Source organism: Halomonas sp. HG01, assembly GCF_000968715.2.
GTDB lineage: Bacteria > Pseudomonadota > Gammaproteobacteria > Pseudomonadales > Halomonadaceae > Halomonas > Halomonas halophila.
Window position 1 is genome coordinate 2,528,739 of record NZ_CP022134.1, and the last position, 55,592, is coordinate 2,584,330.

Sequence of the window (55,592 nt, forward strand, 5' to 3'; positions counted from 1 at the left end):
CCTGGTCACCGTCACGATCCAGGGCACGCCTTACGTGATCGTCGACATCGCCCTGCGCATGCTCAAGCCCCGCGAGCTCTACCGCGCCCAGGGCTTCCCCGACAGCTACATCATCGACCGCGGCCACGACGGCCGGCGCTTCACCCTCACCGCCCAGACGCGCATGTGCGGCAACAGCGTCAGCCCGCTGCCCATGGCCGCCATCGCCCGGGCCAATGACTCAACCAATCCTGTCGAAGAGCGAGGTGCCGCATGAACAAGACACACGAGGAACTCTGCGAGGAAGTCCAGCAGCTGCGCCAGGGCATCCGGCAGCTGGCCGCCAACCTGAGTAACGGCGAGTGGGCGGACCTGCTCACCGCCGACCAGGATCTCGGCGACCTGGAAGACGCCGCCCGCTCGCTGACCGAGCAGCATGGCGCTCTGGAAGCGGCCCGCACCGACCTCGACGGCGTGGCCGCCCAGTTCGGCGAGATCGGCCGCCTGGTGCCCACCGACTACCAGGATCGCAGCGAGCTGTTCGGCGCCCTGCTGCGCATCATTCAGAAGGTGCCGTCCGGCGCCCGGGCACGCGCCGAAGCCTCGGCACTGCGCCGCTACGCCATGCGGCTGCACGAGAAGCACGACTGGCGCGATCACCTCCTGGTCGAGGCCGATCGCATCGAGCAGAACGCCAAGGAGCTGAGCCATGGATAACGCGACACAGCCGCCCCTTCGCACCCCGGGGCCTGCCGCCGAGCAGATGAGCCAAGCCGGCGACCTCGCCGAGACCCTGGACGCGGCCCTCACCATGCTGGTCTGGTCGCTCGACTTCACGCCCGAGGAGCTCGAGCCGCCGCTGCTCAAGGAGATGGGCGACGTCCAGCACGCCCGCCAGATGGACCGCAAGATGCTCGAAGAGAAGTACGCCCTCGCCCGCATGACCGCCCGGCTGTCACTCCACAAGGCCCACCAGCTGGAAGCCGAGCGCGACGCGCTGGCCAACCGCGTGAACTTCCTCAACCGGCAGAACAGCGCCCAGGCCGAGCAGATGGACGAGCTGGAGGATCAGGTCAGCCAGATGAGTGCCCGGGTGGTCGAGGGCGACGTCGAGCGCGACAAGCTGGCGGTGCGGGCACGGGAGGCCGAGGAGGAGCTGCAGCACGTCCAGGGACAGCGCGATGCCGCCATCTTGAGAGCACAGCGGGCGGAAGATGGGCAACATACTGCTCATAATCACGCGCACCCACACCATTCTGAGCAACATTCCGCTCATTCGAAGGGAGTGGCGTCATGAACAAGACCGCCACCAAAGGCGGGCCCAGGGCCCGCCAGGCGGCAATGCTCTGCCAGGACGCCGCCTTCCGGCTCTACCTGGATCGCCGCCGCCGCCACAAGTTCGGCATGACCGAGGGCCAGCTGCCGGACGGCACGCACAACGAGCAGGACGCCCGGGACTGGCTCTGCGCCGCCTGCGGCATCGAGAGCCGCGCCGAGCTGGACCATCGCCCCGAGGCGGAGCGCACCTTCCGCCAGATCCGCAACCGCTTCAACGCCTGGCGTGCCAGGAACAGGGAGACATCATGAAAACCGAGTTCATGCTGCTGGCCGTCTACGAAAAGCCGCTGATTCCGCTCGAGACCTTCGCCAGGGACATCATGGGAGTCGAGCTGCAGACCGCCCGCAACCGGATCGCCGCCGGCACCTTCCCGGTGCCGCTGACCCGCACCGCCCGGCAGCCGATGGTGCACATCAACGACGCCGCCAAGTACATCGACGAGCAGCGCGAGACCGCGGCCTAACGGCCGCGATCCCGGTCCCGCTTCGCCAGATCGCCCGCCCTCAGATTCACGTACCGCCTCAAGCTCCCCCAGTCTCGGTGGCCCGACACCAGGGCCACCTCCTGGATCTGATACCCCCGCTCGAACAGCCGGCTGATGCCCTCATGGCGCAGGTCGTGGAAGTGCAGGTCCTCGATCTCCAGGTGCCGGCATATCCGCCGAAACCCGTTCGACACCGACTCGGCCCCGTAGGGAAAAACCCTCTCGTCGTCCCTCGACTGGGCTTCGATGATCGCCTGGCTCTCGCCCATCAGCGGCACTTCCTGGTCGGTCTTCTGCGTGGGGTGCTTGCGCAGCCGGATGATCACCGTGCCCGCCTCAAAGTCGACGTCTGCCCAGCGCAGGCTGCAGATCTCATCCAGCCGCATGCAGGACTCCACCGCGAAGCGGATCAGGTCGTGATAGCGAATCCGCCGAAGGGCGCGATTGTGTTTGGTGTGCACCAGGAGCGCCTCGAGCTCGTCGTCAGCCAGCCGCCGGTCGCGGCTCTGCGGCGAGCCGATCAGGCCGCCCCGCTTCAACCCCTGGCGCCACGATGACACGCGATCCCGATACTCGGCAGGCAGGCGCCCCTCGACGATGGCCGTGGTGATCGCGCCCGAGAGAAACATGATGTCGTGCTGGGTGGTGGATGGCTTCACGCCGTCGACGGTCAGCCGCGACTGGCAGAAGTCGGCCAGGCGCTTATAGTCCAGCTCGCTGACCAGGGTCTCCTCGCCGAGCCCAGCCTTCACGCTGCGGCCGGAGGTCTCGTTCTTCCGCCCGCGGTCGGAGGTCTGCTTCAGGTGTACCAGGTGAGCGTCGACCACATCGCCCAACGTCGGCACCGGCCCCAGGCCCAGATCGCCCGCTTCCAGCGCGTCCTCGACCTGCCGCGCCCAGGCCTGCGCACGCGCCTTCGTGCTGAATGTCCTACTCTGTGCCGGGTGCCCTTTCTTGCGTACAATGGCGCGCCACCGAGTCCCGCGCTTCTGAAAAGTCGCCATGGTGTACCAGCCTCCTGCGTAAATCGTCCACAACCCGAAAAGTGGTGCAGAGATGGTACAGCAAGGCCGGTTATAAGCGGTATCAGTCGGGACTAAACAGTATATTTATACAGTATGGCGAACACGCCAAGCGATTGATATGACTCAAAAAGACCCGCTTTCAGAGGCTCGCCGGTTCAGTGTTGCCCCCATGATGGACTGGACGACCCGCGACTACCGCGCGTTCGCCCGGACCCTGACGCGCCGCACCCTGCTCTACACCGAGATGGTGACCACCGGCGCCATCCTGCACGGCAGTCCGCGCGAGCGCTTCCTCGGCTACGACGACGTGGAACATCCGCTCGCCCTGCAGCTCGGCGGCAGCGACGCCGGCGCACTGGCCGAGTGCGCGGCGATCGCCGAGGCATGGGGCTATGACGAGGTCAATCTCAACGTCGGCTGTCCCAGCGACCGGGTACAGAACAACCTGATCGGCGCCTGCCTGATGGCCCATCCCGAGAAGGTGGCAGCGGCAGTGGCGGCGATGCGCGAGGCGGTGTCAATCCCGGTCACCGTGAAGTGTCGCATCGGCATCGACGACCAGGACGAGGACGCCGACCTGGCCCACTTCATCGAGCGCGTCGCCGACGCCGGCTGCGAAGTGTTCACCGTGCATGCCCGCAAGGCCTGGCTGGAGGGGCTGTCGCCCAAGGAGAACCGCGACGTGCCGCCGCTCAACTACGGCCGCGTGCATCGCCTCAAGCAGCAGCGCCCCGATCTGCACATCGGCATCAACGGCGGCATCAAGACGCTCGACGAGTGCCAGGCCCAACTCGAACATGTGGACAGCGTGATGGTGGGCCGCGAGGCCTACCAGAATCCCTGGCTGCTGGCCGACGTCGACCGGCGCCTCTATGGCGAAGACGCCCCCGCGGCCGATCGTCATGCCGCCGCCGAAGCCTTCCGGCCCTATATCGCCCGCCGGCTCGAGCAAGGGGCGAAGCTCAACCACATGACCCGCCACCTGCTCGGCCTCTTCCAGGGCTGCCCGGGCGGCCGCAAGTTCCGCCGCCATCTCTCGGAGCATGCCCACCGCGAAGGCGCCGGCATGGCGGTGTTCGACGATGCCCTGGGCCTGGTGCCCCGGCCGCAGGACACCAGTCTGGCCGGCTGAGCCGTCGGTCAACAAAGCGCGTCAGTACAGGGCATCGGGGGGCGGATCGAGGCTCGACTGGAAACTCTCGACCGCGCTCTCCGCCTCCTCGATCGCATCGAAGCGCGCGATATGGAACAGCGCCTCCCCCTCGTTGGCCAGCGGCAGGCGGCTCATGCCAATCACGATGCCGTCGGCCACGGCCCGCACCTCGCCCTCGGCGTTGCCGAAGGGGTCGGCCACCCGTCCCAGCAGCTCTCCCGCGGCCACCCTTGCACCGAGACGCACCTGCGGCCGCAGGATGCCGTCGATCGGCGCCCTCGCCCAGCTCGAGCCGCCGGCCACCTCGGCGGCGGGCGGTGGCCGGCGTCGCCGTTCGCCGGTCAGCATCCCGAGCCGGCGCATCACCCGCAGCACACCGCGAACGCCCGGCGCGATGGCCCACTCGTCGAAGCGCAGCGCCTCGCCGGCCTCGTAGGTCAGCACAGGGATGTCGCGACTCTCGGCGTAGTGGCGCAGGCTGCCGTCACGCAGCTCGGCGTTGAGGATGACCGGCGCGCCGAAGGCATCCGCCATGCGTTCGGTCTCGCTGCCGGGCGTCAGCCGAGCGCGGATCTGGGGCAGGTTGGTGCGATGCAGGGCGCCGGTGTGCAGATCGATGATATGGGTCGCCTGGTCGACGATCTGCTCGCGGAACAGGGCCGCGATCCGGCTCCCCAGCGAGCCCGACTCGCTGCCCGGAAAACAGCGGTTCAGGTCGCGCCGATCGGGCAGGTAGCGGCTGTGCTGGACGAAACCGAAGACGTTGACGATCGGCACGCCGATCAGGGTCCCGCGCAGCCCCTTCAGCTGCCGCGAGCGCAGCAGCCGGCGCACGATTTCCACGCCGTTGATCTCGTCGCCGTGGATGCCGCCGCAGACCAGCATCACCGGCCCCGGCTGGCGGCCATGGACCACCTCCACCGGGATGGTCAGCGGCGCATGGGTGTAGAGCCGGGCCGCCGGCACGTCGATCTGCTGACGACTGCCCGGCGCCACCCGGACGTCGGCGAGTTCGAAGGGAGCACGGGCCATGGGGCGATCTCCTGAGATAAGCGCTGACTCATATTCACTCATCCCCGCGGGCGGCTCAAGCGACGAAGACCAGGGTGGCATTCAAGGATGAATGTAAAGCGTCACTCGGCTTGGGTAGAATGGCCGCCTACTCACCCGGAGTCGATCATCCCATGGCCAGACGTACCAAGGCCGAAGCCGAAGCCACTCGCGTGGCCCTGCTCGATGCCGCCGAGGAAGTGTTTTTCGAGAAAGGGGTGGCCCGCACCTCGCTGGAACAGATCGCCCGCCACGCCGGCATGACCCGCGGCGCCGTCTACTGGCACTTCAAGAACAAGGCCGACCTGTTCCGGGCCATGGTCGACCGGGTGCGCATGCCCTTCGAGGAACTGGTCAAGGAAAGCGAGGCCGACGATGCCAGGCCTCTCGAGGCCATCCGCCTGGGCTGCCAACAAGGAGTGCAGCGCCTGGAACAGCCGCGCCATCGACGCGTGCACGCCATCCTGCTGCATCGCTGCGAGTTCTTCAGCGACATCGACCCCCAGGCCATGCAGAGCGAGATGGCCAGCGAATGCCTCGACGCCTTGCGAGGCTACTTCACCACCGCCCGCCAGCTCGGCCAGCTGCGTGACGATGTCTCCCCCGAGCTGGCCACCCGCCTGCTGCAGTCGATAATGAGCGGGCTCTATCACGACTGGCTACGCGACCCCGAGGCCTTCTCGCTGGCCGAGCGCAGCCGTGAGCTAATCGACGCCCAGCTGCGACTGCTCAGCCGCCCTCCCGCCTAGGCCGACGGCCGCGAACCATGGCGGCCTTCCTGACGCGGCATCGCCCCCTCATGGCGTTCCACCAGATGCAGCCGCACCAGTCGCGTGCGGGCATCCAGGTAGTCCTGCTCGGGCACCGAGCGATAGGCCTCGTCGTTGACCAGATACTTGACCAGCACGCGCACTTCGCCAACACGCGGCCGATTGCCGGCCTTGCCCCGCAGGCGTACCTGGCGGCCGGGATCATCGACCATCTCCGCCGTGGCGCCTCCTGCATCGGCGTCGATGACCCGAACGCGCTCGCCCAGCAGGCAGCGCTTCGACAGGCTCGGATGCCGGTGCAGGCGGCGATGCAGCCGACGACACAACGCCGCGGCCAGCGGCGAGGCCAGCGCGAAGGCACCCCAGATCACCGCCAGACCGAGCGGCACACGAAAGAAGCCCAGCGGCAGCGGCCCCAGCACCGCCAGCTCGACGATCCAGGCCAGCAGCGAGGCGAGCACGATCAAGGCACTCAGCGCCAGCGAGGCCGGCACGCCGGCGAAACCCAGCGACACCAGGGCGCTGGCCAGGGTGTCGTTGCGCAGGCTGTCGTGTTCGAACAGCTCCACGGGGGCCAGGCGCACCAGCACCAGCAGCCAGTAGACGGCCACCAGCGCCAGCAGCGCCGTGAAAAAGATCAGCGGAAAGCTGAGGGCAAGCGAGGCGATGGCGTTCATGGCGGCTCCTCCGTCCGGCCCATTAGCCGGCAAAGTGTTGTCCTGCCTTCAGCGTAGCGCTCGTCGGGGGCGCGTCACACCCACTTTGGTCGCACAGCGACGTTTTCCTGACCCAACGCAAACGGGCACCGCCTCCCTCGGGGAGACGGTGCCCGTCGACTCGGACGCGACCTTGATCAGCTCGCGTCCTGCTCCAGCGCCGGACGCTCGGCGCGATCGCCGCCCGTCTTGCGCTTCAGCCAGTCGGTGACGCTGGCGATCATGGCGTAGAAGGTCGGCACGAACAGGCTGCCGAGCACCGCCACGGACGCCATGCCCATCGCCACCGTGGTGCCGATGTGCTGGCTGCTGGTGTCACTGGCACCGGTGGCCATGGCCAGCGGCAGGGTGCCGAAGATGAACGCCAGCGAGGTCATCACGATCGGCCGGAAGCGCAGCTCCGCCGCCGTGATGGCCGCCTCGCGGATGGTCTTGCCCATCTCGCGACGCTGCAGCTCGGCGAACTCGACGATCAGGATGGCGTTCTTGGCCGCCAGCCCGACCACCACCAGCATGCCGATCTGCACGTAGACGCTGGTATCCAGCGAGCGCAGGGCGATGCCGCCGATGCCGCCCAGGAAGGCGAAGGGCGTGGCCGTGAGCACCGCCAGCGGCAGCGACCAGCTCTCGTACTGCGCCGCCAGGATCAGGAACACCATCAGCAGGCCGAAGACGATGGCCATGGTCGCGGCGTTGCCGGCTTCGCTTTCCTGATAGGCGGTACCGGTCCAGCCCATGCCCCAGCCGTCGCCGAGCTGCTCGTCGACGATCTCTTCCATGGCGGCGATCGCCTGGCCGGAGCTGTAGCCCGGTGCGGGACCACCCTGGAACTGGGCCCCCGGATAGACGCCGAAGCGGGTCACCACCGCCGGCGCCACCTGGCGCTCGAGGGTCACGAACTCGGACAGCGGGATCCGCTCGCCGTCGCCGCCGCGCACGTAGACGCTGTTGATGTCATCCGGCGCATCCCGGTACTCGTCCTCGTTCTGCAGATAGACCTGGAAGTTCCGGCCCTTGTAGCTGAAGTAGTTGACGAAACCGTTGCCGAAGGTGTTGCCCAGGGTCGAGTTGAGCGCCTCCAGCGACACGCCGTAGCTCAGCGCCTTCTGCCGGTCGATCTCGGCATGGAAGGACGGCACGTTGACGTTGAAGGTGGTGAACACCTGATTCAGCACCGGATGCTGACCGGCGGCCTGCATGACCTTGACCGACGCCTGGTAGAGCTCTTCCGGCGAGGCACCCTCATAGGACTGCAGGTAGCCGGTGAAGCCACCGGTGGTCGACAGGCCGATGATCGGCGGCATGTTGAAGGCCATCGCCGAGCCGCCGGGAATCTGTGCGCCCAGGCCCATGATCCGGCCGATCATGTCGGTGGCCGTGACCTCGCGCTCTTCCCAGGGCTCCAGGGTGACGAAGATCACCCCGCGGGCGGTGTTCACCGAGCTGGTCAGCATGTCGTAGCCCGCCACCGACGTGGAGTACTTCACGCCGGGGCTGTCCTCGATGGCGGCGCTGAGCTTGGCCATGTAGGTCTGGGTACGCTCCAGCGAGGCCGAATCCGGCAGCTGCACGGAGGCGATCACGATGCCCTGGTCGGTCTCGGGCACCAGCGTCGAAGGCGTGCTCTGGTAGAGCCACCAGGAGCCGGCGCCCACCAGGGCGGTCAGCACCAGCGCCAGCCCCCAGAAACGCACCAGTTTCTTGACCACCCACATGTAGACGGCGGTGGTGCCGGCGAAGAAGCGATCGAACAGGCGCAGCGGGGTACGCACCGCGCGCTGGAAGCCCGTTTCCCTGGTGTGCAGGTCGTGCTTGATGAAGATCGCCGACAGCGCCGGAGTGAACGTCAGCGCCATCAGTGCCGAGAAGGCCACCGACACCGCCACGGTCAGGGCGAACTGCTGGTAGATCTGGCCGCTGAAGCCCCCGAGGAAGGCCACCGGCACGAACACCGCCGCCATGATCAGCGAGGTGGCGATGACCGGCCCGCCGACCTCGCGCATGGCCTGCACCGTGGCCTGCATGACGGTGGTTTCCTCGTCCTCGCTGAGCACCCGCTCGACGTTCTCCACCACCAGGATGGCGTCGTCGACCACGATGCCGATCGACAGCACCAGGGCGAACAGCGTCAGCAGGTTGATCGAGAAGCCGAAGGCGTAGAAGCCGGCGAAGGTGGCCAGCACCGAGACCGGCACCACCGACATGGCGATCACCGTGAAGCGCCAGTTCTGCAGGAAGATGAACAGGATGACGCCGACGATCAGGAACGCCTCGATGAAGGTGTGAAGCACGGTCTCCACGGAGGCATCGATGAACAGCGTGGTGTCGTAGGGCGTGGCGTACTCGAGTCCCGGCGGGAAGCGGCCGGCCAGCTCCTCCATCTTCGCCTTGACCGCGTTGGCGGTCTCCAGGGCATTGGCACCGGGCTGCTGGTTGATCAGGATCGGCGCCATGGTGCCACCGTTCAGCGTGGCATCGACGCCGTAGGACGAGGCGCCCAGCTCGATGCGCGCCACGTCATCCAGGCGCAGGGCCGAACCGTCGGGATTGGTGCGCAGGAAGATGTCGCGGAAGTCATCGACGTCGCTCAGACGGCCGCCGGCGGTGATGGTGTAGGTGAAGGCGCGGGCATCGGACTGGGGCGCTGACGCCAGACTGCCCGCCGGCACCTCGGTGTTCTGGGCGCGGATCGCGCTGGCCACCTCGGACGGCGTCAGGTCGTACTGCGCCAGCTTGTCCGGATCCATCCAGATGCGCATGGCGAAATCGCCGCCGCCCAGCACCTCGGCCTCGCCGACGCCGGGCACCTGGCGCAGCTCGTCGAGAATGTTGAGGGCGGCATAGTTCTGCATGTAGACCTTGCCGTAATCGCCCTCCGGGGAGAGCAGCGAGACCAGCATGAGGATCGAGCTGGAGCGCAGCTCCACCGTCACACCCTGCTGCTGCACCGCCTCCGGCAGCTGGGAGAGCGCCCCCTGCACCCGGTTGTTGACGTTGATGGTATTGATGTCGCCGTCGGAGCCGATGTTGAAGGCCACGCTCAGGCTCATCATCCCGTTGTCGGAGCTGGTCGAGTTCATGTAGAGCATGTCCTCGACGCCGTTGATGGCCTCGGCCAGGGGCGCCGCCACGGTCTGCGCCACGGTCTCGGCGTCCGCCCCCGGGAAGGTGGCGTTGACCGAGACCGTGGGCGGCACCACGCTGGGGTACTGCTCGATCGGCAGTACCCGCATGCTCATCAGGCCGACCACCGTGAGGATGATCGCCAGCACCGACGCGAAGATCGGTCGCTTGATGAAGAAGTTGGAGAAATTCATTCAGCCGCGTCCTCTTCGGCCGGCGAAGCCCGTTCGGCGCCGGCCGCGCCATCACGGCCCTGTGCCGGACCCTGCCCCTGCCCGGATGGCTGGTCCTGGCTCTGGCCGGTGGCCTGGGCGATCAGCGCCCGGGCGTCGCCATCGAACGGCTGGGGCGCGATCGGCGTGCCGGGCTGGACGCCCGCCGGATCGCCGACCATCACGCGATCACCGGGCTCCACGCCGCTGGTCAGGATCTGCCACGGGCCGGCCAGCTCGCCGAGGTCCACTGTGCGGGCGCGTGCCACGTCGTCCTCGTCGAGCACGAACACCTGGGGCCCCATAAGGCCCTGACCCACGGCGATCGACGGCACCGCCAGCACGTCGAAGCGCTTCAGCCCTTCCAGGCGCACCCGCACGAACTGGCCGGGCAGCACCTCGCCCTCGGGATTGTCGAAGGTCGCCTTCGCCTGCACGGTGCTGGTCCGCTCGTCCACCCGCGAGCCGAGGAATTCCAGGCGCCCCTCGAGGGCCTCGTCGACGCCCGGCAGCGCCAGGCTGGCGGCGATCTCGCCGGGCGCCTGCTCGCCGAGCTGGCGGCGCAGGGTGAAGGCATCCTGCTGGGGAAGCTGGAAGCGCACCTCCAGCGGGTCCACCGGGGTGATGGTGGCCAGCTCGGTGCCGGCGCTGACCAGGTTGCCCACGTTGACCTCGCTCAGACCGATGGCACCGCTGACCGGGGCCGTGACGTCGGCGTAGTCCAGGTCGATGCGGGCGCTGGCCAGCGCAGCCTCGGCCTGGGCCACGGAGGCCCGGGCCACGTTGAGGTCGGCCTGGGCCTGGTCAGCCTGCTGGCGGCTCACCGAGTTCTGACGCAGCAGCTCCTGGAAGCGGTTGGCGTCGCGACGCGCCCGCTCCAGCTCGGCCTGGGCGCTGGCCAGGTCGGCCTCGCGCTGCGACACCGTGGCCTGGTAGAGGTCCGGCTCGATGGCATACAGGCTGTCGCCCTTTTCCACGATGTCGCCGGGTTCGAAGAGGCGTTGTTCGAGGACGCCGGTGACGCGAGCCACCAGGGTCACCTCGGTATCGCTGCGCAGCTGGGCCGGGTAGGACTTGTCCAGCGGAATGTCCTGAGGCGCCAGCGTGGTCACCGGCTTGGGCTGCGGCGGTGTCTCGCCGCCCTGCTGCGGAGCGGCCTCCTCCTGACCGCAGGCCGACAGCAGCAGTCCAGCCGCCAGCGCCAACAGCCCTGTACGACTGCGTCGAAGTGTTGTGTTCATGCCTGATTCTCGTTAGGGGATCGAACGTCGAAGGGGGTATCGCACGACAGGCGAGAATCTAAACATACATTCACGCCTGTACGTAAGTGACTATCAGGATTCGGGCCGAGGCGGCGCGCCGATGTTCATCGCCTCGTCGTAGCGGCTGGCCTCGCCGACCTCCGGCAGCGCCAGCGACACGCCCTGCTCCGCCGACAGCCAGTCGTTGATCGCCTCGATGGCCTGCACGTTCAGGGTGCCCGACTGCTGACGCAGGGTGAGCAGGTCGATCACGTAGCTGAAACGCGCATCGGCATGATCGGCGATGGCATCGTAGAGGCTCTGCTCGGCGTTGAGCACGTCGACGATGTTGCGGGTACCGACCTCGTAGCCGGCGCGCGTGGCATCCAGCGCGCTCTGATTGGAGACGATGGCCTGGGCCCGCGCCTCGACGGTGGCCACGTCGTTGGTGACCTGGGTGTACAGCGAACGCACCTGCTGAACGGTCTGGCGGCGCTGATCCTCGAAGTCGTACTGGCTGGACTCGAGGTCGTAGGTGGACTGGCGAATGCCGGCGCTGGTGCGGCCGCCGGTGTAGATGGGCAGGCTCACCCGAGCGCCGACCTGGCTCTGGGAGTTATGCCCGTCCATCTGGTCCTGATCGGTGTCGGAGTAGCTGTAGTTGGCGAAGGCCTCGACCACCGGCAGGCGCTGGGCCCGGGCGATGTCCACGGCATCCTCGGAGACCTCGACGCCGGCCTGGCTGGCCAGCACCAGCGGGCTGTTGTCCATCGCCAGCTCGACCCAGGCATCGCGGCCGCTCGGCTGCGGCGGAGTCACCGGCATGGCCTCCTGAAGCGCGTCGATGCTGTCGTAGCGCTGCCCGGTCAGCCGCTCCAGGGTCTCGAAGCTGACCTGCAGATCGTTCTCGGCGGCGATGCGGTCGGCGCGGGACTGGTCGAAGCTGGCGCGGGCCTCTTCCACCTCGGTGATGGCGATCAGGCCCACGTCGAACTGCTCCTGGGCCTGCTCGAGCTGGCGGCCGATGGCCCGCTCCTGGGCACGACGCGCCTCGAGGATCTCGTGGGCACGCAGGATGTCGAAGTAGGCCGACGCCACGTCGATCAGCACCTGTTGCTCGGTGGCGGCCAGCTGGTAGGTCTGCTGGTCGATCCGACTCGCGGCCTGATCCACCTCGGCGCTGTTGGCGGCGTCGAACAGCGCCTGGGTCGCCTCCAGGGTCAGGCTGGCGCTGTTGTAGCTGTCATCGCCGTTGCCCGCACCGGACCCGCGGCTCGAGGAGACGCTCTCGTAGAGACGGTTGTGGTCGACCTGGCCCGAGGCCGAGACCTGGGGCAACAGGTCGCCACGGGCGACGTCGCGGCCCGCCTCCACGCTGCCGTACTGGGCGCGGGCCGAAGCCAGGCTGGCATTGTTGTCGATGGCATCCCGGGTGATGGTCAGCAGGTCGGCGGCCTGGGCCTGACCGGCCAGCGAGACGGCCAGCAGGCAGGGCAACAGGACACGCCGCCCCGACGATACCGGACGATACGGCTTCATCGGCAAGTTCCTTCTAAGAGTGACTATGAGGATATACATTCATTGTCGCATGTTTAGCACGTCAATCCATCAACGTTCGTGTAATTAGCAAGAAAATTATCTTCCTAGCAAGCTGCCCTCCCGGCATCGTCTATGCTGCAAAGCCACATCCGCCGACCGAGCCCTCATCATGGACGACCTGACCTTCGTGCGCGTCAGGGAGCTGGACGTCGCCGTCCGCATCTGGCATCCCGATGCACCCCGCACCCTGATCGCCTGGCACGGCCTGGCCCGCCACGGTGGCGACTTCGCCGATTTCGCCCGCCTGCTCGGCCCGGGCTGGCGAGTCCTGGCACCGGACACGCCCGGGCGAGGCCTGTCGAGCTGGTCGCTGTATCCCGCCCATGACTATCTGTACTCGCACTATATGACCATAGCAGTCGCGCTGCTCGATCACTTCCGCCTCGAGCGGGTGCCCTGGGTCGGCACCTCCATGGGCGGCCTGCTGGGCATGCTGCTGGCCGCTGAAGCGGACACCGCCGAGCGCATCGAGCGCCTGGTGCTCAACGACGTGGGCCCGGAGCTGGACCCCGACGGCCTGGCCGCGCTGGGCACCTACTTCGGCGTGCCCCACCGCTTCGGCCGGTTCCGCGACCTGGCCGCGGAGCTGCGCCGGCACTATGCCGGCTTCGGCCCGCGCAGCGACGACGCCTGGCGTCGCCTGACCCTCGGCAGCGCTCGTCGATTGCCGGACGGCGGCTGGACCTACCACTACGATCCCCGCATCGGCGAGCAATTCATCCACGATACGCCGCGCGATACCTGGGCCGACTGGCGCGCGATCCGCTGCCCGCTGATGGTGGTACGCGGCGCCGACTCGCCGCTGCTCAAGGCCGAGAGCGTCGAACGCATGCGCCAGGCCCAGCCCGGGCTGATCCACCTCGAGGCCAGCGACTGCGGCCATGCCCCGATGCTCGACCGTACCGAGCAGGTCGACCCGATCGCCGACTTCCTGACCCGGGGCTTCCCCGCCGCCGGACAACGGACGCCCTGGTGGCGACGCGCCCTGGCCCGGCTTCGCCAGGGCTGAGAACGCCGGCCGCGGCACCGGAGCACCTCAGCCGCCCGCTTCCACTCGCTGCAACGCTCGTGCCACGCCGCTGCGATAGGCGCCGCCGAACAGCAGCAGGTGGTTGAGCAGCGGATAGAGCTGGAACAGCGACTCGCGACGCGACCAGTCCGCCGGTGCCGCACCGTTCCAGTAGGCGTCGAAGAAGGCCTGTGACGGAGCGCCGAACAGCGTCAGCATGGCCAGATCGACCTCCGGGTAGTGACGATAGACCGCCGGGTCGATCATCGCCGGCCCGCGCGTGGTGTAGAGCACGTTGCCCGACCACAGATCGCCATGCACCAGTCGCGCCGGCGTATCCGGCAGCCAGCCCTCGAGCCCGTAAGCCACCGCCTCCAGCCTCGCGCACAGGCGATCGTCCAGCAGCCCCCGAGCATGACAGGCGCGCATCAGCGGCAGCAGCCGACGCTCGCGCTGAAAGGCGCGACCGTCGTCGAGCGGGGCATTGGGCTGGGGCGTGGCGCCGCAGGCATTGTCCCGCGCCCAGCCGTGCGGCGAGTGTCCCACCCCGTGCAATTCGCGCAGGCCCTCGGCCAGCGCCCGCTCGCCCGTGTCCGTGCGCCGGGCCGGGGTCAGCGCCTCCATCACCAGCCAGCCATCGCCCTCGCCCCAGACCTCGGGCACCACGAGTCGCCCCGTCGCCGCTCCCAGGGCGCGAAGTCCCTCGGCCTCGCCGGCCAGCCGCGCCGGATCGTCGCGCTTGACCACCGCCTCGCCGCGATCGGTGTCCAGGCGGTAGACGGCGGCGATATCACCGCCGGAGAGCGGCTCGAGGGGCCCTCGGAAACCGAGGTCGAGGCGCTCGAGCAGCGCCGTCAAGGCATCGTCGACCATGCATTGTGCTCCATCCGTCATCATGTGACTCGAGGCTCGCCCCGTGCGCCCCTGCTGTCAAAACCGCGGACACGTCATAAAAAAAGCCGCCCGGGGCGGGCGGCAAGGGACCGATTGCAGGACGCAATCGCGGGGGAAGCGGCAGACGTCACTCGGGCATCAGGACCCCATCGATGACGTGGATGACGCCGTTGCTGGCTTCGACGTCGGGCTGGATCACGGTGGCCTGGTTCACCATCACCTGGCCGTCCATGGTGGTGATGGTGATGTCCTGCCCCTGGACGGTGGTGGCGCTGTCGGCGGCCATGGCGTTCTCGGCCGTGACCTTGCCGGGCACCACGTGGTAGGTCAGCACGGACGCCAGGGTGTCGCGGTTCTCCGGCTTGAGCAGGTCGTCGACGGTGCCCTCCGGCAGTGCCGCGAAGGCCTCGTCGGTCGGGGCGAAGACCGTAAACGGGCCTTCGCCCTTGAGCGTCTCGACCAGGCCGGCGGCCTGGACCGCGGCCACCAGGGTCTCGAACTGGCCGGCCTCGACGGCGGTGTCGACGATGTCCGCCTTCATGCCGTGATGATCGGCCTGGGCGACGCCGCTCAGGGCCAGGCCGACCAGGCCGGCGCCGATGAACTGGGGAATGCGTGATGTCATGACCTTCATGAGATGGCTCCTCCGGGGATACCGGCTGACACTCGATGCGGGAAATGTCCTGGCAGAGATTCCTTTACTCAACCTATACAGAAATTAATCCACGTACATAAAAGAGGCAAGTTTTTTCTCGCGCATGGCTGACGGGCACGCGTCGCTATGGCACAACGAGGAAGAACCCTCACATCGGAGACCGTCATGTACAAGCTCGCCTTCTTCGTGCCCGCGGAAGACGCCGAGCGCGTCAAGAAAGCCGTGTTCGCCACCGGCGCCGGACGCATCGGCGACTACGAGGCCTGCTGTTTCCAGACGCCGGGCACCGGGCAGTTTCGTCCGCTGACCGGCGCCGACCCGCATATCGGCCGCGTCGGCGACCTGGAACACGTGGAGGAACTCAAGGTGGAGCTGGTCTGCGAGGACGGACTGATCCGCGAGGCCCTGGCCGCGCTCAGACGGGCTCACCCCTACGAGGAGCCGGCCTACGACGTCTGGCGGCTGGCCGACCTCTAGCATCCAGCCGATATCCGGCGCCCCACGACGAAAACGCCACGGGCATGGCCCGTGGCGTCGTCTGGTCAGGCAGCGAGCCCGCCGTCAGGCCGAGCCAAAGTAGCGCTCGCGATCCTCGGGCGTGATGTCACTGACGTGCAGGGCGAAGTCGCCCTGGCGCCGATCGGCGAAGAAGTGATGCAGGGTACGCTCGATGGTGGGAAAGGCCAGCGCGCCCCAGGGAATCTCGTGCTCCTCGAACAGCGCCACCTCGAGGCTCTCCGGCCCGGGGCCGAAGTCGCCGTCGAGCTCGGCGCGGAAGATCATGAACACCTGGTCGATGTGCGGCAGGTTGATCATGGTATAGAGAGGCTGGAGCGCCACCTCGGCCATGGCCTCCTCGCGGGTCTCCCGGGCGGCCGCCTCGACGGTGGTCTCGCCGTTCTCCATGAAGCCCGCCGGCAACGTCCAGTAGCCCTTGCGCGGAGAAATGGCCCGGCGGCACAGCAGCACCCGCGAGCCCGATACCGGGAGGGTCCCGGCGACGATGCGGGGGTTCTGGTAGTGGATGGTGCCGCAGGCGTCGCACAGGAATCGTGGCCGATCATCGCCTTCGGGAATCGCGAAACGGACCGGCTGCCCACAATGACTGCAAAAGTTCATGGCGCTCCCTGACTGGCTGGCACCGGGAGTGCCCCGGGCTTGACGCCGCGCGCGGCGACTGGGTAAAAGAGATGAAACTCGATGGAATCATCATGTTAGAGAAACTTCGCGAGCGCCTGCAAGCGCATGCGCCGCGCCGCCTGGCCCTCGACCTGCCCCAGGCGGCAGTGCTGCTTCCCCTGGTGGCCCACCCCGAGCCGACGCTGCTGTTCACCCGCCGCGCCGCCCACCTCTCCACCCATAGCGGCCAGGTCGCCTTCCCCGGCGGCAAACGCGAGGACGGCGACGCCGACCTGCTGGCCACCGCCCTGCGCGAAGCCGAGGAAGAGATCGCCCTGCCGCCGGACCGGGTCGAGGTGCTCGGCCGACTGTCCGAGGTCATCTCGCTGCACGGCATCCGCGTCACGCCCTTCGTCGGCGTGATTCCCCCGGGCCTGCCACTGGCTCCCGATCCGGATGAGCTCGACGCCATCTTCGAGGTGCCGGTGGCGAGCTTCCTCGCCGACCGCCGCACCCACACCGACGTGATCCGCGTCGACGGCCGCGACTACTACGTGCCGAGCTATCGCCACGACGACCACGTGATCTGGGGCCTGTCGTCGATGATGCTGGTGGAGCTGCTGGCCGAGGGCTTCGCCATGCCGATCGACCTCTTCCAGCGCCCCGCAGGCACCCTGCATTTCCACCCCGAACGCCGACTGACGCCATCATGAGCCACCCGCACCTGCCCCCCGCCCGCCTGACCGAGCTGGTCGATGCCCTGGTCGAACAGGGCTGGTACCTGGGCGAAGCCTTCCTGCCCGAGGCCCTGCACGCCCCGTTGTTCGCCGAAGTCGAGGCGATGGCCGCCCGCGAGGCGCTGGAAGCCGCCGGCGTCGGCCGCGGCAGCGAGCATCACCTGCGCCGCGACATCCGCGGCGACGCCATCCGCTGGCTGGACCGCGAGAGCCTGGCTCAGCGCCGCTACCTGGAAGCCATGGGCGAGCTGCAGCAGGCCTTGAACCAGGCGCTGTTCCTGGGCCTGTTCGAGTACGAGGCACACTTCGCCCAGTACCCGCCCGGCGCCTTCTACAAGCGCCACCTGGACAGCTTCCGCGGCCGCGCCAACCGCGTGATCTCCACCGTGGGCTATCTCAACCCGGACTGGCCCGCCGACGGCGAAGGCGAGATGGTGATCTTCGACGAGCACGACCCCGCGCGCGAGCTGACCCGGGTCCGGCCCGAGGCCGGCACCTTCGTCTGCTTCCTCTCCGATCGGGTGCCCCACGAGGTACTGCCGACTCGCTATCCGCGCGCCAGCATCGCCGGCTGGTTCCGCCGCAACGCCTCGCTGGGCGGCCTGGTGGACCCGTCACACTGACGGCGACACCCACCGCATGCAATGCCCCATGGCCGCTTCGGTCGGCCTGCCGATCTCAGGGCCGACCTCGCCCCCACAGGCCTTTCATGATGTCGCGTATTGTTCCAGGGGATTGTTCCCGGCCAGCCGGGCGAATCCCAGGCGACGAAGGCAATGCGCATGCCCACCGGCCCGGTGCGGGGCCGACACGATGGAGCGGGTGATCTCCTGACGAAATCCTTCCCTCGGATGATGTCGGTGGATCGCTCGCAAGGCCTCCTCGGATAACAGATGCCGGTAGGCACCGACCACATCCATGTGGGCCCCGTACTTGAGCAGGAGAGCCTCCGGCGTGTGGCGCCGGGCATCGAGCCATGGGTTCAGGTGGTAGCTGATCGACTCATAGAGGCGAATTGCATCGTCGTCGTGCCACTGCTCGGCCAGTGCCAGTCGACGCGCCTCCCGGGCACCGGTGACCTGGAATGCGGTCTCTGCGATGCAGCTCGCATGAGCGTCCGTCAGGCCGACGTCATGCATCAGGCAGGCCACATAGAGCATCTCGGCATCCGCCTCGATACCCAGCGCCTCACCGACCAGCGCGCCCATCCACCAGCTGCGATAGCAATGGGCCAGCAACGCGGGGCTGTAGTGCGCCGCCACCCGGGCCTCGACCCGCCGGCAGAGTGCGCTATCAGGCGCCTGCACCCGGGAAGGTTCCACCGCACGCTTGCGGACAGACGAATGGCCGAGCCGCCAGGCCAGCCGACTCAGGCCCTCGTCCATCTGACTGCGCACCAGCTGATAGATCAGGTGAGCCTTCTCTCGGGCGTTGAGCACGCCTTCCGTCGTTTCGCTCCATGCGAAGGAACCCGGGGTAGGGCCGAGCATGTGCACGCTCCTTTTGCTTGCAATATGCAAGCAAACTAGAGGCATGACTTGCATATTGCAAGCATTGCACCTGATCCGGTACCTTGCCGATATGACTTCCTCTTCCCCTCCCCAGACAGCATGCCCGCTGGCCCGCACCCTGGAGCTCATCGGCGACCGCTGGAGCCTGGTGATCCTGCGCGAGATCATCAAGGGCCAGCACCGCTACAGCGACTTCAGCCACTGCGCCGAACGGATCCCGACCAACATCCTGGCGAATCGCCTGCGCCGGCTCGCCGGATACGGCGTCGTCGCTCGCGTACCCTCACGGTCGAGCCCGAAACGTCATGAGTATCATCTGACGAGCAAAGGCGCGGCCCTGTTGCCGGCCATGCAGGCCCTCGCCCGCTGGGGTGGCGATCAGCTGCCGGAATGCTATGCCCCGCCCGAGCAATTCCTTGCACTGACGGTCGAAGAGCTGCCGACTCGCGACCCGGACTAGCGGTCCACGCGATAGGTGAGGTCGCGGACCTCGTCGCCGGTCATGCCGCGAAAGCCCCAGCAGTGCGGCGGCTGCTCCTTGAGGATGATCTCCACGTCCACCGGGGCGATGCCAAGCTCGGCCTCGATGTCCGCGAACAGCCGCTTGATCAGCGCCTTCTGGGTCTCTGTCGTGCGTCCCGCCATCATGTTGATCTCGATGACGGTATAAGCGTCGCTGCGCCCGCCGGGGGCGAAGAAGTCCTCGGCGTCCATGGGCATGAAGCGCTGTGCCCGCTTGTCCTCGGGCAGCCCGAAGACGTCCATCATGCAGCCATGGATCACCGCCGACAGGCGGGCCTTGATGGGGTCCAGACGATGGCGAATGCCGTAGATCACGATCATGTCATGTCCTTATGCGTATGGACCTTCTTCATGAAGGCCCGGAATGCGTTCACCCCGCCGTCGCCAGCCGACATTCCATGCCGATCAGCGGCGGCGCGTGCAATAGAGTGACGAAGCCGTGGCGGCGATAGAGCCGCACGGCCGGGCTGTCGGCGAACACCTTGAGCCGCAGCGCCTCGAGCCGACGCTCGCGGACCCGCGCCTTGACGGCCTCGAGCGCCCAGGCACCGAGCCCGGCGCCGCGCCGACCGGCCACGATCTGCAGGTCCTGGAGATAGCCGACGCCGTCGCCGTCGTGGAGGCGCAGATAGCCCACGCGAGCACCCTCGCACCACAGCAGATGGTTCTCGCCGGCGGCCCAGTCGGCCTCGAACGCCTCCGGCTGCCAGGAAAGGCCATGACGTTCATAGGCCTCGCGCATGTTGGCCCGCACCAAGGCGGCAGCCCAGTCACGGTCCGACGCCCGGGCCGGGCACAGCGACAGTTCCACGCCTCAGGCCCTGATCGTTGCCGTCGCGTCATCGCCGACGCGCAGCGTCAGGCCGATGCCGTCGAGGGGGACGGCGTTCTGGCCGAAGAAGGCGCCCTTCCAGCCCGGCTGGGTGTCCATCTCCACCAGCGTCTTCAGCGGCTCCTTGGGCACCGGCGCCTCGCCGGTGCGCTGATCCTGGGTGATGATCTTGCAGCGCTTGCACGGCTTGCGCAGCCCCAGTCGGACGCCCGAGCCGAGCGCCAGCTCGTCCCAGTCGATCTCGGCGAAGGCCCCCTCCCCCTCGACCACGACATTGGGCCGGAAGCGGCTCATCGGCACGGGGTCCAGGCCCTTCTCGGCGAGGCGCTCGTTCAACCGCTCGAGGGAGGCCTGGTGGGCCACCAGCAGCGGATAGCCGTCGGGAAAGGCGGTGTGGGCCGATTCGCCACGCAGATAGTCGGCCTCGACCTCGCGACGACGCTCCTCGGGGAAGCGCACCAGGCGCAGTCCGCCCTCTTCATCCCCCTGCCGGCCATCGCGCCGTCGGCCATCGCCCAGCACGGCGGTCAGCCACTGGGCCGCCTCGGCGCCCTCGTCCAGCGCCTCGCAGGTGTCCTTCCAGATGCTGACCTCGAGGCGCTCGAGCCCGTGACGCGCCAGCGGCACCGCCAAGGGCGCGGCCTCAGGGTGCTCCAGCACCAGGCGGCTCGGCTCGAGGCGCACCGTCACCTTGGCCATGGCCGGGCATTCGCGCTGGGTGACGAAGCGGCCGCGGGCGTCCACGACCATCCAGTGGCGATCGAGGGCCAGGCCGCGCTCGGTGAGCGTGGCTTGGTCGAGGGCGATGCCGCGAAGCGACTTGACCGGATAGATATTGAGCTGGGTGATGCGCATCCCTGCCTCCCTGGCGTTGGTGGAGCCATCACTCTATCAAGCCCGCTCGCCCTTTTCCTCGGCCAGCGCGGCCGTCACCGCGGCCTCGGCGTGCAGCGCTGTGGTGTCGTAGAGCGGCACCGGGGTATCGCCCTGGCCGACCAGCAGCGCGATCTCGGTGCAGCCGAGGATCACCGCCTCGGCACCGCGGGCGTGCAGGTCCGCGATGATCTCGAGATACGCCGCCTTCGAGGGCGGCTCGATGCGCCCCTGGCACAGCTCTTCGAAGATCACCCGGTGCACCCGGTCGCGCTGTTCGGCCTGCGGCACCAGCACCTCGATGCCGAAGCGCTCGCCGAGCCGGTCCTTGTAGAAGGCCTGCTCCATGGTAAAGCGAGTGCCCAGCAGCCCCACCCGACGTACGCCGTCCGCGCGCAGCCGCTCGGCGGTAGCATCGGCGATATGCAGAAGCGGGATATCGGTGGCGGCCTCGATCGCCGGCGCCACCTTGTGCATGGTGTTGGTGGCCAGCAGCAGGAAGTCGGCTCCCGCCGCCTGCACTCGCCGCGCCGCCTCGGCCAGCCGCTCGCCCGCCTCGTCCCAGCGATCGGCCTGCTGCAGCGTCTCGATCTCGGCGAAGTCGACGCTGTAGAGCGCCACCGTCGCCGAGTGGAAGCCGCCCAGCTCGCGCTTCACGCCCTCGTTGAGGGCCCGGTAGTAGCTCTGGGTGGACTCCCAGCTCATGCCGCCTAGCACGCCGATGGTCTTCATGGTCACCTCCGTGTGGAATCATCGTGCCCACAGCGATATCACGACCGCCGGCCCGCACGCCAGCGCCGGCCCTAGCCGGCGCTCAGGGCGACCTTGAGCACCCCGTCGCGCTGATGGGAGAAGAGCTCGTAGGCGTCGACGATGTCGTCGAGGGCATAGCGGTGGGTGACCAGCGGGCCCAGGTCCAGGCGGCCGCTCTCGATGATGCCCATCAGCCGGCGCATGCGCTCCTTGCCGCCCGGGCACAGCGAGGTGACGATGCGGTGGTCGCCGAGGCCGGCGCTGAAGGCGTCCAGCGGCAGGGTCAGGTCCTCGGAGTAGACGCCGAGGCTCGACAGGGTGCCGCCGGGCTTGAGCACCCTGAGCGCATTCTCGAAGGTGGCCTGCAGGCCCAGCGCCTCGATGGCCGCGTCCACGCCGCGCCCGCCGGTGAGACGACGGATCTCGTCGACCACGTCGACCTTGCGGTAGTCCAGCACCACGTCGGCGCCGAGTTGGCGCGACATAGCCAGCCGCTCGTCGACGCCGTCGACGGCGATGATCAGCCCGGCACCGCGCAGCCGCGCCCCGGCGGTGGCGCAGAGCCCGATCGGGCCCTGGGCGAACACCGCCACGCTGTCGCCGATGCGGATATTGGCCGACTCCGCCCCGGCGAAGCCGGTGGACATGATGTCCGGGCACATCAACACCTGCTCGTCGGTCAGGCCGTCCGGCACCGGGCTGAGGTTGGCCTGGGCGTCGGGCACGCGCAGGTACTCGGCCTGGGCGCCGTCGATGGTGTTGCCGAAGCGCCAGCCGCCCATGGGCTTGTAGCCGTGGCCATGGTGGCCGCCGTCCTGGGCGCTGCAGCCGTCCTGGCAGGCATAGGAGGTGAAGCTCGGGCAGATGGCGCCGGCGATCACCCGCTGGCCCTCGGCATAGCCCTTGACGTTGGCGCCGAGCTTCTCGATCACCCCCACCGGCTCGTGGCCCACGGTCAGCCCGCGCTCCACCGGATACTCGCCCTTGAGGATGTGCACGTCGGTGCCGCAGATGGTGGTGGTGGTCACGCGGATCAGGGCGTCGTCGGGGCCGATGTCGGGAATCGGCTTGTTGTCGAGCTCGATGCGGCCGGGCTCGACGAAGACGGCGGCTTTCATCATGGCAGGCATGGCAGTTCTCCCGAGGCAAGGAACCTCCTCTCATCACAGCACAGCCTCGCCGAACCGGGATTGCGCTGGATCAAGCCGCCGGCACGCGCCCTCCTTCCATCGACCACGGCGGAGGTGAGAGGCGAATGTCCACGCCCTTCCCCGCCGACCGACGGGCGATTACCCTGCCATGACACCTTCTTCCCGTTCGCCACCTGGACACCGCCATGAGCCCGGCCGACACCCTCCGCCTGATCCTGCTTTCCTCGCTGTGGGGGATGTCGTTCATCTTCATGCGAGTGGCGGTGCCCGAGTTCGGCCCGGTGCCGCTGATCCTGGTGCGCATGGGCGTGGGCGCGCTGCTGATGCTGCCGCTGCTGCTCGGCGTGCGCTACCTGCGCCTGGTGCGGGACAACGCCGGTCGGCTGATGCTGCTGGGGCTGGTCAACCACGTGCTGCCGTTCTCGCTGCTGGCGCTGGCCACCACCCGGCTGGAGGCCGGCTTCACCTCGCTGATCAACGCCACCACGCCGCTGTTCACCGCCCTGCTCGGCGCGCTGTTCTTCGCCACGCCGGTGTCGCGGCGCCAGTATCTGGGCCTGGCGCTGGCCTTCCTCGGGGTCTATGTGCTGTCTGCGGATCGGCTGGACTTCGCCCTGGGCGGCGACGGCTGGTTCATCCTCGCGGTGCTCGGCGCCACCTTCTGCTACGGCATCGCCACCAACTACTCCAAGACCTACCTGTCCCACCTGCCGGTGCGCGTGCTGGCCGCCGGCAGCTGCGCCATGTCCGGGCTGATCCTGCTGCTGCCGGGCCTGTGGCTGTGGCCCGAGGCCCCGATCAGCGGCCTCGGCTGGGCCAACGGCCTGGCGCTGGCGGCCTTCAGCACCACCCTGGCCTTCCTGCTCTACTTCGGGCTGATCGCCAGCGCCGGGGCCACCGCGACCTCCACCGTGACCTTCCTGGTGCCGGTCAGCGCCCTGCTGTGGGGCTATGTGCTGCTCGACGAGACGCTGAGCCTGCAGATCCTGGCCGGCATGGCCATCACCCTCGCGGGCACCGCCATCGCCACCGGCGTGCTGCGCCTCGGCTGGCCGGCGCGCCCGGCCAGGCGCCGCGACCGACGCCTGGACTGACACCACAGACACAAGACGGCCGTGGCGTCACCGCCACGGCCGTCGATGCTGCGCAGGGTGCGAGCGGCGCTCAGAAGTTCGGCTTGCGCTTCTCGACGAAGGCGCTCATGCCCTCGCGCTGCTCGTCGCCGGCGAAGCACAGCGCGAACAGGCTGGTCTCCAGCGCCAGGGCGCTGTCCAGGTCCTGGTCCAGGCCGTCGTGGACCGCCTGCTTGGCGCCGCGCACCGCCTGGGGGCCGTTGCCGCCGAGCTGCTTGGTCAGCTCGGCGGCGTAGTCCTCGAGCTCGGCCTGGGGCATCACCCGGTTGACCAGGCCGATGCGCAGGGCCTCGCTGGCGTCGATCTTGCGCCCGGTGGTGACCAGGTCCAGGGCCATGGCCGGGCCGACGCGGCGCGGCAGGCGCTGGGTGCCGCCGAAGCCCGGAATCACCCCGAGCAGCACTTCCGGCTGGCCGAACACGGCATTGTCGCTGGCCACCGCCCAGTCACAGGCCAGCGCCAGCTCGCAGCCGCCGCCCAGACAGAAGCCGTTGACCAGCGCCACCACCGGCACCGGCAGCGCCTCGAGCCGCTTGAGGGTGGCCTGGGCCTGGCCGGCGAAGTCGCGGGCCTCGACGGCGCTCTTGTCGCGCATCTCGGTGATATCGGCGCCGGCCACGAAGGCCTTCTCGCCGGCACCGGTGATCAGCACCGCGCGCAGGTCGCCGCGGGCCTCGAGATCGTCGAGCGCCGCCGCCAAGGCGGCGATCACCTCACTGTTCAGGGCGTTGAGCGCCTTGGGACGGTTGACGGTCAGACGGACCACGCCGCCCTCGTCCTGCACCTCGATCGCCTGCTCGCTCATGATGGCTCCTCGTCTCGTGATATCGGGAAAGACGCAACGCCCTCACCCTAGCGAACGCTTGGTAGAGCGACAATCGAGGCTTTGGTCGGGGGTCAGGCACCGTCGTAGACGTGGAAGCCGCGCCCGCTCTTGCGGCCCAGATAGCCGGCATCGACCATGCGACGCAGCAGCGGACAGGGCCGGTACTTGGGATCGCCGAAGCCCTCCTGCAGCACCTCCATGATCGCCAGGCACACGTCCAGGCCGATCAGGTCGGCCAGCGCCAGCGGGCCCATGGGATGGGCGGCGCCGAGCTGCATGGCCTGGTCCACCGCCTCCGGCGTGGCCGCGCCCTCCTGCACCAGGAAGGCCGCCTCGTTGATCATCGGCACCAGCAGACGATTGACGGCGAAACCCGGCGAATCGCCCACCCGCACCGCGGTCTTGCCCAGCGCCTCGGCCAGCGCCTCGACGCGCGCCACGGTGGCGTCGCCGGTCTGCTCGGCGCGGATCACCTCGACCAGCTTCAGCACCGGCACCGGATTGAAGAAGTGCATGCCCACCACCCGCTCGGGGCGCTCGCAGGCGCCGGCCAGCCGGGTCAGAGACAGCGAGGAGGTGTTGGAGGCCAGGATGATGTCATCGCCGAGCGCGCTGAGGTCGCGGAACAGCCGCTCCTTGAGCTCGGGATTCTCCGGCGCGGCCTCGATGATCACCTCGCAGTCGGCCAGGGTCGCAAGCTCGGTGGTGCCGCGGAGCCGCGCCAGGGCGTCGGCGCGCGCGTCCTCGCTCAGCCGCTCCTTGGCCACCAGCTTGCCGAGCCCCTTGTCGATGCCGGCCCGGGCGCGCTCGAGCGCCTCCTCGGCCACGTCGAACAGGCGGACCGTTAAGCCGGCGGTCGCCAGCACCTGGGCGATGCCCTGGCCCATGGTGCCGGCGCCCACGACGCCGATCGGTGATTGACTCATCGCTGCCTCTCCTTCGCTTGGGTGGACCCGCCCGCCGATCACGCCCGGCGGGCACTCGGATCAGCATGCACCGGTCGTGTGTCGCGGTCGAGTCACGCCCGCCTGCACTGACATCACGCTGGCAGGCTCGCGCCCTGCGCCGGGCTCAGAGATGCCCGGGCTTCAGCGCCGCCAGGCCGCCCATGCCGGCCTCGATCGCCGCCAGCCGGGCGCGGCCCTCCGGCAGCCACTGGCGCAGGCCGAACTCCGCCGCGACGAGCTTGGCGCGATAGAAGTCGGCGTCACCGCTGCCGTCGGCCAGCGCGGCCTCGGCGCGCAGGGCCGAACGGCCCAGCTGCCAGGCACAAAGCACATGGCCGGCCAGGGAAAGAAACGGCGTGGCACAGGCCTGAACGGCGTCCGCGCCGCGCTCGGGATCGGCGCCCCGGGCCAGCACCAGGCCCATGGCGGTGCGCAGATCGGCCACGCCGCCGGCCAGGCTCTCGCCCAGCGGGCGCAGCTCGGGGCTGACGGCGAGCGCCTCGGCGGTGGCATCGACCTCGTCGGCCAGCCGGCTCAGCGCCGCGCCGCCGTCGCGGGCCAGCTTGCGGCCGGCCAGGTCCAGCGCCTGGATGCCGTTGGTGCCCTCGTAGATGGGCGCGATGCGCGCGTCGCGCAACAGCTGGGCGGCGCCGGTCTCCTCGATGTAGCCCATGCCGCCGTGGACCTGCAGGCCCAGCGAGGCGATCTCCACCGCCTGATCGGTGGAGAACGCCTTGACCACCGGGATCAGCACCTCGACCCGGGCCTGGGCGGCCTGGCGCTCGGCCTCATCCAGGGCGTGGCGGGCCCGGTCCATCTGCGCCGCGCAGGTCAGCGCCAGGGCGCGCAGCGCATCGGTGCGGGCGCGCATCGACAGCAGCATGCGCCTGACGTCCAGATGCTCGGCGATGACGCAGGGCGCGCCGTCGCGGCGGCCCTGCACCCGCTCCAGGGCGTAGCTGCGCGCCTGCTGGCAGGCGCGTTCGGCGACGCCGATGCCCTGGATGCCGACCTTGTGGCGGGCCTCGTTCATCATGGTGAACATGTGGTTGAGCCCGCGGCCGAGCTCGCCGACCAGATAGCCAATAGCCCCCTCAGCCTCGCCTCTTTCCTCGCCCCGCCCCTCGCCGAAGCTCAGCGAGCAGGTCGGCGAGCCGTGGATGCCGAGCTTGTGCTCGAGCCCGATGCAGGTCACGTCGTTGCGGGCGCCGAGCGAGCCGTCGTCCTCCACCAGATACTTGGGCACCAGGAACAGCGAGATGCCCCGGTTGCCCTCGGGGGCGTCCGGGGTGCGCGCCAGCACCAGATGCAGGATGTTCTCGGCGGCCTCGTGCTCGCCCCAGGTGATGTAGATCTTCTGGCCCTTGAGGCGGTACTCGCCGGGCGCATCGTCATCGGGCACGGCCAGGGTCCGCACCTGGGAGAGATCGGAGCCGGCCTGGGGCTCGGTGAGGTTCATGGTGCCGGTCCAGCGGCCCTCCACCAGCGGCGGCAGGTAGCGCGCCTGCTGCGCCTCGCTGCCGTGACGGGCCAGCGCCTCGATGGCGCCGGCGGTGAGCATCGGGCACAGCCCCAGCGCCATGTTGGCGCCGTGCAGCATCTCCTGCACGGCGCTGGCCACGGTCTCCGGCAGGCCCTGGCCGCCGTGGGCGGCGGAGACGCCGATGCCGTTCCAGCCGCCCTCGGCGTAGGCCCGGTAGGCCTCGGCGAAGCCCTCGGGCAGCGTGACGCCGCCGTCCTCGCGGCGCCGGCAGCCCTGGCGGTCGCCGACGGCGTTGAGCGGCGCCCACACCTCGCCGGCCAGCCGGCCGGCCTCCTCCAGCACGGCGTCGGCCAACTCGGGGCCGATCTCCTCGAAGCCGGGCAGAGAGAGCGAGCCGTGCTCGAGCAGTTCCTCGAGCACGAAGCGGACATCGCGAAGCGGCGGCGTATAGGGCGTCATCGGGGCACCTCGAAAACAGGACGTTCCGGCGAGACTAGATTCACGACGGCTGATGAACCATTAGCCGTAGGTCGCCCTTCGATCCTGCTCGTCGGCACTAGCGGCGTCGGACGCGGGATCCACCTCGGCCGGCGCCGCGTCATCGTAGTAGACGATATGCGGCTCGTCCGGCGGCGGCGGGCCGACCAGCGGCTCGGCCACCTCGACGTCCGGCACCGCCTCGGACAGATCCTCGACGTGCTCGTGCTCCAGCGCGCCCTGCACCCACTCCTCGGTGACCGCCAGCTCGGCGGCGCTGAGCGGCGTGGCGGGCGAGAACGGCGCCACCGGCACCGGCGCCGGGCGCACGCTGCGCCGCCAGGCGAAGAAGGCCACCAGCCCGACGCCCAGCGCGCCCAGCGACCAGAACAGCCCGCCGTCGCCCACCAGCGTCATCACCGGGCCGATCGCTGAGGGGCTCAGCGTCGCGCCGATGGCGTTGATCAGCAGCAGGCCCTGGCTCATGCGCACCAGCGCGCCCGCCGGGGCGCGGTCGGCGGCGTGCCCCACCGCCACCGGATACAGCGAGAAGACCCCGCCGCCGAGCAGGAACAGCAGCGCGGCGAGCCCCCAGGGCGGCAGCGGCAACAGCAGGATGCCGGCGCAGATCAGCGCGCAGAAGCCACCGAGCCCGATCAGCACCAGCTGGCGGTCGTGGCGATCCGACCAGCGCCCCACCGGGTACTGCAGACACATGGCGCCGAGCACCACCAGCGCCATCAGCTGGCCGACGCGATCGCCGCCGACGCCGCTGCGCTGCAGGTACAGCGGCAGCAGGGTATAGACCGCCGCCACCGCGATGCCGGAGCCGAAGCTGCCCATCACGCCGGTGGGCGTCAGGATGATCAGGCGCAGCGGCGACAGCGGCTCGGCCTTCTCCAGCAGCGGCGTGACCCGCGGGATGATCGCCATGGGCAGCACCGACAGCGAGGCCAGCAGGCCGATCAGCATGAAGGGCTCGGCGGGCGCCATGCCGCGGGTCAGGCCGAACAGCAGCTGGCCGATCGCCCCGGCGGCGAACACCACGATCATGTACATCGCCAGCAGGCGCCCGCGCACCCGGTCGTCGCCGGCGGTCAAGAGCCAGCTCTCGATCACCAGGAAAACGCCCACCGTGGCCCAGCCGGCGATCAGACGCAGGGCGAACCAGGCCACGGGGTCGGCGGACATGCCCTGCAGCAGCACCGACACCGCCAGTAGCGAGGCGAAGCTGCCGTAGGCGCGGATATGGCCGATCGCCAGCAGCAGGCGGTCGTTGACCATCGCCCCCAAGCCCAGGCCGATGAAGTAGGCCGAGGACACCCAGCCAATCACCAGCGACGAGGCCCCGGCGGCGTCCAGCCGCAGGGTGGTGAGCGTGGTCAGAAAGCCGTTGCCGATGCCCAGGATGAAGAGTCCGAGCAGCGGCCCCAGGGCCATGAGCAACAGCTGGCGTGACATGTGCGAAGGCCTCCGACGAGCCGCGAGAAAAGGCCACCGCCGGGGACGGCGGTGGCGGGAATTCGCGCACGAATATACGCCCGGTCACGGGCGCCGCCAATCCTCCCTGGCAGGCTTTTTCGCGACACTTCGATGACGATAACAGCGTGTTATCGAACGAAGCGACCTCACGCCTTCTGCAGCAATACGACGTCGCCGGCCGGGAAGCTCACCGTCAGCTGCCAGCGCTCGGCGAGCCAGCGAAAGCTCGCCTCATCGAAGAAGCAGACGTGGGTCGGATCGAGGATGTAGTGCCAGCCGGCGAACGCCTCCACGCTTGGCGGCACCCGCTTGGTCATCAGCCCCAGCCAGCCGCCGGGCGCCAGCAGACCGAGCAGGCGCTCGAGCTCGGCGCCGGGCGCGAACAGATGCTCGACCACCTCGGTGGAGGTGATGAAATCGTAGGTGCGCTCGAGCGCCGCCGCGTCCGGCGCGTAGAAGGCGTCATAGATCGCCATCGGGTGGCCGGCCTCCTCGAACATCACCGACAGCGTCGGCCCCGGGCCGGCGCCGAAGTCGAGCCCGCGGGCGCCGGGCGAGAGCTTCGCCGCCAGCGGCTCGAACAGCCGCGACAGGAAGCGACGATAGCCGGGATCGTCGGGGGAGTTCTCGTGCTGGTCGTAGACCGCCTTCTCCTCCGCCGGCCCGAGGCGCTGATGGGCCGGCACGAACACCAGCGCACAGCGCCGGCAGCGGCGATAGTCGCGTCGCGCATCGCGATGGTAGGGCGCGTGGTCGGTGGATGCGCATAGCGGACAGGTCGGCATCATCGTATTCTCTGTGGCAGGACTCACTTTCAGGAGGCATGCATGCTGTCAGGTCTGGACCACCTGGTCATCACCGTGACCGATATTTCCCGCGCCGTGGACTTCTACACCCGGGTACTGGGGCTGGACGTCCGCTATCGCGATCAGGAGCGCGTGGACCTGATGCTCGGCGACATGGCCCTGCGCCTGCACTGGACCGCCACCGATATCCAGCCACGGGCCGCCACGCCCACCCCGGGCAGCCTCGACCTGTGCCTGCGCAGCCAGCTGCCCCTCGACGAGGTCCAGCGCCACCTCGAGGCGCTCTCCATCGAGGTCGAGCTGGGGCCGGTCAGCCGCCAGGGTGCCACCGGCGAGATCGAGTCGCTCTACCTGCGCGACCCCGACGGCAACCTGCTCGAGATCAGCCGCCCCAGGCGCTGAGGGATCAGGCAACATCGCCGAAGGCTCTCGGCCTGGCTGAAGGCGCCATGCTGGCATCGCCATCCCAGGCCAGTATCATGAGCGGCACGATATCCACGCTTTCAAGGACGACCGATGAACGAGCATGATCCCGCGCGCCACGACGCCGTGGTCGCCGACGACGCCCGCACCCCCGATACCACCATGGCCATGGTCGTCTACGCCCTCTACCTGGCCAGTTTCGTGGTGGGCTTCACCGGCATCATCGGCGTGGTGATCGCCTACGTATACCGCGGCAAGGGCCCGGCCTGGCTCGACGAGCACTACCGCTACCAGATCCGCACCTTCTGGATCGGCCTCGTCTATGCCGCCCTGGCCTCGCTGCTGACCCTGGTCGTGATCGGCTTCCCGCTGCTGATCGCGCTGGCGGTGTGGATGATCATCCGCTGCGTCAAGGGCTTCAAGGGCCTGCAGGAGAAGCGCGCCCCCGACAACGTCGATACCTGGCTGATCTGATCCATGGCCGACACGCAACACACCCAGGGGCGCTTTCAGGCGCGGCTGATCGCCGGCCTGTGGCGCGCCCTCGCCAACTGGCGGCCGGCCTCACTGTGGCGCCTGGCGCGCATGACCGGCCCGCTGGTGCAGCTCGGCAGCCGGCGCGAGCGCCGGGTGACCCGCATCAACCTGGCCCAGGCCTATCCCGACCGCCCCGAGGCCGAGCGCCGCCGCCTGGCGCGGCGCAGCCTGGTCCACTCCAGCGCCACCATGCTCGAGCTGGGCCTGGCCTGGATGGGCGAGCCGGACCGGGTCGAGGCCAGCATTCTCGAGGTCCACGGCCGCGAGCTGCTCGACGAGGCCCGCGCCGAGGGGCGAGGCGTCATCGTGCTGGCACCCCACTTCGGCAACTGGGAGGTGCTCAACTTCTGGCTGTCCGGGCACTTCCCCTTCACCGCCATGTACGAGCCGCCCAAGCTCGCTCCGCTGGACCCGATCATCCGCGGCGGCCGCGAGCGGCGCGGGGCCGAGCTGGTGCCGACCAATCCGCGCGGCGTGGCGGCGCTGCTCAAGGCGCTCAAGCGCGGCGAGACGGTGGGCATCCTGCCGGACCAGACGCCGAGCTGGGGCAGCGGCGTGTTCGCGCCCTTCTTCGGCCGCCAGGCCTATACCGCCACCCTGCTGCCCAAGCTGGTGGCCCGCACCGAGGCCCGGGTCGTCACCGGCGTGGCCAAGCGCGTTCGCGGCCGCGGCTTCGCGCTGCACTTCCTGGCCGCCGACGAGCGCGTCTACTCGAGCGACGAGACCACCTCGGCCGCCGGCGTGAACGCCTGCGTGGAGGCCGCCATCGCCCTGGACCCGGTCCAGTACCAGTGGGAATACAAGCGCTATCGCAAGACCCCCGAGGAGCTCGAGGGCCGCGCCGACTGGAAGCGCTTCCGCGTCTACAAGTAACCCCTTCGGCGCCGCGGGACGGAACCATCCCGGCGGCGCACTGACCAACCCCGGTACGCTTTCACGATAACGATACCCATAACACGACAAGACCCCCTGGACCGGCTCGCGCAGGGAATGCCGGCGGGATTCCAAGGAGAGTCACCACATGACATCGCTGTTCCGTTTCCTGGCCCTCTCGCTGGGGACGACGCTGGCCATGGAGGCCAGCGCCGAACCCGCCGCCGAGCAGGGGCTGTTCGACCGCGTCACCGACCGCGCCGAGCGCCTGGCCGACGCGCCCTATGAGGCACCGGACGCCGACCTGCCGCCGGCGCTGACCGAGCTCGACTACGACGCCTATCGCCAGATCCGCTTCCGCCCCGACCGCGCCGTCTGGCACGACGACGGCCTGTTCGAGGTCCAGCTGTTCCATCCCGGCTTCCTCTACGACCAGCCGGTCGTGCTCAACCTGGTCGACGAGGACGGCGAGGTCAGCCCGCTGCCCTTCGACCCATCGCGCTTCCGCTACGACGACGAGGCCGCCGGGCTGGCCGATCTCGACGCCGAGGCCCTCGGCGATCTCGGCTACGCCGGCTTCCGCCTGCACTACCCGCTGAACAGCGGCGACTATCGCGACGAGTTCATGGTGTTTCTCGGCGCCTCCTATTTCCGCATGATCGGCCGCGATCAGGGCTATGGCCTCTCGAGCCGCGGGCTGGCCATCGACACCGGCGCGCCCCGCGGCGAGGAGTTCCCCGCCTTTCGCGAGTTCTGGCTGGTCGAGCCCGGCCCCGAGGACACGCATCTGACGGTCTACGCCCTGCTCGACAGCCCGTCGCTCTCCGGCGCCTACCGCTTCGAGATCGCTCCCGGCGAGCCGACCACGGTCGAGACCGAGGCGCGGCTGTTCGCCCGCGAGGTCGTGGCCAAGCTCGGCATCGCGCCGCTGACCAGCATGTACATGCACGGCGGGCTCGGCGACTACCCGGCGGACGACTATCGCCCGCGGGTACACGACTCCAGCGGCCTGGCCATGCAGACCGGCGACGGCGAGCGCATCTGGCGCCCGCTGAGCAATCCCGAGACGCTGCATATGTCGAGCCTGCAGGACACCTCGCCCCGGGGCTTCGGGCTGATCCAGCGGCCGCGCCGGTTCGAGGCCTACCTGGACGCCGAGGCCCGCTACGAGACGCGCCCCAGCGAATGGGTCACGCCGCTGGGCGACTGGGGCCAGGGCCGCGTCGAGCTGGTCGAGATCCCCTCCGACAGCGAGGCCAACGACAACATCACCGCCTACTGGATCCCCGAGCAACCGCTCGAGGCCGGGCAGTCGCGGACCTTCCGCTACCGGCTGAGCACCCTCGGCGCCACGCCGCCGGATCAGCGACTCGCCCATGTGCTGCGCTCGCGCCAGGGCTGGGGCGCCACGCCGGGGCAGGACGATCCGCCGCCCGCCAGCCAGCGCGTCTTCATCGTCGACTTCCAGGGGCCCACCCTCGACGGCCTCGAGGCCGACCAGACGGTGGAGCCGCGCCTGACCACCTCCAGCGGCGAGCTGATCGAACCCCGCGTCCAGCGCCTGCCCGACGACACCTGGCGCGCCAGCTTCCGGCTCGCGCCGGAAGACGGCACACCGGCCGACATGCGCCTGGCCCTGACCCTGCACGGCGAGCCGCTGACAGAAACCTGGAACTATGTCTGGTATCCCGATGAGCGCCGCTGATTCCCGCAACGCCGCGGCGCCCATTCCCTGGCGCCGCACCCGCCGCTGGGCCGTCGCCCTGCTGATCGCCGCCACCACCGCCCTGGGCGTGTGGACCATGTTCCGCATCCTCCACGTCGGCGGCCTGACCCCGCTGGAGCTGGCGGTCCTGGCGCTGTTCGCGGTGACCTTCGGCTGGATCGCCGTGGCCTTCTGGAGCGGCCTGATCGGCTTCGTCCTGAGCCTCGCCGGCCGCGACCCGCTGAGCCTGGCCCTGGCCGGCTCGCCCCGGCCGCCCGACGACGCCCGCTCGCGCACCGCCCTGGTGATGCCGATCCACAACGAGGACGTCGAGCGGGTCGCCGCGGGTCTGGAGGCGACCTGCCGGGACCTGCCGCCGATCACCGAGCGCCGGCACATCGAGGCCTTCGTGCTCAGCGACAGCACCGACGAGGCCGTGGTGGCCGAGGAGAAGGCCGTCATGGCGGCGCTGCAGCGGCGGCTGTCCGGCCATTGCCGGCTGCACTACCGCCATCGCGACAGCAACGCCGGCCGCAAGGCCGGCAACCTCGGCGACTTCTGCCAACGCTGGGGGCAGCGCTACGACTTCATGCTGGTGCTCGACGCCGACAGCGTGATGAGCGGCGATACCGTGCATGAGCTGATCGCCCAGATGGAGGCCAATCCGCGCCTCGGGCTGCTGCAGACGGTGCCGATTCCCGTGCGCCAGGACAGCCTCTTCGGGCGCGCCAACCAGTTCGCGGCGGCGGTCTACTCGCCGATGCTGGCCGCCGGGCTGAGCTTCTGGCAGTCCGACGCCGCCAACTACTTCGGCCACAACGCCATCCTGCGCGTGGCGCCCTTCATCCGGCATGCCGGCCTGCCCGAGCTGCCCGGACGCCCACCGCTGGGCGGCGACATCCTCAGCCACGACTTCGTCGAGGCCGCGCTGCTGCGGCGCGCCGGCTGGGAGGTGCGCATGCGCACCGACCTCGGCGGCAGCTTCGAGGAGATGCCGAGCCATATCCTCGACTACGCCAAGCGCGACCGCCGCTGGGTCCAGGGCAACCTGCAGCACCTGCGCCTGCTGGGCGCCGGCGGCCTGCACATGGTCAGCCGGGTGCACTTCCTGTGCGGCGCTCTGGCCTACCTGTCGTCGCTGATCTGGCTGGCGATCCTCGCGGTCAGCACCGCCGATGCCCTGCTGCGCGCCCTGATCGCGCCCAACTTCTTCACCTCCGACGCCCAGCTGTTCCCGGACTGGCCGATCGCCCCACCCAACCTGATCATGCCGCTGCTCGGCGGCACCCTGGCGATGCTGCTGACGCCCAAGCTGCTGGGCGTAGTGCTGGCCCTGTGCCGAGCGCCGTCCCGCTACGGCGGGCGTGGCAGGCTGGTCGCCAGCGCCCTGCTGGAGGCGCTGTTCGCGATGCTGATCGCGCCGCTGATGATGGTCTTCCACAGCCGCTTCGTGATCGAGGTCTTCAGCGGCCTCACCGTGGCCTGGAACCCGCAGTCGCGCGAGGGGCGCGCCCTGCCCTGGCGCGAGGCGCTGCGTCACACCTGGCCGGGCAGCCTGGTCGGCCTCTGCTGGGCGGGCGTGACCTGGTGGGCCACGCCGACCTTCTTCTGGTGGCTGACGCCGGTATGGCTAGGGCTGATGCTAGCCGCGCCGCTGGTGCGCTGGAGCAGCAGCCTGACGATCGGGCATGGCCTGCGCCGGCGCGGCCTGCTGCTGGTGCCCGGCGAGACCGCCCCGCCGGCGGTGCTCGAGGCCGAGCCGGCGCCGCTGGATCTCGAGGCGGCCGGCGATCCCGCCGCACCGCCGGCCGAGCGGCCCTGCGAGATGCCGATCCAGTCCTTCGGCGGCGACTGGGCGCGGACGTCGAGCGCCGAGGCGAGCGCCGTCCAGGGCAAGTGATCGTCGCGGCGTCCGGGATGACGACAGGAGTGATGACAAGGGGGATGAGAGGGGTGTTCGTCGCCCGCCAAGCTGCTAGACTCGGCCCATTCGCTTGACGGGGTGCCGGTGGAACCGGCTGAGATGGCGCAGGTTCGTGCTCGACACGTTCGAGACAGAGCCCAGCGCTGGTCCCGTGGAACCTGATCCGGGTGGGTGTGGCACGCGCCGCACGTGAACCGGCGTAGGGAATCAGGCGGCGGGCCGGCGCGCCCTCCTTGTGCCCCGGCTCTCCCTCACCGCCTCCGCTACGCCCGTGCGCACCCTACGGCATCCGCTCTCATCGGAATCGGAGGCAAGATGGGCCGTCGCTTCAGTGATCTCACCGCCGCCTGCCAGGCCGACTGGCGCGCCTACACCGAGCACGACTTCGTCCGCGCCCTGGGCGCCGGCACGCTCGAGGCGGACGCCTTCCGCCACTACCTGCAGCAGGACTACCTGTTCCTGATCCACTTCGCCCGCGCCTACGCCCTGGCCGCCTACAAGAGCCGCGACCTGGACGAGCTGCGCCAGGCCTTCGACGGCCTGAAGACCATCCTCGACGTCGAGCTGGACCTGCACCGCGGCTTCTGCCGCGACTGGGGCATCACCGAAGACGACCTGGCGGCGCTGCCCGAGGCCCGCGCCACCCTGGCCTACACCCGCTTCGTGCTCGACGCCGGCAGCCGCGGCGACCTGCTCGACCTGCGCGTGGCGCTGGCCCCCTGCCTGGTGGGCTACGGCGAGATCGCCAACTGGCTCGAGGCGCAGCCGTTCACCGTGCGCGGCGACGCCAACCCCTATGACGCCTGGATCGCCATGTATCGGGGCGACGAGTTCCAGCAGGCGATGCACGCCGAGATCGCCTGGCTGGACGCGCGGCTCAGTGAGGTGACGCCGGCGCGCTTCGACCAGCTGGCGCGACTGTTCCGCGACGCCACCCGGCTGGAGATCGACTTCTGGCAGATGGGCCTGGATCGCGCGGACTGATTTAGCGGCAAGCTGGCCGTTGAGACAGGAATCGCCGGGGAAGGCCTCAGAGGAGGCGCTGTGAATACTTCCCTGTACGCTACCGACGCCATCCCTGGCGTAGGACCTCCTCTTCGGCCTTCCCCGGCTCTGCGGCGAGCCCGGACCAAACAGACAACATGATGCAATAAGGCCCGCCACCACAGCGGGCACACCACGCTTGACGGGGTGCCGTTGAAGACGGCTGAGATCATGCGGCGCGAGGCGCCCAAGCATGGATCCCGTTGAACCTGAACTGGCTAGGACCAGCGTAGGGATCAAGCGACACGCGGCGGCGCCTCGGCGCCGGCCGCCCCTGTCCTCCCCGACGGTCCTCCCTGACGAACCACTCAAGCCAAGGGAGCACGACCATGAGCAAGACCACCCATTTCCTCAACGAGAGCGCCCGCGTCGACGAGGCCGCCGTGGCCCCGCTGCCCGGCTCGCGCAAGGTCTTCGTCGAAGGCTCGCGGCCCGATATCCGCGTGCCCTTCCGCGAGATCGGCCTGTCGCCGACCCGCACCTCCGGCGCAGATGAAGAAAACCCACCGCTGCTGGTCTACGACACTTCCGGCCCCTACACCGACCCCGAGGCCACCATCGACCTGCGCCGCGGCCTGCCCGAGCTGCGCCGCGCCTGGATCGAGGCCCGCGACGACACCGAGTTCCTCGACGGGCCGACCTCCGAGTACGGCCGCCGCCGCGCCAACGATCCCATGCTCGCCCCGCTGCGCTTCGAGCTGACCCGCACGCCCCGCCGGGCCAAGGAAGGGAAGAACGTCACCCAGCTGCACTATGCGCGCCAGGGCATCATCACCCCCGAGATGGAATTCATCGCCATTCGGGAAAACCAGAAGCGTCAGACGATGGGCAGCGAGGAGGTCGAGCGCCTCCTCGGCCACCAGCATCCGGGCGAGGCCTTCGGCGCCCGCCTGCCCGAGGAGATCACGCCTGAGTTCGTGCGCGACGAGGTGGCCGCGGGTCGCGCCATCATCCCCAACAACATCAACCACCCGGAATCCGAGCCGATGATCATCGGCCGCAACTTCCTGGTGAAGATCAACGGCAACCTCGGCAACTCGGCGGTCACCTCGTCCATCGAGGACGAGGTCGACAAGATGACCTGGGGCATCCGCTGGGGCGCCGACACCATCATGGACCTGTCCACCGGGGAGAACATCCACGAGACCCGCGAGTGGATCATCCGCAACGCCCCGGTGCCGATCGGCACCGTGCCGATCTACCAGGCGCTGGAGAAGGTCAACGGCGTGGCCGAGGACCTGACCTGGGAGGTGTTCCGCGACACCCTGATCGAGCAGGCCGAGCAAGGCGTCGACTACTTCACCATCCACGCCGGCGTGCTGCTGCGCTACGTGCCGCTCACCGCCAGACGCACCACCGGCATCGTCTCCCGCGGCGGCTCGATCATGGCCAAGTGGTGCCTCTACCACCACCGCGAGAGCTTCCTCTACGAGCACTTCGAGGAGATCTGCGAGATCTGCAAGCGCTACGACGTCGCCTTCTCGCTGGGCGACGGCCTGCGCCCGGGCTCGGTGGCCGACGCCAACGACGAGGCCCAGTTCGCCGAGCTCGAGACACTCGGCGAGCTGACCCGCATCGCCTGGGAGCACGACGTCCAGGTGATGATCGAGGGCCCCGGCCACGTGCCCATGCACCTGATCAAGGAGAACATGGACAAGCAGCTCCGCGAGTGCGACGAGGCGCCCTTCTACACCCTCGGGCCGCTGACCACCGATATCGCGCCGGGCTACGACCACATCACCTCCGGCATCGGGGCGGCGATGATCGGCTGGTACGGCTGCGCCATGCTCTGCTACGTGACGCCCAAGGAGCACCTGGGCCTGCCCAACAAGGACGACGTCAAGACCGGCATCATCACCTACAAGATCGCCGCGCATGCTGCTGATCTCGCGAAGGATCACCCGGCCGCCCAGCGCCGTGACAATGCCCTGTCGAAGGCGCGCTTCGAGTTCCGCTGGGAGGACCAGTTCAACCTGGGCCTCGACCCGGACACCGCCCGGGAATACCACGACGAGACCCTGCCCAAGGACTCGGCCAAGGTGGCGCACTTCTGCTCCATGTGCGGGCCCAAGTTCTGCTCGATGAAGATCAGCCAGGAGGTCCGCGACTACGCCAAGGACAAGGGCCTCGACGGCGACCAGGACGCTGTGATGAAGGGCATGGAGGAGCAGGCCGAGAAGTTCCGCCAAGAGGGCGCCGAGCTGTACAAGGAGGTCTGACCTCACGCCTTGATGCAGAACGCCGCGCCGGCAATCAGCCGGCGCGGCGTTTTTGTAGGCCGCCAGGCTAATTCAGTTTGCCGCGGGCGAGGCGGCAACGGCCGCGTCGTCTTCCGTCGAGTCACGATCGCCCGGCGCGAAGCGCAGCAGCCGCAGGGCGTTGAGCGTGACCAGCACGGTGGCGCCGGTGTCGGCCAGGATCGCCAGCCACAGCCCGGTGATGCCGAGCACGGTGGTGACCAGGAACAGCCCCTTGAGCCCCAGGGCGATGGCGATGTTCTGGCGGATGTTGGCCATGGTCGCCCGCGCCAGCCGGATCAGCGCCGCCGCGTCGCCCACCCGGTTGCGCAGCAGCGCGCCGTCGGCGGTCTCCAGCGCCACGTCGGTCCCCGAGCCCATGGCCACGCCCACCTGGGCGCTGGCCAGCGCCGGGGCGTCGTTGATGCCGTCACCGATCATCATCGTCCGCTCATGGCCGGCCAGCTCACGGATCGCCTCGACCTTGCCCTCCGGCATAAGCCCGGCGCGACGCTCGATGCCGAGGCGCCCGGCGATGGCCGCGGCGGTGCGATCGTTGTCGCCGGTCAGCATCACCGAGCGCACGCCCAGCGCCGACAGCGCCTGCACGCCGGCCTCGGCATCGGGCCGCGGCTCGTCGCGCAGGGCGATGGCCCCCAGCGCCACGCCGTCCTCGACCGCCACGATCACCGTCTTGCCCTCGGCCTCGAGTTCCTCGATTCGCGCGGCCAGCGCCTCGGCCAGCGTGCCGCGATCGGCCACGTGGCGCGGCGCGCCGACGAAGGCCCGGCGACCCTCGATCAGCGCCTCGACGCCCTGCCCGGGCACCGCCCGGGCCTCGCTGACCCTTGAGGCCGCGACCTGCTGCGCCTCCGCATGGGCGACCACCGCCTGCGCCAGCGGATGGCTGGCGTCGCGCTCCAGGCCCGCGGCCAGGGCGATCACGTCCTGCGCGGCCACGGCGTCGCTTGCCGGCACCACATCGGTCACCCGCGGCCGGCCCTCGGTCAGGGTGCCGGTCTTGTCGAAGGCGACCGCCTCGGTGCGGGCGGCGGCTTCGATCACCGCACCGCCCTTGAGCAACAGCCCGTGCCGGGCGCCGCTGGAGAGCGACGAGGCGATCGATGCCGGCACCGAGATCACCAGCGCGCAGGGGCAACCGATCAGCAGCAGCGCCAGGCCGCGATAGGTCCACTCGCCCCATTCGCCGCCCAACGCCAGCGGCGGCACCACCGCGACCAGCACCGCCAGGCCGACCACCGCCGGCATGTAGACGCGGCTGAAGCGGTCGATGAAGCGCTCGGTGGGCGCCCGCGCCTCCTGGGCTTCCTCCACCAGCCGGATGATGCGTGCGATGGTGTTGTCCTCGGGCGACCGGGCCACGCGCAGCCGCAGCACGCCGTCATGGTTGATCGAGCCGGCGAACACCTCGTCGCCCTCGCCCCGGTCCCGCGGCACCGACTCGCCGGTCACCGGCGACTCATCGATCGACGAGCGGCCCTCGAGGATGGTGGCGTCGGCGGGGATGCGGTCGCCGGGGCGCACCACCACCACCTGGCCGACCGCCAGATGTGCCACATCCACCGTGCGCGTCTCGCCGGGGGCGACTTCCAGGCGTGCCTCGCGTGGCACCAGATCGGCCAGCGCGCGGATGCCCGAGCGGGCCCGGTCCGCGGCCACGCCCTCGAGGATCTCGCCGATAGCGAACAGCAGCACCACCATGGCCGCCTCCTCGGCGGCGCCGATGATCAGCGCACCGCCGGCGGCCAGGGTCATCAGCATCTCGATGGTGAACGGCATGCCGACCCGCGCCGCACTCACCGCACGGCGAGCGACCGGCGCCAGTCCGATCAGGCAGGCCGCCAGGAAGGCCCAGTGGGCCACCTCCGTTCCGACGGTGAAGCGCAGCAGCGTGGCCACGCCGAGCGCCACCCCGGTGGCCAGCACCAGCCGCCCCTTGGCGGTGGCATGCCAGCGCCGGGGCGAGGCGTCATCACCCCGACGGAAATGATCGGCATGATCGCGCCCGGCACAGCAGCCGGCGCCCGAAGGCGCCTCGGCATCGTCCTGCGCCGACTGGCGCCGAACGCCATAGCCCAACCGCTCGACCAGCGACGCCACGTCCTCGGGCGCCGTGCGGCCGGTATCCAGATCGAGGGCCAGCGAGCCCTGCATGACCGAGACCTTCACGTCAGCCACGCCATCCAGACGCTCCAGCGCGCCGCGGATCTTGCCGGCGCAGCTCGGACAGTCCATGCCTTCCACGCGCCACTGGTGTCGCTGGAGTGCACCCTTTTCGGCTTCCTGCGCGGCGTCTTGCGCCATCCTGACCTCCTCGGGGCTCGTCATCGAAACATGGCATCAGCCTAGAGCCTCTAGCCGCTATAGACTCAAGCGGTGATGACGCCGGGCACGACACCGCCAGCATGGACAGCTGGCACGCGGCCTGCATGCTTAAGGAAACCCCCAACGAGAGGCGATCGCCATGCCGGCACCCTCCCTTTCGACGCCACTTGGCGCCGAGGCCTTCCATGAGCGCGCCCATCGCCACCTGACGATGCTCTACGGCCCCCGCGCCGACGAGGTGCTGCGCCGGCTGTTCACCCTGCTGGCGCATCAGGCCCCCATGACGCCCCCGGATGGTGAGGCACCGCCCGCCCGTCCGCTGTGGAGTGAACGCGACCAGTGGCTGATCGCCTACGGCGACAGCCTGGTCGACGGCGAGCAGCCACCGCTCGACGTCCTCGACGACTTCGTCGCCGGCCGCCTCGGAGAGACCTTCAGCGGCGTGCACCTGCTGCCCTTCTTCCCCTGGAGCAGCGACGATGGCTTCTCGGTCATCCACTACCGCGAGGTCGATCCCAAACTCGGCGACTGGCCCCAGGTCCGCCGCCTTTCCCGTCGCTTCGATCTGGGGGTCGACCTGGTGCTCAACCACGTCTCACGGGAATCGCTGTGGTTCGCCGACTATCTCGGCGGCAACCAGCCCGGCCGCGACTACTTCATCGAGATGGATCCCGAGACCGACCTCTCGGCGGTGGTGCGGCCACGCAGCTCGCCGCTGCTGGTCAAGGTGCCGACCCGCCGCGGGCCCCGTCACCTGTGGGCGACCTTCTCCGAGGATCAGATCGACCTGAACTTCGCCAACCCCGACGTGCTGCTGGAGTTCGTCGGTATCCTGCTGTTCTACCTCTGCCAGGGCGCGCGAGTGATCCGCCTGGATGCCATCGCCTACCTGTGGAAGAAGGTCGGCACCTCCTGCATCCACCTGCCCGAGACCCACGAGGTCGTGCGGCTGCTGCGCGCCATCGCCGATCACGTGGCGCCGGGCACGCTGATCCTCACCGAGACCAACGTGCCGCACCGCGAGAACATCAGCTACTTCGGTCTTGAGAGGCTCGAAAAGGACGGCACGCCGCCGGACGAGGCGCACCTGGTCTATCAGTTCCCGCTGCCGCCGCTGCTGCTGCACACCTTTACCAGCGGCGAGGCCGGCACCCTGGCGGCCTGGCTGCGCAGCCTGCCCGCACTGCCCCCGGGCTGCAGCTTTCTCAACTTCACCGCCAGCCACGACGGCATCGGCGTGCGCCCGCTGGAGGGCTGGCTGCCCCACCACGAGGTCGACGCGCTGCTCGAGCTGATGCACCGCTTCGGCGGCTTCGTCAGCATGCGCACCAAGGACGATGGCGAGGACTCGCCCTACGAGATCAACATCACCTGGTTCGACGCCATGAAGGGCACGAGACGCGGCGCGGACCCCTGGCAGATGCCGCGTTTCCTGTGCAGCCAGCAGCTGATGCTCGGCCTCAAGGGCATCCCGGCGCTGTATCTGCACGCGCTGACCGGCACCCTCAACGACATCGAAGGCATGGAACGCAGCGGCCGGCTGCGCTCGATCAATCGCCACCGCTGGGACCGTGGTGCCCTGGAGCGGCTGCTCGACAGCCCGCACACCTCGACCCACCAGGCTTTCACGGCGCTGACGCGGCTGCTCGAGGTCCGCCGCGACGAGCCCTGCTTCCACCCGGATGTGCCGCAGCGGGTGATCGAGACGCCGGCGTCGCTGCTGGTCGTCGAGCGCGGCCCGCTGGACGACGGGCGCCGCCTGCTGGCGATCCACAACGTCACCGACCGCCCCCAGCCGCTGGCGCTGGAGGATCTGAACAAGGGCGTGTGGCGGAACCGGCTCGACGGCGAGATCTGGCAGGCGGAACATAGCCTGCCGCCCTACGGCGCCCTGTGGCTGGTACATCAGCCATAAGCTGGCAGACAGCGCAAAGAACACCGCCCCCATGGCAAGCCAATGGGGGTGGTTCTTCTTCCAGCTTCCAGGCGCGAAGCGCCGCTCTTCAAGCTTCCGGCTACCGACCTCAGTCCGGGGCGTTATCGGCTTCCACCACCTCGGCCATGCGCGGCAACAGGTCGGGGATGGCCGCCCGCACCCGGTTCCAGCTGGGAATGAAGGGACGCTCGCCGGGATTGTCGAGGAAGACGCCGCCGGCCTCGAGCAGGTTGGTGGCGAACAGCTCCACCGCCCGCTCCTCGCTGTGGCGGTCCAGGCTCAGGCCGTTCATCCGCGCGTCGTGGTCGTAGGCCTCGATCAGGTCCAGCGCCATGCGATAGTAGGTGGCCTTCAAGGTGCGGAAGCCCTCGGCGCTGAAGGTCACCCCCTGGGTCGCCAGCTTGCGGTAGAGCGCCTTGGCGATATCCAGGCTCATGCGATTGAGCCCGCCGGAGGCGTCCTCCTCCGAGACCGGCTGATGCTTGTGATCGTAGCTGTCGGCGAGATCCACCTGACACAGCCGCCGGGTGGTGTAGTGGCGATGGACCTCGGAAAGCACGCCGATCTCCAGGCCCCAGTCGGCGGGAATGCGGATGCCATCGAGCACCTCGGTGCGCATGGCGAACTCGCCGGACAGCGGATAGCGGAAACAGTCCAGGTACTCGAGGTACGGCAGCGGCCCGAACATCTGCTTGAGCGCGCGCAGCAGCGGCGTGACCATCAGCCGCGAGACCCGACCGTTGAGCCGCCCGTCGGCGATGCGGGGGTAGTAGCCCTTGCAGAACTCGTAGTTGAAGTAGGGATGCGCGACCGGATAGAACAGCCGCGCCAGCATGCCGCGGTCGTAGGTGAGGATGTCGCAGTCGTGCAGCGCCACCGCCTCGCTGCGCCCGGAAGCCTGCACGTAGCCGGCGCAGTACCAGACGTTGCGCCCCTTGCCCGGCTGCTGGGGCGCGAGGCCCTGTGCTTCCAGCTCGGCGTCCAGGGCGCGCAGCCCCGGGCCGTCGTTCCACAGGATGCGATGGCGCTGGGGCAGCCGCGAGAAGAACGCGCGGGCCCGGTCGAACTGGTCGCGATCGGCCCGGTCGAGGCCGATCACGATCTCGGCCAGATAGGGCACCATGGCCAGCTCGTCGACGATATTCGCCAGCGCCGGCCCCTCCAGCTCGGAGTACAGCGAGGGCAGGATCAGGCTCATCGGCCGCTGTGCCGCGAAGCGCACCAGATCGTCCTCGAGGGCCTCGACCGGCCGGCGGGTCAGATTGTGAAAATCGGTGATGATGCCGTTCTGGTGGAAATCGCTCATGGGCTGACGCTCCCCGTGTCATCGTTATCGGTGCTGGACTGGCTCATTTCCGGCCCGGGCCGGCGCCCCCCTCGCCCCCACCAGTGCTCCACCCCCTCGACCCAGCCGCTCGGGCCGCTTTCCCGGCTGCGGTAGAGCGCGGGCTGATGCGGCGATACCTGCAACCCGTGGCGGCCGCGGATCACCACCGCCTGGTCCACCGCCTCGAGCATGGCGATGTCGTTGGGCCCGTCGCCCAGCGCCAGGGTCAAAGGGCGCACGCCGCGCAGAGCCTCGTAGCGCTCGGTGAGCCAGTTCACCGCCTGCCCCTTGTCCGATTCCCCCGTGGCGTGCCAGAAGCGCCCACCCCGAACCAGGCGCAGGCCGTCGCCGGCGAGTCCTGCGCGGAAGGCCTCGAGGCGATCACCGTCGTCGTGCCAGATCAGCGGCTCGCTGCCCTCGCGCATCCGTGCCAGGCGCGCCTGCGCCTCATCGAGGCCGGTGAAGGCGACCAGATCGTCCAGCGGGATCTCGCTCATCGGCGTGAAGCGAACGTCCAGGCGCTCCCGCCACACGGCGAGACGCTGGCGAATGAAGCCGATATCGACGCCCAGCGTCCTGATCACCAGCCCGTCGGGGCCCGGCGATCGCTCCAGGCGGGCATGGCACCAGGCGGCAGGCAGCCCCACCACCGCGCCGTTCTCGGCCACGAAGGGCGTGTTCGTGAGGGTCAGGGTCTGACGCAGGGTCAGCAGCTCGCTACGAGTCTTGCTGGTTACCGGGATCACCGGCACGCCGTCCTCGCGCAGCCGGTCCAGCCACCCGGCGGCCGGCGACCAGTCATAGGTCTCGTGATCGAGCAGCGAGCCGTCCAGATCGGTGAAGAGCAGCCGCGCCCCGGGGAGCCCGTGGCGGGAGGAAGAAGCGGTCATGGCAGCACCTTTGGTGACCTCGTTCGCCAAGGCCTTGCAGGTAACGTGCCAGACTGGCTGCGGGCAGCGCGGTGGCGGGGCCGGCCCGTGGCGCGACGCTCGGAGCTAACGACGGGCTTGCACCACGAGATGGCGGCCGCCTCAGGATAGGGCAGTGGCTCGCGCCATCAGGTTTCATCGTGCCGTGTGTGGCCTCGGGAACACAGGCCATGACGCATCACGCCCCCGCCATGGGCGAGGGCGTGCGCGGGAAGCGTCGGGACAGGGAGCACCGCTCCAGGTCGTCAGAAGTGGTAGGTGGCGCCCAGGCTCACGGCATCGAAGTCGTAGTGCGATTCGTCCAGATAGCGCATGTAGTCGGCACCCAGCGAGAGGTTCGGCATCAGCGCATAGCTGGCACCGCCGCCGTAGGACACGCCGCTCTCGGACTCCGCGCCGTCGAACTCCACCTCGGTGGCGCCCAGCAGGCCGTAGAGCTTGAAGCGTGGGGTGATCGGCAGCATGCCCTTGGCATAGCCACCCGCGAGGTAATCCAGCTCCAGGCCACCGTCCGAGCCGCCGGTCCCCAGATGCCCTTCCAGGGCGAAGTAGTCGTTGAAGGCGACACCGGCGCGCAGGCGCAGGCCGGTGCTGTCGCGATCGCCGGCAGGGCCGTCAGGGTCGAGTTCCCAGAACAGGGCATCACCGCCCACGTAGGGGCTCGGCTGATAGGTCATCGGGCTCTGGGCCTGAGCGTTGGCGGCGGCCACGAGGCAGGCCGCGGCGACGGGCATCAGCAAGGTCTTCATGAGGCTTTCTCCAGTTAGGAAACATTGTTTCCCTGCGCAGCGACCATTCTGGTACAAAGCGCTCCGCGATGCCATCACCTGCGGCGAGCGACGCCGAAATCGTGCCCGGCGCCCCTCCCCTGGCCTGAAGCCGGGATAGGGAATATCCTCTTAGCGTGCAAGACGCCCTCCCTGCCTGGAGGTAGCGTGCCATAACATGGAGACAGCAATGGCCGGTTTACTGCCCGATGTCGACCCCGATGGACTGCTCGAGTACTCGGTGGTCTACACGGATCGTTCCCTCAACCACATGTCGCAGTGCTTCCAGCAGGTGATGCGCGATATCTCCACGTCACTGAAGCGGGTCTATCGTGCGCATTCGACGGTCATCGTCCCCGGCAGCGGCACCTACGGCATGGAAGCGGTCGCCCGCCAGTTCGCGACCGATCGACGCTGCCTGGTCATCCGCAACGGCTGGTTCAGCTATCGCTGGCACCAGATCCTGGAGCGCGGCAACATTCCCTCGGACCTCTATGTCCGCAAGGCCCGCCGCCTCGATGACGACGACCCGACGTCGCCGTTCACCCCGCCGCCCATCGAGGAGGTGCTCGAGGCGATCCAGGACCAGCAGCCCGACCTGGTGTTCGCACCCCACGTGGAGACCTCGTCCGGCATCAAGCTGCCCGACGAGTACATCCGTCGGCTCTCCGAGGCCATCCACGACCAGAACGGCCTGCTGGTGCTCGACTGCATCGCCTCCGGCACCGACTGGATCGACATGCAGGACACCGGCGTCGACATCCTGATCAGCGCGCCCCAGAAGGGCTGGAGCGGCTCGCCCTGCTGCGCCATGGTGATGATGTCGCGCCTGGCCCGGGACATCATCGAGGAGACCGAGAGCTCGAGCTTCGCCTGCGATCTCAAGAAGTGGCTGTCGATCATGGAGACCTACGAGAACGGCGGCCACGCCTATCATGCCACCCTGCCCACCGACGCCCTGCGCACCCTGCGCGACGCCGTGGCCGAGGCGGAGGACTATGGCCTGGAGAAACTCCAGGACGAGCAGCTCGAACTCGGTCGACGGGCCCGGGAATTGCTCGCCCAGCATGGTTTCCAGAGCGTCGCCGCGCCCGGTTTCGAGGCCCCCGGCGTGATCGTGAGCTACACCAGCGACCCGGACCTGGCCGTCAAGTTCGCCGCCGGCGGCCTGCAGGTGGCCACCGGCGTGCCGCTGATGTGCAATGAGGGCGACGACTTCCGCACCTTCCGCATCGGCCTGTTCGGCTTCGACAAGCTGCACGCCCTCGACCGCACGCTGGCAACCCTCGACCAGGCCATGACTCGCATCGAGGCCACCGACGAGTAGTCCGTCCGGGGCCTGTCCCCGGTATCGAGGCGACAACGCCGGAACCGGCAACGAACAGGGCGGCCCACGGGCCGCCCTGTTCGTTCCTTCTTCTGGCTGGAGTCACGACATGTCCGAGGCTGGCAGGATCAGCCACCGATCAGCGACAGGATGATGCGCTCGCCATAGCCCCACAGCAGCACGGTGATGCCGAGCAGCGCCTCCAGCACCAGCACCCCGATGGCGAGGGTCACGCTGGAGACGATGAAGCCTTCCTCGCTGTCGATGCCGAGGAAGGACGGGATGCCGATATAGAGCAGATAGGCGGTATAGCAGAGCCCGATGACGCCGGCGAGCATGCACAGCCAGATCAACGGATAGACCGCCACGATGCCGCTGACGAACATCGGCGTCGCCACGTAGCCGGCGAACACGATGCACTGGCTCTGGCTCGGCGGCCGAGTGAAGCGCTTGGCCATGTAGCGGATCACCTTGCCGACCGCATAGACCGCCGCCAGGATCACCAGGTAGAAAACGATCCCGGCGCCCAGCGCGTCCAGATAGCCAAGTTGGATGGTCGTGCCCCCACCGAGACTCCACCCGACCTGGGTGGTGCCGATGTAGGAACAGACAACGGGGATGGCTGCCAGCAGCAGCACGTGGTGCTCGTAGAGGTGGGTGAGCGTCTCGCGCTCTTCCTTGATCTGCTGCCACTCGCGCTTCGGGTGGGCGAGGATGCCCCAGGCATGTGTCAACATGGCACTCCCTCCTGCCGGGGACGGGCCGGGGTGGCCCGCCACACGATGTGTCTTCACCGGCAAGTATAGGCAGAGACCCGGGGGGGCTCGCCAACGGAAGCGGCTCAGCCCAGGGCCGCCATCAACGGTGTGGCCGGCAGCAGGCTGGATTCCACCGACATCATCACGCTCAGCGCGGTGATGGTGAGGATGGAGAAGCCGAACACGCGCTTCGCCCACCGCTCGGCGTTGGTGGTCCAGTAGCCCTGCATGGCCAGGTACAGCCAGTAGACGCCCATCACCAGTGCCACGGCGAAATAGCCGGGCCCGGCATAGCCCGCCACGCTCAACGCCAGGGAGGCGAAGAGGAAGGCCACGATGTAGCCGAGGATGTAGTGCTTGGCGGTGCTGATGCCACGCACCACGGGCAGCACGGGAATCTTCGCCGCCTCGTAGTCCTTGAAGCGGAAGATGGCGATGGCGTAGGAGTGCGGCATCTGCCAGATGCAGAAGATCACCAGCAGCGTCAGCGCGCCGGCGTCGAACTCGCCTGACACCGCACAGTAGCCCACTACCGGCGGCATGGCGCCGGAGAAGCTGCCCACCAGGGTGCCGTATTCGGAGCGGCGCTTCAGCCACAGGCTGTAGGCACCGACGTAGATGGCGAAGCCGAAGGCCGCCAGACCCACGGTCACGGCATTGGTGAACGCCGCCAGCAGACCGAAGCCCGCGACCCCGAGCAGGGTCGCGAAGCGCAGCGTTTCGGCGACCGACAGCCGCCCCTGTACCAGGGGCCGGCTGCGGGTGCGCTCCATCACCGCATCGATATCACGATCGATGACGTTGTTGTAGGCGCACCCGGATGCGATCACCAGGGACAACCCTGCCAGCGTGGCCAGCAGCAGCCAGGGATCGATCTGGCCCTGGGCGGCCAGGAAGAAGCCGCCCAGTACCGAGATGGCGTTACCGCCGATGATCCCTGGCTTGGTCAGCGCCAGATAGTCCCGACGCCGCGAGGAGGTCGCCATTACCCGATCATCATGTTCAGGTGAAGGTTGTACATGATCCATAAGGAACCTCCAATGACCAGGACCAGGATCGCCACGGTGAAGACGAAGGAGGTGAAGTTCCACCCCTCATCGGTCTTCGTGCTCATGTGCATGAACAGGATCAGCTGCACGAGCACCTGGGCCACGGCGGTGGCCACGATGATCAGCAGTGTAGCCGAGGTCGAGAGCGAGCCGGTCATCACCACCCCGAACGGGATGATGGTCAGCACGATGGACAGGATCAGCCCGATCACATAGGACTTGACGCTGCCGTGGCTATGCTCGGCATGGGAAGCTTGACCGCTCATATCACAGGACTCCCATCAGGTAGACGAAGGAGAAGACGCAGATCCAGACGATGTCCAGGAAGTGCCAGAACAGGCTCAGGCACATGATCCGCGGACGCGTCATCTCGGTCAGCCCCTTCTGCTGCAGCTGGACCAGCATCACCAGGATCCAGATCAGGCCGAAGGTCACGTGCAGGCCGTGGGTGCCGACCAGGGTGAAGAAGGCCGACAGGAAGCCGCTGCGATCCGGGCCGTAGCCGAGGTGGATCAGGTGCTGGAACTCATAGATCTCCAGGCCGATGAAGCCCGCGCCCAGCAGGAAGGTCACGGCGAGCCATGCCTTCACCTTGTTCACCTGATCGGCGTTCATCGCCAGCACCGCCATGCCATAGGTGAAACTACTCACCAGCAGCAGGAAGGTGCTGATCAGGATCAGCGGCAGGTCGACGATCTCTGCGGGGGTCGGCCCACCGGCCGTGCCCCGGAGGAGCACGGCGTAGGTGGCGAACAACGACCCGAAGATGATCAGGTCGCTCATCAGGTAGACCCAGAAACCGAAGACCTTGGTGCCTGCGGCGTCGTGGTGATCATGCTCGTGAGCATGATCGCCGTGGTTGCTCAGGGTATCAGTAGACATTTAGGCCTGCCCCCCTACCTGGGATGCATAGGATGAAGACTGCCGAACGTCACGCTCGACGCGCTGACGATGCTCGCGCTCGATGCGCTCGACTTCCGCAGCGGGCACGTAGTAGTCCACGTCCTCGCGGAAGACCCGCGCCAGGAAGACCACGAACATGCCGATGCCGCTGGCGATGGCCAGCCACCAGATGTGCCAGACCAGGGCGAAACCGAAGGCGGTCGACAGCAGACCCAGTACCGGACCTTCCCAGGTGTTCTTGGGCATGTGAATGTCCTGGTACGGCGCCTCGGACAGCGGCTGCTTGCCACCGTTGCGCTCTTTCTTCGTCCAGTAGTCGTCGACGCCCTCGATCTCCGGCAGGTGCGCGAAGTTGTAGAACGGCGCCGGCGAGGAGGTCGCCCATTCGAGGGTGCGCGCATCCCAGGGATCGCCGGTGACGTCCTGGTTCTGCTTGCGATCGCGAATGCTGACGTAGAACTGGATCAGGGTGCAGGCGATACCGGCGGCGATGATCAACGCACCGACCCAGGCCACGATCATCAGCGGCTGCCAGTCACCGTTCTCGTAGGACTGCATGCGGCGCACGGCACCGAAGAAGCTCAGCACGTACAGCGGCACGAAGGCCATGTAGAAGCCGACCAGCCAGCACCAGAAGGAACGCTTGCCCCACTTCTCGTTGAGGGTGAAGCCGAAGGCCTTCGGGAACCAGTAGGTCAGGCCCGCCAGCATGCCGAACACCACGCCGCCGATGATGACGTTGTGGAAGTGGGCGATGACGAACAGGCTGTTGTGCAGCACGAAGTTGGCCGCCGGAATGGACAGCATCACACCGGTCATGCCACCCAGGGAGAAGGTGATGATGAAGCCCAGGGTCCACAGCACCGGCGAGGTGAACTCGATCCGGCCGCGGTACATGGTGAACAGCCAGTTGAAGATCTTCACGCCGGTGGGGATGGCGATGATCATCGTCATGATGCCGAAGAAGGCATTGACGTTGGCGCCCGCGCCCATGGTGAAGAAGTGGTGCAGCCAGACGATGAACGACAGCACGGTGATGGCGACGGTCGCCCACACCATGGTGCCGTAGCCGAACAGACGCTTGCGTGCGAAGGTCGCGATGACCTCGGAGAACACGCCGAAGGCCGGCAGGATCAGGATGTACACCTCAGGATGGCCCCAGGCCCAGATGAGGTTGACGTACATCATCATGTTGCCACCGAGATCGGTGGTGAAGAAGTTCATCCCCAGGTAGCGATCCAGCGTCAGCAGCGCGATGGTGGCGGTCAGGATCGGGAACGAGGCGATGATCAGGACGTTCGCGCACAGCGAGGTCCAGGTGAAGATGGGCATGCGGAACAGGGTCATGCCCTTGGTGCGCATCTTCAGGATGGTGACGAAGAAGTTGATGCCGGTCAGGGTCGTGCCGATACCGGATATCTGCAACGCCCAGATCCAGTAATCCACGCCGACGCCAGGACTGTAGTCGAGCCCCGATAGTGGCGCATACGCCAGCCAGCCGGTCTTGGCGAACTCACCGGCGAACAGCGACACGTTGACCAGGATCACGCCCGCCGCGAACAGCCAGAAGCTCAGGTTGTTCAGGAACGGGAAGGCCACGTCGCGCGCGCCGATCTGCAACGGCACCACCAGGTTCATCAGGCCGATGACCATGGGCATGGCGACGAAGAAGATCATGATCACGCCGTGGGCAGTGAAGATCTGGTCATAGTGCGAGGGCGGCAGGAAGCCCTCGGCCCCGGCCGACGCCATCGCCAGCTGGGAGCGCATCATGATCGCATCGGCGAAGCCGCGCAGCAGCATCACCAGCGCCACGATGAAGTACATGATGCCGAGCTTCTTGTGGTCGACGGAGGTGACCCACTCGTTCCACAGATAGCCCCACTTCTTGAAGTAGGTGATGGCGGCCACCAGCGCGAGCCCACCCAGGACGATACCGGTAATGGTCGTCATGATGATGGGATCGTGCGTCGGGATCGCCTCTAGGCTGAGTTTTCCGAACATGATTTACTCCGCTGCCTCCGCGCTCATGGGCGTGCCGTGAGACTCGGCCGAATCGCCGTGATCGTCGCCATGACCACCGCCGTGACCGCCGTGACCGAAGCCATCGGCGTAGCTGTCGGCGTACTGGGCCATGCGCTGCTCGTGATCGCCGCCGGCATGGAAGCTCTTGATGATGCTCTCGTAGAGAGAGGGGGATACCTCGGAGAAATACTGGATCTCGTTGTCCTCGGAAGGCGCAGCGAGTTCGTTGTATTCCGCCGGGTAGGTCAGGGACTCGGACGACTCGCGGACCTTGGCCACCCAGGCCTCGAAGTCTTCCTGGGAGCCCACATGGGCGTCGAAGGTCATGCCGGAGAAGCCCGCACCGCTGTAGTTGGTGGAGCGACCGGGATAGACGCCCGGCTCATCGGCGACCAGGTGCACGTCGTTGTCCATGCCGGCCATGGCATAGATCTGACTGCCCAGACGCGGGATGAAGAAGGCGTTCATGACCGAGCCGGAAGACACGCGGAAGCGGACCGGCGTATCCGCGGGGAAGGCCAGCTCGTTGACGGTGGCGATGCCCTGCTCGGGATAGATGAACAGCCATTTCCAGTCCAGCGATACCGCCTGGATCTCGATCGGCTCTTGCTGCTCTGCGGTCGGCTCGATGGGCTTGTGCGGGTCAAGGCTGTGCGAGGTGTACCAGGTCAGCACGGCCAGGAACACGATGATCACACAGGGAATGAACCACACGACCGCCTCGATCAGATTGGAATGGTGCCAATCCGGGCGGTAGGAGGCTTCGCGGTTACTGCGGCGATAGCGCCAGGCGAAGAGCAGCGTCATCACGATCACGGGAATGACCACGATCTGCATCAGACCGAAGGACGTGAGGATCAGGGTTCGCTGTTCTTCCCCGATCTGGCCCTTGGGGTCCAGCAGCGCCGAGCTGCACCCTGCCAGCACCAGGGGCAACACCGCCAGCAGCAAGACTCCGAGCTTGCGCAGGGGGGGAGTTCGATTCATGTTTCGACCTCGTCAGGCTTGGCGACAGGATAAATCCTGCTGACTTGTAGCAAGCACGCTACACAAAACCGAGACCTGTCCTGCGCCGGTTGACCCATGACCGCAGCAAAGGCTAACCATCGTGGAAAGGGCTCGGCTCACTCATGGCCAAACCCCCGCGAACGCCGCTATGGGGCGCGCGAGAAAGGGTCCGGCCGCGGGGAACGTATTGTGTAGTAAACGAGGAAAGGAGGAAAGGGACGATTTGCCGCAGCGTGTCGCACCGGCGATGACGCCGGCGCGGAAGGGAACGTTCGGGTCGCCGTCAGAGCAACCGCTGTAGAATCAATGGCCTCAGTAGCCGCCCATGCCCCGGGGCATGAAGCCGATGTGGTTCTCCACCGAGCGGGCGCCGGGCGCGTTCTCCGCCGCCACCTGCACGGCGAGACGCTGCTCCTGGCTGTCGACCAGCCCCCACAGCTGAATCTCACCCTCGCTGACGATGATGTTGAGGCGCTCGACCATCACCCCGGTATGACGCTCCACCTCCTGGAGAATCGCATCGCGGATCTCGCGGTCTTCGACGCTCGCCGCGGCACGGGGTTCCGCCACCGAGAAACCGCGCAGCAGATTGGCCCGGCTGACGATGCCCACCAGCCTGCCATCGCGCACCACCGGCACCCGCTTGATGCGATGCTTCTCGAGCAGGCGCGCGATCTCGTGAACCGGCTTGTCCTCATCGATGGTGACCGGTTCGCGGGTCATGATCTCGTGGGCCAGGCGGCCATGGGTCTTGACGTACTCGCCGGGGTCGTTGACCTCGAACATGCGCAGCCACCAGGCCTTGTCGCGCCGCTCGTCTTCCGCGCGGCGAATCAGGTCGCCCTCGCTGACGATGCCCAGTACCCGCTCGTCCTCGTCGACCACCGGCACGGCGCTGATGCCGTGCTCCAGCAGCAGGCTGGCAATCTCGCGCACCTCGCTGTTCGGCGACACGGTGATCACGTGTGGGGTCATGACATCTGCGGCGCGCATGGCAACTCCTCCGAGGCGATGAGAGTGAATGCGAGGACGCTCCCCGCCCCCTCAACATAGCAACTTCCCGCCACTCGTCCTTGACCACGAGCAAGTCTCGAGACGCTCTCAGTCGCCGTCGCCCGCTTCCTCGGCGATCACCTGATCCACCTCCTCGAGTCCGGCGAAGCGCGCCGGGCGCACCATGCCCTGCTTGCTGGCATCCACCACCAGCACCCTGCGCTGGGCGGTGGCGATCGCCGCCTGCTTGGGCGCCACCTCGTGGAAGTGGAAGCAGCTCAGCCCCTGGCGCTCGTCCACGCCGGCCGCGGTCAGGAACGCCTTGTTGATCCCGAAGCCCCGGATCGTCTCGCTCATGTCGTCGCTGGAGAACGAACGCGACGAGGCATGATAGACCCCACCCAGCAGCCACAACCGCACCCCCGGGCGCTTGCTGACCGCCTCGGCGATGTTCAGCGCATAGGTCACCACCGTCAGCGACATGTCGTCGGGCAGGCTGGCCGCCAGCGGCGCAAGGGTCGTGCCGCAGTCGATGAACAGAGTGTCTCCCTCTTCCAGCGTGGCCAGCGCCCGCTCGCACAACCGCCGCTTGGCCTCGGCGTTGCGGTCGCGCTGCACGGCCAGGTCGTAGACCGGGGCATGACGCGGGTCGCCGGCCAGCATCAGGTGCCCGCCGATCAACGCCAGGCTTCCGTCGGACCCCGCCAGGTCGCGTCGAATCGTCATCTCCGACACCCCGCACAGGGCCGCCGCCTCGGCCAGACGCAGGCTGCCGCCCTGCCCCAGCGCATGCTGCAGGCGCATCAGCCGCCCTTCACTTCGTTCGTTCAACGTATCCCTCTCCTGGTGCTGCCCACATCTCTCGAGGCGGCCGGCGCCGCACTCGTGCTCCGCGTTGACGCCACCCCCCTTCGCAGGGTTGCGGCGCCAAATGTGATTAAAATAACATTGTCATGTTACTCAAATAACAGGCTCGCCGCTCGCCATCCCGTTCGCCCCTCACGACCGGGCGCATGATCTCCCCGTCGACGTGAGCGACGGCTGGCCGCGTGCCAGGCACCTCACCCGACAACAACCGTCATCGACAACGTTCAGAGAAGCCATCCCCATGCCGATTTCCCTCGCCCCCTGCCACCGCGTCTCACTGGCCGGCCTGCTGCTGGGCGCCACCGCCCTGCCCGCCGCCGCCTCCGACGACGCCTCGGCCTTCACCCCCCAGTGGTCGTTCGCCAACGCCTCGATCAACTACCTCGACTGGTCCGACGGCACCGAGGCACGCACCGCGAGCAACGCCGCCAAGGGCGACTTCTTCTACCTCGAGCTCGAGGGCGGCGTCGGCTTCGACTGGGGTGAATTCTACGGCTTCTACGATTTCGAGAACCCGCAGAACGACATGTCCGAGGAAGACGGCCGCGACAACCGCCGCAGCGCCGCCAAGGTCACCTCGCACATCTACCTCGGCGATACCCCCTTCTCGCTGTACTTCCACGTCTACGATTTCCGCGACTACGGCTTCGACAGCGAGGAGCAGGACCGCATCGCCGGCCTCGGCTATCGCCACACCTTCGCCAACGGCCTGT

General features: G+C 68.4%; 55 protein-coding genes and 1 riboswitch (2 of these 56 cut by a window edge). Of the genes, 23 read left to right on the forward strand and 32 right to left on the reverse strand.

The annotated features are described in order from the left end of the window. The 5 genes in view from UN84_RS12050 to UN84_RS12070 are tightly spaced (each overlapping or abutting the next) and all read left to right on the forward strand, a layout consistent with a single transcriptional unit that may run on beyond the window. A protein-coding gene (locus UN84_RS12050) for a DNA cytosine methyltransferase (RefSeq protein ID WP_046079968.1) crosses the window boundary here: on the forward strand, nt 1–256 show its 3' end. Its footprint begins 1,355 nt before the window's first position; only the last 256 of its 1,611 coding nucleotides appear in the window; the start codon falls outside the window, past its left edge; the stop codon is at nt 254–256. Next, nucleotides 253–696: a hypothetical protein gene (locus UN84_RS12055; RefSeq protein WP_046079967.1), complete on the forward strand. Its 444-nt coding sequence runs from the start codon at nt 253–255 to the stop codon at nt 694–696. Before UN84_RS12050 ends, UN84_RS12055 begins: the two co-directional genes overlap by 4 nt. Next, a complete protein-coding gene (locus tag UN84_RS12060; RefSeq protein ID WP_046079966.1) occupies nt 689–1,276 on the forward strand; it encodes a hypothetical protein in 588 nt (195 codons plus the stop codon). Before UN84_RS12055 ends, UN84_RS12060 begins: the two co-directional genes overlap by 8 nt. Continuing rightward, on the forward strand, nt 1,273–1,566 hold the full coding sequence (locus tag UN84_RS12065) for a hypothetical protein (RefSeq protein ID WP_046079965.1): 294 nt from the start codon (nt 1,273–1,275) through the stop codon (nt 1,564–1,566). The genes UN84_RS12060 and UN84_RS12065 overlap by 4 nt, the downstream gene beginning before the upstream one ends. Beyond that, nucleotides 1,563–1,781 carry a pyocin activator PrtN family protein gene (locus UN84_RS12070; RefSeq protein ID WP_046079964.1) on the forward strand — a complete coding sequence of 73 codons (219 nt, stop codon included), beginning with the start codon at nt 1,563–1,565 and terminating at the stop codon, nt 1,779–1,781. Before UN84_RS12065 ends, UN84_RS12070 begins: the two co-directional genes overlap by 4 nt. On the opposite strand, the gene UN84_RS12075 is transcribed toward UN84_RS12070, so the two are convergent. After that, nucleotides 1,778–2,806, reverse strand: a complete 1,029-nt coding sequence (locus UN84_RS12075) for a site-specific integrase (protein WP_046079963.1) — start codon at nt 2,804–2,806, stop codon at nt 1,778–1,780. The genes UN84_RS12070 and UN84_RS12075 overlap by 4 nt on opposite strands. Before the next feature lie 139 nt (nt 2,807–2,945). On the opposite strand from UN84_RS12075, the gene dusA reads away from it, so the two are divergent. Continuing rightward, on the forward strand, nt 2,946–3,959 hold the full coding sequence (gene dusA, locus UN84_RS12080; RefSeq protein ID WP_046079962.1) for a tRNA dihydrouridine(20/20a) synthase DusA: 1,014 nt from the start codon (nt 2,946–2,948) through the stop codon (nt 3,957–3,959). Between the two features lie 21 nt (nt 3,960–3,980). Here dusA and UN84_RS12085 read toward each other — a convergent pair whose 3' ends face one another. Beyond that, the gene (locus tag UN84_RS12085) at nt 3,981–5,012 is read right to left on the reverse strand and encodes a succinylglutamate desuccinylase/aspartoacylase family protein (RefSeq protein ID WP_035597321.1); all 1,032 of its coding nucleotides are present in this window, start codon (nt 5,010–5,012) and stop codon (nt 3,981–3,983) included. A 152-nt stretch (nt 5,013–5,164) separates the two neighbouring features. Between UN84_RS12085 and UN84_RS12090 the strand changes: the two genes are divergently transcribed. After that, nucleotides 5,165–5,779, forward strand: a complete 615-nt coding sequence (locus UN84_RS12090) for a TetR family transcriptional regulator (RefSeq protein WP_046080483.1) — start codon at nt 5,165–5,167, stop codon at nt 5,777–5,779. On the opposite strand, the gene UN84_RS12095 is transcribed toward UN84_RS12090, so the two are convergent. From UN84_RS12095 to UN84_RS12110, 4 genes are all read right to left on the reverse strand, one after another. Further along, the gene (locus UN84_RS12095) at nt 5,776–6,477 is read right to left on the reverse strand and encodes a hypothetical protein (protein ID WP_046079961.1); all 702 of its coding nucleotides are present in this window, start codon (nt 6,475–6,477) and stop codon (nt 5,776–5,778) included. The two genes, UN84_RS12090 and UN84_RS12095, sit on opposite strands and share 4 nt — an antisense overlap. Nucleotides 6,478–6,653: 176 nt before the next feature. Beyond that, entirely contained in the window at nt 6,654–9,833 is a 3,180-nt protein-coding gene (locus UN84_RS12100; RefSeq protein WP_035597328.1) for an efflux RND transporter permease subunit, read from the reverse strand. Continuing rightward, nucleotides 9,830–11,092, reverse strand: a complete 1,263-nt coding sequence (locus tag UN84_RS12105; protein WP_046079960.1) for an efflux RND transporter periplasmic adaptor subunit — start codon at nt 11,090–11,092, stop codon at nt 9,830–9,832. The genes UN84_RS12100 and UN84_RS12105 overlap by 4 nt, the downstream gene beginning before the upstream one ends. 93 nt (nt 11,093–11,185) lie before the next feature. Next, a complete protein-coding gene (locus tag UN84_RS12110) occupies nt 11,186–12,631 on the reverse strand; it encodes a TolC family outer membrane protein (RefSeq protein ID WP_046079959.1) in 1,446 nt (481 codons plus the stop codon). A 169-nt stretch (nt 12,632–12,800) separates the two neighbouring features. Between UN84_RS12110 and UN84_RS12115 the strand changes: the two genes are divergently transcribed. Next, the gene (locus UN84_RS12115) at nt 12,801–13,700 is read left to right on the forward strand and encodes an alpha/beta fold hydrolase (protein ID WP_046079958.1); all 900 of its coding nucleotides are present in this window, start codon (nt 12,801–12,803) and stop codon (nt 13,698–13,700) included. Nucleotides 13,701–13,727: 27 nt separating this feature from the next. Here UN84_RS12115 and UN84_RS12120 read toward each other — a convergent pair whose 3' ends face one another. Next, nucleotides 13,728–14,573 carry a fructosamine kinase family protein gene (locus UN84_RS12120; protein WP_046079957.1) on the reverse strand — a complete coding sequence of 282 codons (846 nt, stop codon included), beginning with the start codon at nt 14,571–14,573 and terminating at the stop codon, nt 13,728–13,730. 148 nt (nt 14,574–14,721) lie between these two features. After that, nucleotides 14,722–15,228 carry a fasciclin domain-containing protein gene (locus UN84_RS12125; protein ID WP_152662878.1) on the reverse strand — a complete coding sequence of 169 codons (507 nt, stop codon included), beginning with the start codon at nt 15,226–15,228 and terminating at the stop codon, nt 14,722–14,724. Between the two features lie 186 nt (nt 15,229–15,414). Between UN84_RS12125 and UN84_RS12130 the strand changes: the two genes are divergently transcribed. After that, nucleotides 15,415–15,726: a Nif3-like dinuclear metal center hexameric protein gene (locus tag UN84_RS12130; protein ID WP_046079956.1), complete on the forward strand. Its 312-nt coding sequence runs from the start codon at nt 15,415–15,417 to the stop codon at nt 15,724–15,726. Nucleotides 15,727–15,810: 84 nt separating this feature from the next. On the opposite strand, the gene UN84_RS12135 is transcribed toward UN84_RS12130, so the two are convergent. Next, nucleotides 15,811–16,368, reverse strand: a complete 558-nt coding sequence (locus tag UN84_RS12135) for an NUDIX hydrolase (RefSeq protein ID WP_046079955.1) — start codon at nt 16,366–16,368, stop codon at nt 15,811–15,813. 92 nt (nt 16,369–16,460) lie between these two features. Here UN84_RS12135 and UN84_RS12140 point away from each other — a divergent pair, with 92 nt between their 5' ends. Beyond that, nucleotides 16,461–17,081: a CoA pyrophosphatase gene (locus tag UN84_RS12140; RefSeq protein WP_173835003.1), complete on the forward strand. Its 621-nt coding sequence runs from the start codon at nt 16,461–16,463 to the stop codon at nt 17,079–17,081. Then, nucleotides 17,078–17,728 carry a 2OG-Fe(II) oxygenase gene (locus tag UN84_RS12145; RefSeq protein ID WP_046079953.1) on the forward strand — a complete coding sequence of 217 codons (651 nt, stop codon included), beginning with the start codon at nt 17,078–17,080 and terminating at the stop codon, nt 17,726–17,728. The genes UN84_RS12140 and UN84_RS12145 overlap by 4 nt, the downstream gene beginning before the upstream one ends. Nucleotides 17,729–17,812: 84 nt before the next feature. Here the strand turns inward: UN84_RS12145 and UN84_RS12150 are convergent, their stop codons facing one another. Next, nucleotides 17,813–18,595 (reverse strand): HD domain-containing protein, encoded by a 783-nt coding sequence (locus tag UN84_RS12150; protein WP_046079952.1) that lies wholly within the window; start codon nt 18,593–18,595, stop codon nt 17,813–17,815. Between the two features lie 55 nt (nt 18,596–18,650). Between UN84_RS12150 and UN84_RS12155 the strand changes: the two genes are divergently transcribed. Next, the gene (locus tag UN84_RS12155; RefSeq protein WP_202020698.1) at nt 18,651–19,076 is read left to right on the forward strand and encodes a winged helix-turn-helix transcriptional regulator; all 426 of its coding nucleotides are present in this window, start codon (nt 18,651–18,653) and stop codon (nt 19,074–19,076) included. On the opposite strand, the gene UN84_RS12160 is transcribed toward UN84_RS12155, so the two are convergent. The 5 genes from UN84_RS12160 to UN84_RS12180 form a co-directional block, all read right to left on the reverse strand. Continuing rightward, nucleotides 19,073–19,459 carry a tautomerase family protein gene (locus UN84_RS12160; RefSeq protein ID WP_046079950.1) on the reverse strand — a complete coding sequence of 129 codons (387 nt, stop codon included), beginning with the start codon at nt 19,457–19,459 and terminating at the stop codon, nt 19,073–19,075. The two genes, UN84_RS12155 and UN84_RS12160, sit on opposite strands and share 4 nt — an antisense overlap. Nucleotides 19,460–19,508: 49 nt before the next feature. Continuing rightward, nucleotides 19,509–19,949, reverse strand: coding sequence for a GNAT family N-acetyltransferase (locus UN84_RS12165; RefSeq protein WP_046079949.1), 441 nt, complete (start codon nt 19,947–19,949; stop codon nt 19,509–19,511). Between the two features lie 3 nt (nt 19,950–19,952). After that, nucleotides 19,953–20,825, reverse strand: coding sequence for an MOSC domain-containing protein (locus UN84_RS12170; RefSeq protein WP_173835004.1), 873 nt, complete (start codon nt 20,823–20,825; stop codon nt 19,953–19,955). Between the two features lie 36 nt (nt 20,826–20,861). Beyond that, nucleotides 20,862–21,575 (reverse strand): aspartate/glutamate racemase family protein, encoded by a 714-nt coding sequence (locus tag UN84_RS12175; protein WP_046079948.1) that lies wholly within the window; start codon nt 21,573–21,575, stop codon nt 20,862–20,864. 71 nt (nt 21,576–21,646) lie between these two features. Continuing rightward, nucleotides 21,647–22,726: an NAD(P)-dependent alcohol dehydrogenase gene (locus tag UN84_RS12180; RefSeq protein WP_046079947.1), complete on the reverse strand. Its 1,080-nt coding sequence runs from the start codon at nt 22,724–22,726 to the stop codon at nt 21,647–21,649. Nucleotides 22,727–22,932: 206 nt separating this feature from the next. Between UN84_RS12180 and UN84_RS12185 the strand changes: the two genes are divergently transcribed. Further along, on the forward strand, nt 22,933–23,841 hold the full coding sequence (locus tag UN84_RS12185; protein WP_046079946.1) for a DMT family transporter: 909 nt from the start codon (nt 22,933–22,935) through the stop codon (nt 23,839–23,841). 70 nt (nt 23,842–23,911) lie between these two features. On the opposite strand, the gene UN84_RS12190 is transcribed toward UN84_RS12185, so the two are convergent. The 5 genes from UN84_RS12190 to UN84_RS12210 form a co-directional block, all read right to left on the reverse strand. After that, entirely contained in the window at nt 23,912–24,685 is a 774-nt protein-coding gene (locus UN84_RS12190) for an enoyl-CoA hydratase-related protein (protein WP_046079945.1), read from the reverse strand. A gap of 92 nt (nt 24,686–24,777) precedes the next feature. Next, a complete protein-coding gene (locus UN84_RS12195; protein ID WP_046079944.1) occupies nt 24,778–25,632 on the reverse strand; it encodes a 3-hydroxybutyryl-CoA dehydrogenase in 855 nt (284 codons plus the stop codon). Between the two features lie 145 nt (nt 25,633–25,777). After that, a complete protein-coding gene (locus tag UN84_RS12200) occupies nt 25,778–27,595 on the reverse strand; it encodes an acyl-CoA dehydrogenase (RefSeq protein ID WP_046079943.1) in 1,818 nt (605 codons plus the stop codon). 60 nt (nt 27,596–27,655) lie between these two features. Next, entirely contained in the window at nt 27,656–29,074 is a 1,419-nt protein-coding gene (locus tag UN84_RS12205; RefSeq protein ID WP_046079942.1) for an MFS transporter, read from the reverse strand. A 167-nt stretch (nt 29,075–29,241) separates the two neighbouring features. Next, nucleotides 29,242–29,883 carry a class I SAM-dependent methyltransferase gene (locus tag UN84_RS12210; RefSeq protein WP_046079941.1) on the reverse strand — a complete coding sequence of 214 codons (642 nt, stop codon included), beginning with the start codon at nt 29,881–29,883 and terminating at the stop codon, nt 29,242–29,244. Between the two features lie 39 nt (nt 29,884–29,922). Between UN84_RS12210 and UN84_RS12215 the strand changes: the two genes are divergently transcribed. From UN84_RS12215 to thiC, 7 genes are all read left to right on the forward strand, one after another. Continuing rightward, complete coding sequence (locus UN84_RS12215; RefSeq protein ID WP_046079940.1) at nt 29,923–30,303, forward strand: VOC family protein; 381 nt, start codon at nt 29,923–29,925, stop codon at nt 30,301–30,303. Between the two features lie 114 nt (nt 30,304–30,417). Beyond that, nucleotides 30,418–30,798, forward strand: a complete 381-nt coding sequence (locus tag UN84_RS12220) for a DUF4870 family protein (RefSeq protein ID WP_035597382.1) — start codon at nt 30,418–30,420, stop codon at nt 30,796–30,798. 3 nt (nt 30,799–30,801) lie between these two features. Further along, nucleotides 30,802–31,734 (forward strand): lysophospholipid acyltransferase family protein, encoded by a 933-nt coding sequence (locus tag UN84_RS12225; protein WP_046079939.1) that lies wholly within the window; start codon nt 30,802–30,804, stop codon nt 31,732–31,734. 148 nt (nt 31,735–31,882) lie between these two features. Next, a complete protein-coding gene (locus tag UN84_RS12230) occupies nt 31,883–33,439 on the forward strand; it encodes a glucan biosynthesis protein (protein ID WP_046079938.1) in 1,557 nt (518 codons plus the stop codon). Beyond that, on the forward strand, nt 33,426–35,339 hold the full coding sequence (gene mdoH / locus UN84_RS12235; protein WP_082090939.1) for a glucans biosynthesis glucosyltransferase MdoH: 1,914 nt from the start codon (nt 33,426–33,428) through the stop codon (nt 35,337–35,339). Before UN84_RS12230 ends, mdoH begins: the two co-directional genes overlap by 14 nt. 339 nt (nt 35,340–35,678) lie before the next feature. Beyond that, nucleotides 35,679–36,347 carry a thiaminase II gene (gene tenA / locus UN84_RS12240; protein ID WP_046079936.1) on the forward strand — a complete coding sequence of 223 codons (669 nt, stop codon included), beginning with the start codon at nt 35,679–35,681 and terminating at the stop codon, nt 36,345–36,347. A gap of 193 nt (nt 36,348–36,540) precedes the next feature. Continuing rightward, nucleotides 36,541–36,660: riboswitch (TPP riboswitch) on the forward strand. A 76-nt stretch (nt 36,661–36,736) separates the two neighbouring features. After that, entirely contained in the window at nt 36,737–38,626 is a 1,890-nt protein-coding gene (thiC, locus tag UN84_RS12245; protein WP_046079935.1) for a phosphomethylpyrimidine synthase ThiC, read from the forward strand. A gap of 72 nt (nt 38,627–38,698) precedes the next feature. Here the strand turns inward: thiC and UN84_RS12250 are convergent, their stop codons facing one another. Next, entirely contained in the window at nt 38,699–40,969 is a 2,271-nt protein-coding gene (locus tag UN84_RS12250) for a heavy metal translocating P-type ATPase (protein WP_046079934.1), read from the reverse strand. A 160-nt stretch (nt 40,970–41,129) separates the two neighbouring features. On the opposite strand from UN84_RS12250, the gene UN84_RS12255 reads away from it, so the two are divergent. After that, nucleotides 41,130–42,905: a sugar phosphorylase gene (locus UN84_RS12255; RefSeq protein WP_046079933.1), complete on the forward strand. Its 1,776-nt coding sequence runs from the start codon at nt 41,130–41,132 to the stop codon at nt 42,903–42,905. Between the two features lie 109 nt (nt 42,906–43,014). On the opposite strand, the gene UN84_RS12260 is transcribed toward UN84_RS12255, so the two are convergent. The 3 genes from UN84_RS12260 to UN84_RS12270 all read right to left on the reverse strand — a co-directional run bounded on the left by UN84_RS12260 (nt 43,015) and on the right by UN84_RS12270 (nt 45,931). After that, nucleotides 43,015–44,232 (reverse strand): glycosyl transferase, encoded by a 1,218-nt coding sequence (locus UN84_RS12260; protein ID WP_046079932.1) that lies wholly within the window; start codon nt 44,230–44,232, stop codon nt 43,015–43,017. Beyond that, nucleotides 44,229–45,143 carry an HAD-IIB family hydrolase gene (locus UN84_RS12265; protein WP_046079931.1) on the reverse strand — a complete coding sequence of 305 codons (915 nt, stop codon included), beginning with the start codon at nt 45,141–45,143 and terminating at the stop codon, nt 44,229–44,231. Before UN84_RS12265 ends, UN84_RS12260 begins: the two co-directional genes overlap by 4 nt. Nucleotides 45,144–45,427: 284 nt before the next feature. Beyond that, nucleotides 45,428–45,931 (reverse strand): porin family protein, encoded by a 504-nt coding sequence (locus UN84_RS12270; protein WP_035599470.1) that lies wholly within the window; start codon nt 45,929–45,931, stop codon nt 45,428–45,430. Between the two features lie 208 nt (nt 45,932–46,139). Here UN84_RS12270 and UN84_RS12275 point away from each other — a divergent pair, with 208 nt between their 5' ends. Next, the gene (locus UN84_RS12275) at nt 46,140–47,276 is read left to right on the forward strand and encodes an aminotransferase class V-fold PLP-dependent enzyme (RefSeq protein WP_035599468.1); all 1,137 of its coding nucleotides are present in this window, start codon (nt 46,140–46,142) and stop codon (nt 47,274–47,276) included. A gap of 128 nt (nt 47,277–47,404) precedes the next feature. On the opposite strand, the gene UN84_RS12280 is transcribed toward UN84_RS12275, so the two are convergent. The 8 genes from UN84_RS12280 to UN84_RS12315 form a co-directional block, all read right to left on the reverse strand. Further along, complete coding sequence (locus tag UN84_RS12280; protein ID WP_081945899.1) at nt 47,405–48,013, reverse strand: Yip1 family protein; 609 nt, start codon at nt 48,011–48,013, stop codon at nt 47,405–47,407. A gap of 104 nt (nt 48,014–48,117) precedes the next feature. Continuing rightward, nucleotides 48,118–49,020 (reverse strand): heme o synthase, encoded by a 903-nt coding sequence (cyoE, locus tag UN84_RS12285; RefSeq protein WP_035599465.1) that lies wholly within the window; start codon nt 49,018–49,020, stop codon nt 48,118–48,120. Beyond that, entirely contained in the window at nt 49,020–49,349 is a 330-nt protein-coding gene (gene cyoD / locus UN84_RS12290; RefSeq protein ID WP_035599463.1) for a cytochrome o ubiquinol oxidase subunit IV, read from the reverse strand. The genes cyoE and cyoD overlap by 1 nt, the downstream gene beginning before the upstream one ends. Before the next feature lies 1 nt (nt 49,350). Beyond that, nucleotides 49,351–49,965 carry a cytochrome o ubiquinol oxidase subunit III gene (locus tag UN84_RS12295; protein WP_035599461.1) on the reverse strand — a complete coding sequence of 205 codons (615 nt, stop codon included), beginning with the start codon at nt 49,963–49,965 and terminating at the stop codon, nt 49,351–49,353. Next, on the reverse strand, nt 49,966–51,990 hold the full coding sequence (gene cyoB, locus UN84_RS12300; protein ID WP_035599459.1) for a cytochrome o ubiquinol oxidase subunit I: 2,025 nt from the start codon (nt 51,988–51,990) through the stop codon (nt 49,966–49,968). Nucleotides 51,991–51,993: 3 nt separating this feature from the next. Beyond that, entirely contained in the window at nt 51,994–52,998 is a 1,005-nt protein-coding gene (gene cyoA / locus UN84_RS12305; protein WP_046079930.1) for a ubiquinol oxidase subunit II, read from the reverse strand. Nucleotides 52,999–53,331: 333 nt separating this feature from the next. Further along, on the reverse strand, nt 53,332–54,012 hold the full coding sequence (locus UN84_RS12310) for a CBS domain-containing protein (RefSeq protein ID WP_035599455.1): 681 nt from the start codon (nt 54,010–54,012) through the stop codon (nt 53,332–53,334). A 108-nt stretch (nt 54,013–54,120) separates the two neighbouring features. Continuing rightward, nucleotides 54,121–54,843 (reverse strand): DeoR family transcriptional regulator, encoded by a 723-nt coding sequence (locus UN84_RS12315; protein ID WP_046079929.1) that lies wholly within the window; start codon nt 54,841–54,843, stop codon nt 54,121–54,123. Nucleotides 54,844–55,120: 277 nt separating this feature from the next. Between UN84_RS12315 and UN84_RS12320 the strand changes: the two genes are divergently transcribed. After that, nucleotides 55,121–55,592, forward strand: partial view of an outer membrane protein OmpK gene (locus UN84_RS12320; RefSeq protein WP_046079928.1) — the 5' portion only. It continues 356 nt past the right edge of the window; 472 of the gene's 828 nt are visible here — the first part of the coding sequence; its start codon is at nt 55,121–55,123; the stop codon falls past the right edge of the window.

Bases quoted from the DNA above. Each gene is read 5' to 3' on its own strand.
- UN84_RS12055 (WP_046079967.1), top strand. From the start codon at position 253: ATGAACAAGACACACGAGGAACTCTGCGAGGAAGTCCAGCAGCTGCGC.
- UN84_RS12060 (WP_046079966.1), top strand. From the start codon at position 689: ATGGATAACGCGACACAGCCGCCCCTTCGCACCCCGGGGCCTGCCGCC.
- UN84_RS12065 (WP_046079965.1), top strand. From the start codon at position 1,273: ATGAACAAGACCGCCACCAAAGGCGGGCCCAGGGCCCGCCAGGCGGCA.
- UN84_RS12070 (WP_046079964.1), top strand. From the start codon at position 1,563: ATGAAAACCGAGTTCATGCTGCTGGCCGTCTACGAAAAGCCGCTGATT.
- UN84_RS12075 (WP_046079963.1), bottom strand. From the start codon at position 2,806: ATGGCGACTTTTCAGAAGCGCGGGACTCGGTGGCGCGCCATTGTACGC.
- dusA (WP_046079962.1), top strand. From the start codon at position 2,946: ATGACTCAAAAAGACCCGCTTTCAGAGGCTCGCCGGTTCAGTGTTGCC.
- UN84_RS12085 (WP_035597321.1), bottom strand. From the start codon at position 5,012: ATGGCCCGTGCTCCCTTCGAACTCGCCGACGTCCGGGTGGCGCCGGGC.
- UN84_RS12090 (WP_046080483.1), top strand. From the start codon at position 5,165: ATGGCCAGACGTACCAAGGCCGAAGCCGAAGCCACTCGCGTGGCCCTG.
- UN84_RS12095 (WP_046079961.1), bottom strand. From the start codon at position 6,477: ATGAACGCCATCGCCTCGCTTGCCCTCAGCTTTCCGCTGATCTTTTTC.
- UN84_RS12100 (WP_035597328.1), bottom strand. From the start codon at position 9,833: ATGAATTTCTCCAACTTCTTCATCAAGCGACCGATCTTCGCGTCGGTG.
- UN84_RS12105 (WP_046079960.1), bottom strand. From the start codon at position 11,092: ATGAACACAACACTTCGACGCAGTCGTACAGGGCTGTTGGCGCTGGCG.
- UN84_RS12110 (WP_046079959.1), bottom strand. From the start codon at position 12,631: ATGAAGCCGTATCGTCCGGTATCGTCGGGGCGGCGTGTCCTGTTGCCC.
- UN84_RS12115 (WP_046079958.1), top strand. From the start codon at position 12,801: ATGGACGACCTGACCTTCGTGCGCGTCAGGGAGCTGGACGTCGCCGTC.
- UN84_RS12120 (WP_046079957.1), bottom strand. From the start codon at position 14,573: ATGGTCGACGATGCCTTGACGGCGCTGCTCGAGCGCCTCGACCTCGGT.
- UN84_RS12125 (WP_152662878.1), bottom strand. From the start codon at position 15,228: ATGAAGGTCATGACATCACGCATTCCCCAGTTCATCGGCGCCGGCCTG.
- UN84_RS12130 (WP_046079956.1), top strand. From the start codon at position 15,415: ATGTACAAGCTCGCCTTCTTCGTGCCCGCGGAAGACGCCGAGCGCGTC.
- UN84_RS12135 (WP_046079955.1), bottom strand. From the start codon at position 16,368: ATGAACTTTTGCAGTCATTGTGGGCAGCCGGTCCGTTTCGCGATTCCC.
- UN84_RS12140 (WP_173835003.1), top strand. From the start codon at position 16,461: ATGTTAGAGAAACTTCGCGAGCGCCTGCAAGCGCATGCGCCGCGCCGC.
- UN84_RS12145 (WP_046079953.1), top strand. From the start codon at position 17,078: ATGAGCCACCCGCACCTGCCCCCCGCCCGCCTGACCGAGCTGGTCGAT.
- UN84_RS12150 (WP_046079952.1), bottom strand. From the start codon at position 18,595: ATGCTCGGCCCTACCCCGGGTTCCTTCGCATGGAGCGAAACGACGGAA.
- UN84_RS12160 (WP_046079950.1), bottom strand. From the start codon at position 19,459: ATGATCGTGATCTACGGCATTCGCCATCGTCTGGACCCCATCAAGGCC.
- UN84_RS12170 (WP_173835004.1), bottom strand. From the start codon at position 20,825: ATGCGCATCACCCAGCTCAATATCTATCCGGTCAAGTCGCTTCGCGGC.
- UN84_RS12175 (WP_046079948.1), bottom strand. From the start codon at position 21,575: ATGAAGACCATCGGCGTGCTAGGCGGCATGAGCTGGGAGTCCACCCAG.
- UN84_RS12180 (WP_046079947.1), bottom strand. From the start codon at position 22,726: ATGCCTGCCATGATGAAAGCCGCCGTCTTCGTCGAGCCCGGCCGCATC.
- UN84_RS12185 (WP_046079946.1), top strand. From the start codon at position 22,933: ATGAGCCCGGCCGACACCCTCCGCCTGATCCTGCTTTCCTCGCTGTGG.
- UN84_RS12190 (WP_046079945.1), bottom strand. From the start codon at position 24,685: ATGAGCGAGCAGGCGATCGAGGTGCAGGACGAGGGCGGCGTGGTCCGT.
- UN84_RS12195 (WP_046079944.1), bottom strand. From the start codon at position 25,632: ATGAGTCAATCACCGATCGGCGTCGTGGGCGCCGGCACCATGGGCCAG.
- UN84_RS12200 (WP_046079943.1), bottom strand. From the start codon at position 27,595: ATGACGCCCTATACGCCGCCGCTTCGCGATGTCCGCTTCGTGCTCGAG.
- UN84_RS12205 (WP_046079942.1), bottom strand. From the start codon at position 29,074: ATGTCACGCCAGCTGTTGCTCATGGCCCTGGGGCCGCTGCTCGGACTC.
- UN84_RS12210 (WP_046079941.1), bottom strand. From the start codon at position 29,883: ATGATGCCGACCTGTCCGCTATGCGCATCCACCGACCACGCGCCCTAC.
- UN84_RS12215 (WP_046079940.1), top strand. From the start codon at position 29,923: ATGCTGTCAGGTCTGGACCACCTGGTCATCACCGTGACCGATATTTCC.
- UN84_RS12220 (WP_035597382.1), top strand. From the start codon at position 30,418: ATGAACGAGCATGATCCCGCGCGCCACGACGCCGTGGTCGCCGACGAC.
- UN84_RS12225 (WP_046079939.1), top strand. From the start codon at position 30,802: ATGGCCGACACGCAACACACCCAGGGGCGCTTTCAGGCGCGGCTGATC.
- UN84_RS12230 (WP_046079938.1), top strand. From the start codon at position 31,883: ATGACATCGCTGTTCCGTTTCCTGGCCCTCTCGCTGGGGACGACGCTG.
- mdoH (WP_082090939.1), top strand. From the start codon at position 33,426: ATGAGCGCCGCTGATTCCCGCAACGCCGCGGCGCCCATTCCCTGGCGC.
- tenA (WP_046079936.1), top strand. From the start codon at position 35,679: ATGGGCCGTCGCTTCAGTGATCTCACCGCCGCCTGCCAGGCCGACTGG.
- thiC (WP_046079935.1), top strand. From the start codon at position 36,737: ATGAGCAAGACCACCCATTTCCTCAACGAGAGCGCCCGCGTCGACGAG.
- UN84_RS12250 (WP_046079934.1), bottom strand. From the start codon at position 40,969: ATGGCGCAAGACGCCGCGCAGGAAGCCGAAAAGGGTGCACTCCAGCGA.
- UN84_RS12255 (WP_046079933.1), top strand. From the start codon at position 41,130: ATGCCGGCACCCTCCCTTTCGACGCCACTTGGCGCCGAGGCCTTCCAT.
- UN84_RS12260 (WP_046079932.1), bottom strand. From the start codon at position 44,232: ATGAGCGATTTCCACCAGAACGGCATCATCACCGATTTTCACAATCTG.
- UN84_RS12265 (WP_046079931.1), bottom strand. From the start codon at position 45,143: ATGACCGCTTCTTCCTCCCGCCACGGGCTCCCCGGGGCGCGGCTGCTC.
- UN84_RS12270 (WP_035599470.1), bottom strand. From the start codon at position 45,931: ATGAAGACCTTGCTGATGCCCGTCGCCGCGGCCTGCCTCGTGGCCGCC.
- UN84_RS12275 (WP_035599468.1), top strand. From the start codon at position 46,140: ATGGCCGGTTTACTGCCCGATGTCGACCCCGATGGACTGCTCGAGTAC.
- UN84_RS12280 (WP_081945899.1), bottom strand. From the start codon at position 48,013: ATGTTGACACATGCCTGGGGCATCCTCGCCCACCCGAAGCGCGAGTGG.
- cyoE (WP_035599465.1), bottom strand. From the start codon at position 49,020: ATGGCGACCTCCTCGCGGCGTCGGGACTATCTGGCGCTGACCAAGCCA.
- cyoD (WP_035599463.1), bottom strand. From the start codon at position 49,349: ATGAGCGGTCAAGCTTCCCATGCCGAGCATAGCCACGGCAGCGTCAAG.
- UN84_RS12295 (WP_035599461.1), bottom strand. From the start codon at position 49,965: ATGTCTACTGATACCCTGAGCAACCACGGCGATCATGCTCACGAGCAT.
- cyoB (WP_035599459.1), bottom strand. From the start codon at position 51,990: ATGTTCGGAAAACTCAGCCTAGAGGCGATCCCGACGCACGATCCCATC.
- cyoA (WP_046079930.1), bottom strand. From the start codon at position 52,998: ATGAATCGAACTCCCCCCCTGCGCAAGCTCGGAGTCTTGCTGCTGGCG.
- UN84_RS12310 (WP_035599455.1), bottom strand. From the start codon at position 54,012: ATGCGCGCCGCAGATGTCATGACCCCACACGTGATCACCGTGTCGCCG.